The 57,083-nt window shown below is 70.0% G+C and carries 50 protein-coding genes, 3 tRNA genes and 1 pseudogene (1 of these 54 running past the window's edge); 33 read left to right on the forward strand and 21 right to left on the reverse strand.

Annotation, left to right across the window (positions count from 1 at the left end; all coding sequences use genetic code 11):
• The 4 genes in view from rffA to AB0K00_RS03865 are tightly spaced (at most 41 nt apart) and all read right to left on the reverse strand, a layout consistent with a single transcriptional unit that may run on beyond the window.
• Positions 1–391, reverse strand: partial view of a dTDP-4-amino-4,6-dideoxygalactose transaminase gene (gene rffA / locus AB0K00_RS03850; protein ID WP_363514721.1) — the 5' end (the start) only. Its footprint begins 767 nt before the window's first position; only the first 391 of its 1,158 coding nucleotides appear in the window; its start codon is at positions 389–391; its stop codon lies beyond the left edge, outside the window.
• Between the two features lie 27 nt (positions 392–418).
• Positions 419–2,767, reverse strand: coding sequence for a hypothetical protein (locus AB0K00_RS03855; RefSeq protein ID WP_363514724.1), 2,349 nt, complete (start codon positions 2,765–2,767; stop codon positions 419–421).
• 41 nt (positions 2,768–2,808) lie between these two features.
• Positions 2,809–3,633: a MaoC/PaaZ C-terminal domain-containing protein gene (locus AB0K00_RS03860; protein ID WP_363514727.1), complete on the reverse strand. Its 825-nt coding sequence runs from the start codon at positions 3,631–3,633 to the stop codon at positions 2,809–2,811.
• Positions 3,626–4,951, reverse strand: a complete 1,326-nt coding sequence (locus AB0K00_RS03865; protein ID WP_363514729.1) for a 3-oxoacyl-ACP reductase — start codon at positions 4,949–4,951, stop codon at positions 3,626–3,628. The genes AB0K00_RS03860 and AB0K00_RS03865 overlap by 8 nt, the downstream gene beginning before the upstream one ends.
• A 90-nt stretch (positions 4,952–5,041) precedes the next feature.
• Here AB0K00_RS03865 and AB0K00_RS03870 point away from each other — a divergent pair, with 90 nt between their 5' ends.
• The 9 genes from AB0K00_RS03870 to AB0K00_RS03910 all read left to right on the forward strand — a co-directional run bounded on the left by AB0K00_RS03870 (position 5,042) and on the right by AB0K00_RS03910 (position 14,919).
• Positions 5,042–6,316 carry an acetyl-CoA C-acetyltransferase gene (locus AB0K00_RS03870; RefSeq protein WP_363514732.1) on the forward strand — a complete coding sequence of 425 codons (1,275 nt, stop codon included), beginning with the start codon at positions 5,042–5,044 and terminating at the stop codon, positions 6,314–6,316.
• Between the two features lie 33 nt (positions 6,317–6,349).
• Entirely contained in the window at positions 6,350–7,957 is a 1,608-nt protein-coding gene (locus AB0K00_RS03875; protein ID WP_363514735.1) for a sugar ABC transporter permease, read from the forward strand.
• Positions 7,958–8,241: 284 nt separating this feature from the next.
• The gene (locus AB0K00_RS03880) at positions 8,242–8,496 is read left to right on the forward strand and encodes a type II toxin-antitoxin system VapB family antitoxin (RefSeq protein WP_363514738.1); all 255 of its coding nucleotides are present in this window, start codon (positions 8,242–8,244) and stop codon (positions 8,494–8,496) included.
• Positions 8,493–8,948: a PIN domain nuclease gene (locus AB0K00_RS03885; RefSeq protein ID WP_363514741.1), complete on the forward strand. Its 456-nt coding sequence runs from the start codon at positions 8,493–8,495 to the stop codon at positions 8,946–8,948. Before AB0K00_RS03880 ends, AB0K00_RS03885 begins: the two co-directional genes overlap by 4 nt.
• Before the next feature lie 83 nt (positions 8,949–9,031).
• Positions 9,032–10,459, forward strand: coding sequence for an adenylosuccinate lyase (gene purB, locus AB0K00_RS03890; RefSeq protein WP_363514744.1), 1,428 nt, complete (start codon positions 9,032–9,034; stop codon positions 10,457–10,459).
• 185 nt (positions 10,460–10,644) lie between these two features.
• The gene (gene purS, locus AB0K00_RS03895) at positions 10,645–10,905 is read left to right on the forward strand and encodes a phosphoribosylformylglycinamidine synthase subunit PurS (RefSeq protein WP_363514747.1); all 261 of its coding nucleotides are present in this window, start codon (positions 10,645–10,647) and stop codon (positions 10,903–10,905) included.
• Positions 10,902–11,582, forward strand: a complete 681-nt coding sequence (gene purQ, locus AB0K00_RS03900; RefSeq protein WP_363514750.1) for a phosphoribosylformylglycinamidine synthase subunit PurQ — start codon at positions 10,902–10,904, stop codon at positions 11,580–11,582. The genes purS and purQ overlap by 4 nt, the downstream gene beginning before the upstream one ends.
• Complete coding sequence (purL, locus tag AB0K00_RS03905) at positions 11,579–14,161, forward strand: phosphoribosylformylglycinamidine synthase subunit PurL (RefSeq protein WP_363514753.1); 2,583 nt, start codon at positions 11,579–11,581, stop codon at positions 14,159–14,161. The genes purQ and purL overlap by 4 nt, the downstream gene beginning before the upstream one ends.
• 2 nt (positions 14,162–14,163) lie before the next feature.
• Entirely contained in the window at positions 14,164–14,919 is a 756-nt protein-coding gene (locus tag AB0K00_RS03910; RefSeq protein ID WP_363514756.1) for a 2-phosphosulfolactate phosphatase, read from the forward strand.
• A gap of 65 nt (positions 14,920–14,984) precedes the next feature.
• Here the strand turns inward: AB0K00_RS03910 and AB0K00_RS03915 are convergent, their stop codons facing one another.
• Positions 14,985–17,003 carry a carboxypeptidase regulatory-like domain-containing protein gene (locus AB0K00_RS03915; protein ID WP_363514759.1) on the reverse strand — a complete coding sequence of 673 codons (2,019 nt, stop codon included), beginning with the start codon at positions 17,001–17,003 and terminating at the stop codon, positions 14,985–14,987.
• 185 nt (positions 17,004–17,188) lie between these two features.
• Here AB0K00_RS03915 and AB0K00_RS03920 point away from each other — a divergent pair, with 185 nt between their 5' ends.
• The 5 genes from AB0K00_RS03920 (at position 17,189) to amcA (ending at position 21,965) form a co-directional block, all read left to right on the forward strand.
• Complete coding sequence (locus AB0K00_RS03920; RefSeq protein ID WP_363514762.1) at positions 17,189–17,542, forward strand: sterol carrier family protein; 354 nt, start codon at positions 17,189–17,191, stop codon at positions 17,540–17,542.
• Positions 17,543–17,726: 184 nt separating this feature from the next.
• A complete protein-coding gene (gene purF, locus AB0K00_RS03925) occupies positions 17,727–19,286 on the forward strand; it encodes an amidophosphoribosyltransferase (protein WP_327007509.1) in 1,560 nt (519 codons plus the stop codon).
• Between the two features lie 57 nt (positions 19,287–19,343).
• Positions 19,344–20,498 carry a phosphoribosylformylglycinamidine cyclo-ligase gene (gene purM, locus AB0K00_RS03930; protein WP_363514765.1) on the forward strand — a complete coding sequence of 385 codons (1,155 nt, stop codon included), beginning with the start codon at positions 19,344–19,346 and terminating at the stop codon, positions 20,496–20,498.
• A gap of 194 nt (positions 20,499–20,692) precedes the next feature.
• Entirely contained in the window at positions 20,693–21,784 is a 1,092-nt protein-coding gene (amcB, locus tag AB0K00_RS03935) for a cyclophane-forming radical SAM peptide maturase AmcB (protein WP_363515070.1), read from the forward strand.
• A complete protein-coding gene (gene amcA / locus AB0K00_RS03940) occupies positions 21,768–21,965 on the forward strand; it encodes a multiple cyclophane-containing RiPP AmcA (protein WP_363514768.1) in 198 nt (65 codons plus the stop codon). The genes amcB and amcA overlap by 17 nt, the downstream gene beginning before the upstream one ends.
• A gap of 138 nt (positions 21,966–22,103) precedes the next feature.
• Here the strand turns inward: amcA and AB0K00_RS03945 are convergent, their stop codons facing one another.
• Together AB0K00_RS03945 and AB0K00_RS03950 are read right to left on the reverse strand one after the other, a co-directional pair.
• Positions 22,104–22,334 (reverse strand): DUF3073 domain-containing protein, encoded by a 231-nt coding sequence (locus AB0K00_RS03945; RefSeq protein WP_363514771.1) that lies wholly within the window; start codon positions 22,332–22,334, stop codon positions 22,104–22,106.
• Positions 22,335–22,530: 196 nt separating this feature from the next.
• Entirely contained in the window at positions 22,531–23,589 is a 1,059-nt protein-coding gene (locus AB0K00_RS03950; protein ID WP_363514774.1) for a Glu/Leu/Phe/Val dehydrogenase dimerization domain-containing protein, read from the reverse strand.
• Positions 23,590–23,688: 99 nt separating this feature from the next.
• Here AB0K00_RS03950 and AB0K00_RS03955 point away from each other — a divergent pair, with 99 nt between their 5' ends.
• Both AB0K00_RS03955 and AB0K00_RS03960 read left to right on the forward strand, forming a co-directional pair.
• Positions 23,689–24,528 (forward strand): hypothetical protein, encoded by an 840-nt coding sequence (locus AB0K00_RS03955; RefSeq protein ID WP_363514777.1) that lies wholly within the window; start codon positions 23,689–23,691, stop codon positions 24,526–24,528.
• 575 nt (positions 24,529–25,103) lie between these two features.
• Entirely contained in the window at positions 25,104–25,313 is a 210-nt protein-coding gene (locus AB0K00_RS03960; RefSeq protein ID WP_033365012.1) for a BldC family transcriptional regulator, read from the forward strand.
• A 168-nt stretch (positions 25,314–25,481) separates the two neighbouring features.
• Here the strand turns inward: AB0K00_RS03960 and AB0K00_RS03965 are convergent, their stop codons facing one another.
• Positions 25,482–25,862 (reverse strand): PPOX class F420-dependent oxidoreductase, encoded by a 381-nt coding sequence (locus AB0K00_RS03965; RefSeq protein WP_363514780.1) that lies wholly within the window; start codon positions 25,860–25,862, stop codon positions 25,482–25,484.
• 102 nt (positions 25,863–25,964) lie between these two features.
• On the opposite strand from AB0K00_RS03965, the gene AB0K00_RS03970 reads away from it, so the two are divergent.
• Together AB0K00_RS03970 and soxR are read left to right on the forward strand one after the other, a co-directional pair.
• A complete protein-coding gene (locus AB0K00_RS03970) occupies positions 25,965–26,663 on the forward strand; it encodes a glycosyltransferase family 2 protein (protein ID WP_363514783.1) in 699 nt (232 codons plus the stop codon).
• 5 nt (positions 26,664–26,668) lie between these two features.
• Positions 26,669–27,127: a redox-sensitive transcriptional activator SoxR gene (soxR, locus tag AB0K00_RS03975; protein ID WP_363514786.1), complete on the forward strand. Its 459-nt coding sequence runs from the start codon at positions 26,669–26,671 to the stop codon at positions 27,125–27,127.
• On the opposite strand, the gene AB0K00_RS03980 is transcribed toward soxR, so the two are convergent.
• Both AB0K00_RS03980 and AB0K00_RS03985 read right to left on the reverse strand, forming a co-directional pair.
• Positions 27,108–28,064, reverse strand: coding sequence for an NAD(P)H-quinone oxidoreductase (locus tag AB0K00_RS03980; RefSeq protein ID WP_363514789.1), 957 nt, complete (start codon positions 28,062–28,064; stop codon positions 27,108–27,110). The genes soxR and AB0K00_RS03980 overlap by 20 nt on opposite strands.
• 15 nt (positions 28,065–28,079) lie before the next feature.
• Positions 28,080–28,562 carry a hypothetical protein gene (locus AB0K00_RS03985; RefSeq protein ID WP_363514792.1) on the reverse strand — a complete coding sequence of 161 codons (483 nt, stop codon included), beginning with the start codon at positions 28,560–28,562 and terminating at the stop codon, positions 28,080–28,082.
• A gap of 314 nt (positions 28,563–28,876) precedes the next feature.
• Between AB0K00_RS03985 and AB0K00_RS03990 the strand changes: the two genes are divergently transcribed.
• Positions 28,877–28,964 (forward strand) — tRNA-Ser (locus tag AB0K00_RS03990).
• Positions 28,965–29,587: 623 nt separating this feature from the next.
• Positions 29,588–29,749, forward strand: coding sequence for a hypothetical protein (locus AB0K00_RS03995; RefSeq protein WP_363514795.1), 162 nt, complete (start codon positions 29,588–29,590; stop codon positions 29,747–29,749).
• 708 nt (positions 29,750–30,457) lie between these two features.
• Here the strand turns inward: AB0K00_RS03995 and AB0K00_RS04000 are convergent.
• Positions 30,458–31,615 carry a DNA sulfur modification protein DndB gene (locus AB0K00_RS04000; protein WP_363514798.1) on the reverse strand — a complete coding sequence of 386 codons (1,158 nt, stop codon included), beginning with the start codon at positions 31,613–31,615 and terminating at the stop codon, positions 30,458–30,460.
• Positions 31,616–32,302: 687 nt separating this feature from the next.
• Here AB0K00_RS04000 and AB0K00_RS04005 point away from each other — a divergent pair.
• Positions 32,303–32,521 (forward strand): hypothetical protein, encoded by a 219-nt coding sequence (locus tag AB0K00_RS04005; protein ID WP_363514801.1) that lies wholly within the window; start codon positions 32,303–32,305, stop codon positions 32,519–32,521.
• A 456-nt stretch (positions 32,522–32,977) separates the two neighbouring features.
• On the opposite strand, the gene AB0K00_RS04010 is transcribed toward AB0K00_RS04005, so the two are convergent.
• Complete coding sequence (locus tag AB0K00_RS04010; protein WP_363514804.1) at positions 32,978–34,345, reverse strand: FAD-binding oxidoreductase; 1,368 nt, start codon at positions 34,343–34,345, stop codon at positions 32,978–32,980.
• Between the two features lie 169 nt (positions 34,346–34,514).
• On the opposite strand from AB0K00_RS04010, the gene AB0K00_RS04015 reads away from it, so the two are divergent.
• Complete coding sequence (locus tag AB0K00_RS04015) at positions 34,515–35,093, forward strand: hypothetical protein (protein WP_363514807.1); 579 nt, start codon at positions 34,515–34,517, stop codon at positions 35,091–35,093.
• A 58-nt stretch (positions 35,094–35,151) separates the two neighbouring features.
• On the opposite strand, the gene katG is transcribed toward AB0K00_RS04015, so the two are convergent.
• From katG to AB0K00_RS04030, 3 genes and pseudogenes are all read right to left on the reverse strand, one after another.
• Entirely contained in the window at positions 35,152–37,395 is a 2,244-nt protein-coding gene (katG, locus tag AB0K00_RS04020) for a catalase/peroxidase HPI (protein WP_363514810.1), read from the reverse strand.
• Between the two features lie 53 nt (positions 37,396–37,448).
• Positions 37,449–37,664: pseudogene (locus AB0K00_RS04025) on the reverse strand (transcriptional repressor); the annotation flags it as partial.
• Positions 37,665–37,762: 98 nt separating this feature from the next.
• Positions 37,763–39,718: a translation factor GTPase family protein gene (locus AB0K00_RS04030; RefSeq protein ID WP_363515073.1), complete on the reverse strand. Its 1,956-nt coding sequence runs from the start codon at positions 39,716–39,718 to the stop codon at positions 37,763–37,765.
• 271 nt (positions 39,719–39,989) lie between these two features.
• Here AB0K00_RS04030 and AB0K00_RS04035 point away from each other — a divergent pair, with 271 nt between their 5' ends.
• The 10 genes from AB0K00_RS04035 to AB0K00_RS04080 all read left to right on the forward strand — a co-directional run bounded on the left by AB0K00_RS04035 (position 39,990) and on the right by AB0K00_RS04080 (position 48,301).
• Entirely contained in the window at positions 39,990–40,532 is a 543-nt protein-coding gene (locus AB0K00_RS04035) for a SigE family RNA polymerase sigma factor (RefSeq protein WP_363514813.1), read from the forward strand.
• Between the two features lie 139 nt (positions 40,533–40,671).
• On the forward strand, positions 40,672–41,376 hold the full coding sequence (locus AB0K00_RS04040; RefSeq protein ID WP_363514816.1) for a hypothetical protein: 705 nt from the start codon (positions 40,672–40,674) through the stop codon (positions 41,374–41,376).
• Positions 41,336–41,977, forward strand: a complete 642-nt coding sequence (locus AB0K00_RS04045; protein ID WP_363514819.1) for a hypothetical protein — start codon at positions 41,336–41,338, stop codon at positions 41,975–41,977. Before AB0K00_RS04040 ends, AB0K00_RS04045 begins: the two co-directional genes overlap by 41 nt.
• Entirely contained in the window at positions 41,974–42,495 is a 522-nt protein-coding gene (locus tag AB0K00_RS04050) for a hypothetical protein (RefSeq protein ID WP_363514822.1), read from the forward strand. The genes AB0K00_RS04045 and AB0K00_RS04050 overlap by 4 nt, the downstream gene beginning before the upstream one ends.
• Positions 42,492–43,523, forward strand: a complete 1,032-nt coding sequence (locus AB0K00_RS04055) for a peptidoglycan-binding domain-containing protein (protein WP_363514825.1) — start codon at positions 42,492–42,494, stop codon at positions 43,521–43,523. Before AB0K00_RS04050 ends, AB0K00_RS04055 begins: the two co-directional genes overlap by 4 nt.
• Positions 43,520–44,197: an ABC transporter ATP-binding protein gene (locus AB0K00_RS04060; RefSeq protein ID WP_363514828.1), complete on the forward strand. Its 678-nt coding sequence runs from the start codon at positions 43,520–43,522 to the stop codon at positions 44,195–44,197. Before AB0K00_RS04055 ends, AB0K00_RS04060 begins: the two co-directional genes overlap by 4 nt.
• The gene (locus AB0K00_RS04065; protein WP_363514831.1) at positions 44,194–45,393 is read left to right on the forward strand and encodes an ABC transporter permease; all 1,200 of its coding nucleotides are present in this window, start codon (positions 44,194–44,196) and stop codon (positions 45,391–45,393) included. Before AB0K00_RS04060 ends, AB0K00_RS04065 begins: the two co-directional genes overlap by 4 nt.
• Positions 45,394–45,575: 182 nt before the next feature.
• Positions 45,576–46,043, forward strand: a complete 468-nt coding sequence (locus tag AB0K00_RS04070; RefSeq protein ID WP_363514834.1) for a MarR family transcriptional regulator — start codon at positions 45,576–45,578, stop codon at positions 46,041–46,043.
• A gap of 203 nt (positions 46,044–46,246) precedes the next feature.
• Entirely contained in the window at positions 46,247–46,981 is a 735-nt protein-coding gene (locus AB0K00_RS04075; protein ID WP_363514837.1) for an SDR family oxidoreductase, read from the forward strand.
• Between the two features lie 78 nt (positions 46,982–47,059).
• Complete coding sequence (locus AB0K00_RS04080) at positions 47,060–48,301, forward strand: MFS transporter (protein WP_363514840.1); 1,242 nt, start codon at positions 47,060–47,062, stop codon at positions 48,299–48,301.
• A 68-nt stretch (positions 48,302–48,369) separates the two neighbouring features.
• Here the strand turns inward: AB0K00_RS04080 and AB0K00_RS04085 are convergent.
• Positions 48,370–48,442 (reverse strand) — tRNA-Arg (locus AB0K00_RS04085).
• A 35-nt stretch (positions 48,443–48,477) separates the two neighbouring features.
• Positions 48,478–48,568: transfer RNA gene (locus AB0K00_RS04090), tRNA-Ser, on the reverse strand.
• A gap of 182 nt (positions 48,569–48,750) precedes the next feature.
• On the opposite strand from AB0K00_RS04090, the gene AB0K00_RS04095 reads away from it, so the two are divergent.
• Positions 48,751–50,331 carry a carboxypeptidase regulatory-like domain-containing protein gene (locus tag AB0K00_RS04095; protein ID WP_363514843.1) on the forward strand — a complete coding sequence of 527 codons (1,581 nt, stop codon included), beginning with the start codon at positions 48,751–48,753 and terminating at the stop codon, positions 50,329–50,331.
• A gap of 17 nt (positions 50,332–50,348) precedes the next feature.
• Here the strand turns inward: AB0K00_RS04095 and AB0K00_RS04100 are convergent, their stop codons facing one another.
• The 4 genes from AB0K00_RS04100 to AB0K00_RS04115 all read right to left on the reverse strand — a co-directional run bounded on the left by AB0K00_RS04100 (position 50,349) and on the right by AB0K00_RS04115 (position 56,994).
• Positions 50,349–51,749 (reverse strand): pentapeptide repeat-containing protein, encoded by a 1,401-nt coding sequence (locus tag AB0K00_RS04100; RefSeq protein WP_363515076.1) that lies wholly within the window; start codon positions 51,747–51,749, stop codon positions 50,349–50,351.
• Between the two features lie 319 nt (positions 51,750–52,068).
• Complete coding sequence (locus AB0K00_RS04105) at positions 52,069–55,059, reverse strand: S8 family serine peptidase (protein ID WP_363514846.1); 2,991 nt, start codon at positions 55,057–55,059, stop codon at positions 52,069–52,071.
• 29 nt (positions 55,060–55,088) lie between these two features.
• Complete coding sequence (locus AB0K00_RS04110) at positions 55,089–55,826, reverse strand: CPBP family intramembrane glutamic endopeptidase (protein ID WP_363514849.1); 738 nt, start codon at positions 55,824–55,826, stop codon at positions 55,089–55,091.
• Between the two features lie 55 nt (positions 55,827–55,881).
• Positions 55,882–56,994 carry a globin domain-containing protein gene (locus AB0K00_RS04115; RefSeq protein WP_363514852.1) on the reverse strand — a complete coding sequence of 371 codons (1,113 nt, stop codon included), beginning with the start codon at positions 56,992–56,994 and terminating at the stop codon, positions 55,882–55,884.
• Positions 56,995–57,083 lie beyond the last annotated feature (89 nt).

Below are 57,083 nucleotides of genomic sequence, written 5' to 3' on the forward strand. Positions count from 1 at the left end.
CGATCGCCTTGGTGCGGGAGGTGACGGCGGCCTCGACCTGGCGCTCGTCGAGGTTGAGCGTGTCGGGGCGGCAGTCGACGAAGACCGGCACGGCACCGCGCAGGGCATAGGCGTTGGCGGTCGAGCAGAACGTGAACGACGGGACGATGACCTCGTCGCCCGGCTCCAGGTCGAGCAGCAGCGCGGTCATGTCCAGCGCATGCGTGCACGAGGTGGTCAGCAGCGAGTGCTTCGCGCCCAGGATCTGCGTGAGCAGCGCACTCGCGCGCTTGGTGAAGGGCCCGTCCCCGGTGAGCGGTCCACTCGTCATCGCCTGCTGCATGTAGCCGGTCTCGTCACCGGTCAGATAGGCCCTGTTGAATGGAACTGCGAGTTGGTTCGTGGGGGTCACTGCTGGAGCCTACCTAACGGTGTGCGGTCATGCCGACGGCAGTTCATACACGACAGCGACCCCCGACCGATAACGTTCGGTAGCGAAGGCCGACAACTGTGGCGAAACGTTGTTCTGGCTTTCGTCAACGAACAGCCAGCGTACCCCGTAGCGGTCCCGCAGCAGACCTACCGTTTGGGGTGACGGGTTCGTGAACACTGCGTCATTGTCGGCGAGGATCTCGGGGCGCCAGTAGGGCACGTAGCCGACCCAGGTCTTGAGCCTCGCGGCCTCGACGTGCGCGGTCGTGGTGAAGCCCCAGCCCTCCAGCAGCATCCGCCGCTCGCTGTATGCGGTCATCGAGAAGTGAAGATCCGTGCAGTCTTTGTTCCACCGCTGGCAGTGCGCGTTGGTGGCGACGAGGTCGTCGGGGTCGGAGTGGTCGCGCAGCCAGCGGCCGGCCTCCAGGACGCCGTCGGAGACGATGACCTCACCCTTGACCACGTTCTTCCAGCCGACGTGTGTCGAGTCCCACAGGATCTTGTAGTAGTTCTGGAAGCTCGTGTTGATCCCGTAGCCCGCGAGCAGGGCGACGACCAGGGCCACCGCCATCCCCTTCCGGGCCAGCCGCAGCCCGACGGCGACCAGGACGGCGACGACGGCGAGCGCCGCATAGGGCAGCACGATGTCGCGGGTCAGCGCCGCATAGGAGCCGGTGTTGCCGATGTTGGGCACGTCGCCGCGGCCGGTGACCTGGACCGCCTGGGTGACCGCCATGCCGAGCACGACGAAGCCGACCAGGGCCCACGCCCGGCGGGCGGTCAGCCGGCCCGCGGGCAGCAGCGAATACAGCCCGACGACCGCGGCCACCGACAGATACGGCCGGGCCGCCTCGATGAAGAACCGCTGGCTGTCGCCGGACTGGCCGGTCAGGATCGTGGCGCCGGCGCCGGCCAGCCCGATGCCGATCATGGTGACCACGGCGGGCTCGGGCAGGCGGCGGCGCAGCAGCCCGGCGAGCCCGGCCCAGATGCACACCCAGCAGAAGAACAGCAGGACGGCGAGGACCGCCATCCGGCTGGTGACCTCGCCCACGGCATAGCCGGTGCTGGTGCCGAGCGCGCCGGTGACGAGCGTGAAGAACGGCTTGAGCTCGGTGCCCTGGCTGGTGCCGCCGAAGAGCACGACCTGCGAGAAGACCAGAGCGCCGAAGGTGATGCCGAGCCCGATCAGGGCGCCGCGGTGCAGCGTGCGGTGGAAGAGCAGCTCGGCGCCGAGGACCAGCAGCAGGCCGCAGAACAGCAGCGGCAGGTAGGTGGCCTTGGCGCCCATCACGCCGGCGAGCAGGACCGCGAAGAACACCCAGCCGCGGGCGTCGCGCCACTCCCGCAGGCGGTCGACGAGCACGATCATCAGCGGCAGCATGAGCAGCGCGCCGAAGGTCTGCGTCGGCCCGCTCCAGACCGTGAGCCGCAGCGACGAGCCGTCCTCGAGGGTGCTGAAGGCGAGGTTGGTGTAGAACTCCCAGGTGACCCACTGATACGGGTTGGGCGACAGCACGAACAGGGTCAGCACGCTCGCCGCGACGCCGCTCCACCAGCCGCCGGTGACCTTGCGGGCCAGCACGGCGACGAGCACGGCGAACGCCATCAGCATCGGCAGCATCGACAGGCGCAGCAGCAGGACCTGCGGCTCGATCCCGGTCACCCAGCTGGACGCGGCCATCTCGGGATAGACGAACCAGTGATACCAGAGTGGCTCGTCGGTGATCCACGGGACCATCATCGGCATGTGGTGCTTGGCCTCGCCGACGAGTGCCAGGTGGAAGGTCGAGTCGGTGTCGGGGGTCGAGTTGTACGGATACCGCAGCCCATACAGCCGGTAGAACTTGAAGCTCCACAGCAGCGTCATGCCGGCGATCAGGGTCAGGCACCAGCGCCACAGCAGCGGCGGCACCGGCGCGTCGGCGGCCGGCCGCCAGAACCGGCGCAGCGACGGCACCAGCAGGAACGCCGCGACCGTGCCGACCGGCCAGGCGAGCACCAGCAGGGGCAGCCCGATCGCCCGGGCGCCGATGTAGACGAAGACCTCGCCGATGTAGCCGAGCGCGAGCCCGGCCGCGACGTCGGCGACGAAGAACCCGCCGCTGCGGTGGAAGAACCGCCACCACAGCGTGCCCGGCAGCGCGATGCCGAGCGCCAGATACAGCGTGAACACGATCGTCGTGGCGGGCGGGACCTCGAAGAACCACAGCGCGGCGGTGGTCGCGACCCAGAGCAGTGCGACCGGCAGCCAGCCGGACATCAGCACGCGGCGCAGCGGCCCGCGGTGCGCAGCCACCGGCGCCGGGACGGGATCCGTCACGTCGGGGTCGGCGGCTTCGGTCGGCGTCTGCACGGTCTTGGCCCCCCGAAACTTTGGCTTTGGCGCTGAGCAGGTTACCTGACGAGCCCGGTCAGATGCGGTCTGCCGGAACGCCCATCATGCACCCCGAAATCCCACCCGCTACCCTGCGCGACCGCGCTGAAGCCGACCGTGGCGGGCAGCAGGATCGGCAGCTTGAAGGCCACGTCGACGGTGTACGTGTCGGGCAGCCGCCCCTCCAGCGCGGCGAGGCAGCGGGCCTTCGTCCACATGCCGTGCGCGATCGTGCGCGGGAAGCCGAACACCTTCGCCAGGAGCCGCGACGTGTGGATCGGGTTGCGGTCGCCGGACACCGCCGCGTAGTCGCCGCCGACCCGCCGCGGCACCCGCCACACGGCGTTCGGCACGGGAGCGTCCCCGGACGACGACCCGCCCGCTGAAGCGGACGTGCGCCGCAGATACGTGGAGGTGTCCCGCCACACGAGCGTCCCGTCGACCGTCGCGGTGGTGACGATGTCGAGCTGCGTGCCTCGGTCGTGCGGGCGCAGCGCCTCGGCTCGTACCGCGAACGCAAAGGAAGCGGAGGACCGCAGCGGGCCGAGGACCTCGATCCGGTTCGCCACGTGGATCAGGCCGAGCAGCGGAAACGGGAAGTCCCGCCCCGTCATCAGCGCCATGGCCAGGGGAAACGCCACGACGTGCGGATAGGTGGCGGGCAGCTCGTCGCGCAGGCGGAAGCCGCAGACCCGGTCGTAGGCGGCCAGGTGCTCCCGGTCGACGGTCACCCCTGCGACCGTGAGCTCGCGCGACGGCAGCGCGGGATCGGCCGCGACCCCGCGCCGCAGCGCCGCGGCCCGGTACAGGGGACCGAGGCTCGGCATCCGGTCCACGTCAGGCACCCAGCAGGCTCTGCCCACAGACCCGGATGACGTTGCCGGTGACCCCGCCGGACGCCGGGTGGGCCAGCCACGCGACCGTCTCCGCCACGTCGACCGGCAGGCCGCCCTGCGACATGCTGTTCATACGGCGGCCCGCCTCGCGGATGAACATGGGCATCGCGGCGGTCATCTTCGTCTCGATGAAGCCGGGCGCGACCGCGTTGAGGGTCAGGCCGGCCGCGGCGAGCGCCGGGGCGTGCGCCTGGACGAGGCCGATGACGCCCGCCTTCGACGTGGCGTAGTTGGTCTGCCCGCGGTTGCCCGCGATGCCGGAGACGGAGGAGACCGCGACGATGCGGCCGTTGCCGCCGAGCAGGTTCTCGGCGAGCAGCACCTCGTTGATCCGCTCCTGGCTGCCGAGGTTGACGTCCAGGACCGACTGCCACTGGGTGGCGTCCATCCGGCCGAGCGTCTTGTCCCGGGTGATGCCGGCGTTGTGGACGAAGATGTCGGCGTGCACGTGCCGGGTCGCGATGAAGTCCGCGAGCCGGCGCGGCGCGTCCCCGGCGGTCAGGTCGAGCTGCAGCGCGGTGCCCTTGAGCTCGTTGGCGACGCGGGTCAGGTCCTCGCCGGCGGCGGGCACGTCGAGGCAGACCACGTGCGCGCCGTCGCGGGTGAGGACCTCGGCGATGGCGGCCCCGATGCCCCGGGCCGCGCCGGTGACGATCGCGGTCTTGCCGACGAGCGGCTGGTCCCAGTCCTCGGGGACGTCGACGGCGGCGGGTCCGACCCGCACGACCTGCCCGGACACGTACGCCGAACGCGCCGACAGCAGGAACCGCATGGTCGACTCGATCGCCTCCTCGGCGCCGGGCGCGACGTAGACGAGCTGTGCGGTGCCGCCCCGGCCGATCTCCTTGCCGACGGAGCGGACGAAACCTTCGATGGCCCGCTGGGCGGTGGCCTCGCGGGCGTCGGCGCACAGCTCCGGCGGGCTGCCCAGGACGACGACCCGCCCGCTGGATCGCAGCGTGCGGATCACCGGGTGGAAGAAGTCGTACAGGGCGCGCAGGCCCTCGGTGTCGACGATCGCGGTGGCGTCGAACACGAGCGCGGCGGTCGGGCCCTCGACGGGCGCGCCGAGCTTCTCCAGCAGCTTGCGCAGCGGCTCGACCAGGCGGCCTGCGCCGTTGACGATCACCTGCCCGTCGATGAGCGGTTCGTTCGGATCGTGCCGGCGCAACTTCGGCGGGTCGGGTAGACCCAGCGGCCGGCCGAGTCGTCTGATGAAGAACTTCCCGGCGCCCGAGTGGGCGAAGTTGGCGTAGCGATCGGTCATTGCAGTGCCTCCCCAGTCACAACAAACGCGCTAACCTACTCACGAGTAGGCTAAACGCCAGGCTGCCCTGTCGCACTGAAGGAGACTCCGATGGCCCCGGAACGAGTGGCGATCGTCGGCGGTAATCGCATCCCCTTCGCGCGCTCGGGCAGTGCCTACGCCACTGCATCAAACCAGGACATGCTGACTGCCGCTATAGATGGTTTGGTAGCACGATTCGGGCTGGCAGGGGAGCGACTCGGCGAGGTCGCGGCCGGTGCGGTGCTCAAACACAGCCGCGATTTCAACCTGACGCGTGAATCCGTGCTCGGGTCCCGCCTCGACCCACGGACTCCAGCGTATGACGTCCAGCAGGCCTGCGGAACCGGTCTTGAGGCCGCCATCCTCGTCGCCAACAAGATCGCCCTCGGACAGATCGAGGCCGGCATCGCCGGCGGCGTCGACACCACCTCCGACGCGCCGCTCGGCGTCAACGAGGACATGCGGCGGGTGTTCATGGAGCTCAACCGGGCGCAGTCCCTCGGCGCCAGGCTCCGTGCCGTGAGCAAACTCCGCCCGACCCAGCTCAAACCCGACATCCCGCGCAACTCGGAGCCCCGCACCGGGCTGTCGATGGGTGACTCCGCGGCGCTGACCGCCCTCGAGTTCGGCGTGACCCGCGCCGCCCAGGACGAACTGGCGCTCGCCTCGCACCACCAGCTCGCCGCGGCCTACGAGCGCGGCTTCTTCGACGACCTGGTCACGCCGTACCTCGGCCTCCACCGCGACCAGAACCTGCGTCCGGACACGTCGCCGGAGCGCCTCGCCGCCCTGAAACCCGTCTTCGGCCGCGGCGCGGCGGCGACCATGACCGCCGGCAACTCCTCACCCTTGACCGACGGTGCGGCCGTGGTACTGCTGGCGAGCGAAACGTGGGCGGCCGCGCGCAACCTGCCCGTCCTGGCGTACTTCGACACCGCGGAGACAGCGGCGGTCGACTTCGTCCACGGCGGCGACGGGCTGCTCATGGCCCCGGCCTACGCGGTGCCCCGGATGCTCGCCCGCGCCGGCCTGAAGCTGCAGGACTTCGACTTCTACGAGATCCACGAGGCGTTCGCCTCGCAGGTCCTCGCCACCCTGAAGGCCTGGGAGGACCCGGCGTTCTGCAAGGAGCGCCTCGGTCTCGACGAGCCGCTCGGCGCCATCGACCGCACCCGGCTCAACGTCAACGGCTCGTCCCTCGCGGCCGGCCACCCGTTCGCCGCGACCGGCGGCCGGATCGTGGCGACCCTGGCCAAGCTGCTCGCCGGTCGCGGCTCCGGTCGCGGCCTGATCTCCATCTGCGCCGCGGGTGGGCAAGGGGTGACCGCGATCCTGTCCCGGTAGGCGCGATGCCGGATTTATCAATATCGTTGACGCATGACGATCCAGCCGACGATGCTCCGGCCGCCACCGCCCCGACCAGGCTGGCAGGTTGCCGTCGGACTGGTCCTCACGCTGCCCGCCCTGGTGCTCCTGCTGACGTCCTACGTCGAGCCGCTGTATTGGACCGTCAGGTCCAGCTTCCGCAAGTTCACCGGGCTGCGGATGGGCGAGGGCGGCGCGAGCGTCGGCTGGGACAACTACGACAGCGCCTACACGCAGGGCCACCTCGCCGACGCGCACTGGTTCGCCCTGAGCCTCGCGGTCGTGCCGATCCTGCTGGTCCTGCTGCTCGCGCCCGTCCTCGCCTGGGCCGCGCACGCCGGCGGCACCTGGGCCCGGTGGGTCGTGCGGATCGCGCTCGCGCTGCCGATCGCGGCGTTCGTGCCCGTGGCCATCGCGGTCAGCCTGCGCGAGTCCTCCACCCGGACCGCCTACTGGCTGGGCACCTTCGGCCTGGTGGTGGCGCTCGCCGCAACGGCGTACCTGGCCGTGTTGCGGCGCCGCACCCTGGACTCGACCCGCAGCCCCGTGCCCGCCGCCATCGTCGTCGCCGGCCTGGCCGTGCTGGCCGTCGTCGCGGTCGCGCTGCAGGACTTCACCTTCTCGTTCATCGGTGGCCTGGGCACCCGGGACGACGTCACCCCGGCCCGCCTCATGTTCGAGACGTCCTTCCGCACGATGAGCTTCGGGGTCGGCGCCGCCACCTCGACGACCCTGCTCGTGCCACTGATCCTGCTCGGCCTCATCGCCACGCTCCTGGTGATCCTGCCCGGCACCCGGCTGGAGGTCGACCCGAAGCTGCCGGCTCCGGGTCAGCCGGCGAAGGGTCAGCCGGTGGTGGCGTGGGTGGTCGGCGGCGTCCTGCTGCTCGGCACGCTCGGCGCCGTCCTGGCCGGCCTGGGACCCTGGCTGTCCCACATCACCGACACCGGCCGCGCCGGCCAGCCCTCCACCTGGGTCAACACCTGGCTGCCGCCGGTCATCTCCACGCTGGTCGGGGTCACCGTCGCCGCCCTGGCCGCGTTCGGCATCAGCGGCCTGCGCCCCTTCGGCCGGCACAGCGAGTGGCTGCTGCTGCCCTTCGGCCTGTTCCTCTTCGTCGGCTCCGCGCCGCTCGCCCTGCGCAACTTCGCCGCGGGCGCCACCGCCGACCGGCTCGACTCCTTCATCGGCCTGATCCCGCCGTCGCGGGTCGCGATCCCGGCCCTGTTCGTCCTGGCGCTGCTCTTCCGCGGCCAGGCCCAGCGCCGCGAGGTCCTGCTGCAGGAGGGCCGCCGCGCCCCGTGGACCGCCGTCCTGCTGCCGGCGCTGCCGATGCTCGGCCTGGCATACGTGGCGACCTGGCTGGTCCAGGTCCAGGACCTGATCTGGCCACTGATCACCGCCGCCGGCGACCACCCGACCGCGCAGAACGCGCTCGTGCAGGCGATACAGGCCAGGACGTACAACGTCGCCACCGACCAGTTGCCCTACGCGCAGCTGATGCCGGTGTGGCTGCTCATCCTGCTCTTCCTGGGCGCCATCGCCGCGCAGGTGTTCTACCTGGACCGCGTCGCCCTGCGCGTCGGCCTCCCGGAACGCGACCACCCGCCGCGCACCTGACCCACCTTGCACACCCTGCAAGGTGATGTACAGGGTGTGCAAGCTTCGTCGCTGTTGCTGCCGTTGCCGCGAGCCCGGCGGCGATCCGTTCCTGCAGTCGGTCCGCACCAGACCACTCGTCGAGCTCGACCTGACAAGCGACCGGGCGGCCTGAGCCAACTTGCACGCCGCAGCGACGGGACTCAAAATATGGTCTTATGCTGACAAGTACGCGAAGACATGGCGCGTCCGTGGTGAATATCTTGGTGTGTCCTCTCACGAAATCCCGGTGCCACTTTTGGCGCATGACGCGCATCACGGTGGACGTGAACGACGAATGGTTGGAAGCTGCTCGGCAAGAGCTGGGGACCACGACCAAGGTCGCGACGATCAACGCTGCGCTTGAGGCATTCGCCCGTCGGCGGAAGGCGGCCGAGATTCTCGCCGCGTTCGACAGTGTCGAGATGGACTTCGAGGGGTCGGCCGACGCCTGGCGCTACGGGGGAGGTCGCGACCTGTCGCGACTCGCCGAGGACGCCGGCGTGGCCGACGCGGCTTGATAGCCGGTCTGATCTACCTCGCTGACACCTCCGTCTACGTCCTGCAGCGCCGGCATGCCCAGGTGCGTCGCCGTTTCGAGGAGCTGCTGCTCGAAGGCCGGGTGGCCGCATGTCAGCTGGTGTCGCTCGAGTTCCTCAACAACGCGCCGGATCCGAAGAGCTATGAGGTGCTCTGGGGTGGGCTGCACGGACACCGGTGGATGGACGTGACCACTGACGCGATGAACCGTGCGCTCGCCAATCACAGAGCGCTGGCCGAACTGAGCCAGCACCGCAACTTCAAGCTCCCGGATCTCATCATTGCGGCGACTGCCGAACTCCACGGCGCCGTGGTCCTCCACTACGACGCGGACTTCGACCGGATCGCCGCCATCACCGGACAGCCCACCGAGTGGGTGGCGCCGCAGGGGTCGCTGCGGCAGCGAGCGTCGGGGGATGCGGCAAGCGCGTGAGCGGCGCCGGCAGTGCGAGCGCAGCGAGCATCGAGGCCGTGGGTTGGGAACCCCCCGCCCCCGCGCCGTAGGTGCGGGAGAGAATGGGGCACGTGATTTCTAATGTGCTTGCTGCTCGGTATGCGTCGCCGGAGCTGGTGGCGATCTGGTCGCCTGAGGAGAAGGTGCGGTTGGAGCGGCGGCTGTGGCTCGCCGTGCTCACCGCGCAGCGGGACCTCGGGGTCGCGGTGCCGGACGGGGTGGTCGAGGACTACCGGCGGGTGCTCGACGACGTGGACCTGGTCAGCATCGCGGAGCGGGAGCGGGTCACCCGGCACGACGTGAAGGCGCGGATCGAGGAGTTCTCCGAGCTCGCCGGGCACGAGCACATCCACAAGGGCATGACGTCGCGGGACCTGACGGAGAACGTCGAGCAGCTGCAGATCCGGCGGTCCCTGGAGCTGGTCCGGGACCGGATGGTGGCGGCCCTCGCGCGGCTCGCGGCGCGGGCGAAGCAATACGACGACCTGGTCATGGTCGGGCGGTCGCACAACGTCCCGGCGCAGGCGACCACGCTCGGCAAGCGGTTCGCGAGCGCTGCGGAGGAGCTGCTCATCGCGTATCAGCGGCTCGACAACCTCCTCGAGCGCTATCCGCTGCGCGGGATCAAGGGGCCGGTCGGCACGGCCGCGGACCAGCTGGACCTGCTCGGCGGCGACGCGGGGAAGGCCGCGGAGCTGGAGCGGCGGGTGGCGGAGCACCTCGGGTTCGACAACGTGCTCACCAGCGTCGGCCAGGTGTACCCGCGCTCGCTGGACTTCGACGTGGTGTCGGCCCTCGCGCAGGCGGTCGCGGGACCGTCGAGCCTGGCGACCACGATCCGGCTGATGGCCGGCTACGAGCTGGCCACCGAGGGCTTCAAGAAGGGCCAGGTCGGCTCGTCGGCGATGCCGCACAAGATGAACACCCGCTCCTGCGAGCGGGTCAACGGGCTCGCCGTGATCACCCGGGGCTACCTGTCGATGATCGGGGAGCTGGCCGGGGACCAGTGGAACGAGGGCGACGTGTCGTGCTCGGTGGTGCGCCGGGTGGCGCTGCCGGACGCGTTCTTCGCCGTCGACGGGCTGTTCGCCACGTTCCTGACCGTGTTGGACGAGTTCGGGGCGTACCCGGCCGTCGTCGCCCGGGAGCTGGACCGCTACCTGCCGTTCCTGGCGACCACGCGGGTGCTGGTGGCGGCCGTGGGCAGGGGCGTCGGCCGTGAGGATGCTCACGAAGCGATCAAGGAGCACGCCGTCGCAGTGGCGCTCGCCATGCGCGAAAAGGGCATCCAGGACAACGATCTGCTCCGTCGGCTGGCCGGTGACGAGCGCCTGCGGCTGTCCCAGGGTGAGATCGACGCCCTGGTCGCCGACCCGAAGGAGTTCGTCGGGGCGGCCTCTGCGCAGGTCAACGCCGTTGTGGAGGCTGTCGGGGAGGTCGTGGCGAAGCATCCGGAGGCGGGTGGCTACGTGCCACCGCCCATTCTGTGAGCTCCGGCCGACGCTTGGATCTTGGCACCGGAGCGGGCCGGTAAGATGCGTGTCGGGCGATGTGTTCGGGCCTCGCCGCGTGATCCACCGGACCGACACACGGCCGGTGATCTGCGGCGTTGCCCCGCCCGGTAGGCTCGTGTCGCTCGCCCTCGAGCGCCCGACTCAACTGTCAGGAGTGCCCCGTGGCCCGCGTCGTGGTGGACGTCATGCTCAAACCGGAGATCCTGGACCCACAGGGCCAGGCGGTCGCGAACGCGCTGCCACGTCTCGGCGTCGCCGACGTGGCATCCGTGCGCATCGGCAAGCGGATCGAGATCGAGTTCGACGGCGCCGCCGACCTCGACCGGGCCCGCGAGATCGCCGACAAGCTCCTCGCCAACCCGGTGATCGAAGACTTCACCTTGCGGGTCGAGGAGACGCCGGCCGAGAGCGGGGACCAGTGACCGCCCGGATCGGTGTCGTCACGTTCCCCGGCTCGCTCGACGACCGCGACGCCGCCCGGGCCGTGCACCTCACCGGTGCGGCGCCGATCTCGCTCTGGCACGCCGACGCCGAGCTGTACGGGGTGGACGCCGTCATCCTCCCGGGTGGTTTCTCCTACGGCGACTACCTGCGCGCCGGGGCGATCGCCCGGTTCTCCCAGGTGATGGAGTCGATCATCAAGGCGGCCGGTGACGGCCTGCCCGTGCTGGGCATCTGCAATGGCTTCCAGGTGCTGTGCGAGGCCCACCTGCTGCCGGGTGCGCTCACCCGCAACCAGCACCTGCACTTCCGCAACCGTGACCAGGCGCTGCGCGTGGAGAGCACCACGACCGCATGGACGGGCGGCTTCCAGCACGGCCAGGAGATCGTCATCCCGGTCAAGAACGGCGAAGGCTGCTACATGGCCGACGAGCGCACGCTCGACGAGCTCGAAGGCGAGGGGCGGGTCGTCGCCCGGTACATCCGCGGCAACCCCAACGGCTCGCTGCACGACATCGCCGCCATCACCAATGCTGCCGGCAACGTCGTCGGGATCATGCCCCACCCGGAGCACGCCGTCGAGGTGCTGACCGGCCCGTCGATCGACGGGCTGGGCATCTTCACGTCCGTGCTCGCACACCTGGGAGCTCGTGTATGACCGCCACAACGGGTTTCGACACCGTCCCGCACGCCGCTGAGACCCCCGACGAAGAGCAGCCGTTCGAGGAGCTCGGGCTCCGCGAGGACGAGTATGAGCGGATCAAGCAGATCCTCGGGCGCCGGCCGACCTCGTCCGAGCTCGCCATGTACGCGATCATGTGGAGCGAGCACTGCTCGTACAAGAGCAGCAAGGTCCACCTGCGGCAGTTCAGCGAGAAGGCCCCGCCGTCGGACCTGATGCTCGCCGGGATCGGGGAGAACGCCGGGGTCATCCGGATCTCCGACGAGATCGCGGTCACGTTCAAGGTCGAGTCCCACAACCACCCGAGCTTCGTCGAGCCCTACCAGGGCGCGGCGACCGGCGTCGGCGGCATCGTCCGCGACATCCTCGCCATGGGCGCCCGCCCGGTGGCCGTGATGGACCCGCTGCGCTTCGGCGCCCACGACCACGAGGACACCAAGCGCGTCCTGCCCGGCGTCGTCGCCGGCATCGGCGGTTACGGCAACTGCCTCGGCCTGCCCAACATCGGCGGCGAGGTCGTCTTCGACCCCTGCTACCAGGGCAACCCGCTGGTCAACGCGCTGTGCGTCGGTGTGCTGCCGGTCAACCGGCTGCAGAACAAGGAGGCGCACGGCCCCGGCAACGTGGTCGTGCTGCTGGGTGCCAAGACCGGCCGTGACGGCATCGGCGGCGTGTCGGTGCTGGCCAGCGCCACCTTCAACGCCGACGGCCCGGCCCGCCGACCGTCGGTGCAGGTCGGTGACCCGTTCATCGAGAAGCTGCTCATCGAGAGCTGCCTGGAGCTGTACGAGCGGGAGCTCATCGTCGGTGTCCAGGACCTCGGCGGTGCCGGGCTCACCTGCGCGCTGACCGAGACCAGCGCCTCGGCCGGCACCGGCATGGACGTCAACCTCAACCTGGTGCCGCTGCGCGAGGCGTCGATGGACCCGCAGGAGGTCCTCGCCAGCGAGTCGCAGGAGCGCATGCTGCTCATCGTCGAGCCGGGCAAGCTCGACGAGGTGCTCCGCGTCGCCGAGCGCTGGGGCGTCATCGCCACCGCGATCGGCACGGTCACCGACGGCGGCCGGCTGGTCGTCAGCTGGCACGGCGAGGTCGTCGTCGACGTCCCGCCCGGCTCGCTCGTCGACGACGGCCCGGTCTACGCCCGGCCGATGCGCGAGCCCGCCGACCTGATCCTGCTGCAGGCCGACCGCGCCGAGACGCTGCCCCGGCCGCGGACCGGCGTGGAGCTGCGCGAGACGCTGCTGCGCCTGGCCGCCAGCCCCAACCTGTGCGACAAGAGCTGGGTCACCGAGCAGTACGACCGCTACGTGCAGGGCAACACGATCCTCGCCCAGCCGGAGAACTCCGGCGTGATCCGCATCGACGAGCAGACCGGGCTCGGCATCGCCCTGTCCGTCGACGGCAACGCCCGGTTCGCGCGGCTCGACCCGTACAACGGTGCGAAGCTCGCCCTCGCGGAGTCCTACCGCAACGTGGCCGCTTCCGGCGCGACGCCGCTCGCGGTGACCAACTGCCTCAACTTCGGCTCGCCGGAGGACCCGCAGGTCATGTGGCAGTTCGCCGAGGCGGTCCGCGGCCTCGCCGACGGCTGCCAGGAGCTGGGCATCCCGGTCACCGGCGGCAACGTCAGCTTCTACAACTCGACCGGCTCGCAGGCGATCCACCCGACCCCGGTCGTCGGCGTCCTCGGCGTGATCTCCAACGTCGGCAGCCGCGTCCCGATGGGCTTCGGCGGCGACAGCGACGTGATCATGCTGCTCGGCGAGACCACCGAGGAGCTGTCCGGCTCCGAGTGGGCCTGGGTGACGCACAACCACCTCGGCGGCCAGCCGCCCAGGGTCAACCTGGTCCGCGAGCGCATCCTCGCCTCCGTCCTCACCGAGGCGGGCGAGCGCGGCCACCTCTCCTCGGCGCACGACCTCTCCGACGGCGGCCTCGCGCAGGCCCTCGTCGAGACGACGCTGCGCTACGACAAGGGCGCCAACATCACGCTGCCGGAGGGGCTCAACCCGTTCGTCGCGCTGTTCTCCGAGTCGACGGCCCGGGCGCTGGTCTCCGTGCCGCGCGGGCACGAGAAGGCGTTCACCGCGCTGTGCGCCCAGCACGGCCTGCCGGTCGCGGTCATCGGGACCGTCGACGGGCGCAGCCGGGCCCTGGACGTGCGGGGGCAGTTCACGATCTCGCTCGACGAGCTGCGCTCGGCCTGGAAGGGCACGCTGCCGGCCCTGTTCGGCGACGTGTCCACCGACGCGCCGTCCTACGAGCCGCCCGCGTCCGCACCGACCTCCGAGGAGGCGGCCGCGGCGCCGGTGTCCGGTTCGCCGGCGACCGACGCTCCGGTCTCCGGTTCGCCGGTCTCCGGTTCGCCTGTGTCCGGTTCGCCCGTGTCCGGTGGCGGGATCTTCGACGCGGTCGCCGCGCCGGAGGTGCCCGAGGTGCCGTCCGCCGCGACGGTCTCCGCGCCGCCGGCGTCGGAGCCGGCCACAGACGCCGCAGACGGCCCGGACGACTCGGACGGCGCGGACGCACCGCCCCGCGATCCTGACGCCTGACGATGACCGAGGGCGTCTTCAGCCAGCCGGGCTCGGGTGCCCGCTTCGACTGGGGACCGGCGGGTGCGGCTGAGCTGGCGCGCGTCTGCTCGGTCCTGGTCGTCGTCGACGTCCTGTCCTTCTCCACCGCGGTCGACATCGCCGTCGGCCGCGGTATGCGGGTCCACCCGTTCCCCTGGAGCGATCAGGCCCGCGCATACGCCGACCGGATCGGCGCCGCGGTCGCCGTCGGCCGCAAACAGATCTCCGACGAGTCGCCCTGGTCGCTGTCCCCGGCCGCGTTGCAGAGCGCACCGTTCGTCACGGAGCTGGTGCTGCCGTCACCCAACGGCGCGTCCATCTGCTCCGCCGCCGCGTCCACCGGGGTACCGGTCGTCGCCGCCTGCCTGCGCAACGCTCCCGCGGTCGCCCGCTGGCTGCACGGGCAGGGTCACGGCACCCCGGCCAGCCCGATCGGCGTGGTCGCGGCCGGCGAGCTCTGGCCCGACGGCGCCCTGCGCCCGTGCGTCGAGGACCTGCTGGGCGCCGCGGCGGTCCTGGACGGGCTGTCGATGCTGGGCGTGCCGCTGTCGGTCGAGGCCGCGGTCAGCCTCGCCGCGCTCGCCTCGGTCCGCAACGTGGCGGCCGCGGTCCGGCGGTGCGTCAGCGGCCAGGAGCTGATCCTGCGCGGTTTCGCCGAGGACGTCCGGCTCGCCGTCCAGTCCGGCATCTCGCACACCGTCCCGGTGCTGACCGGCCAGTCGTTCGCCCCGGCCTGAGCCGCGCCTGCCCGCAAACGAAAACGGCGCCCGCTGGGGGCGCCGTCCTCGTGGTGTCAGGTGGGTCAGTCGTCGAGCCAGTCCAGTGACCGCCGGTTGTTGCCGGCCTGGCCACGGGGGGTGCCCTGCGGCTCACCGTAGCCGCCACGCTGCTCGTAGTTGTCGTTGCCGCCCTCGTAGCCGTTGCCGGCCCGCGGTGGCTCAGGCACGCGCTCGTAGCCGTCGCGCTCATACCCGGCCGCGGGTTCGTAGCCGCCACGCTGCCCCGCGGCGGGCTCGTAGCCGCCGCGCTGCTCGTAGCCACCGCGTCCCGCGTAGGGGCCGTCGTAGTCGGCCTGGCCGTTGTACCCGTTGCCGGCGCTCGGGCTGTAGCCGCCGCCGGCGCTCGGGTAGCCGTCACCCGCGCCGCCACCGGGGCCGTAGCCGCCCTGACCGGCCGACGGGCCGTAGCCACCGGCACCCGCGCCACCGGGGCCGTAGCCGCCCTGATCCGCGCCGTACCCGTTGGCCCCGCCGGCGCCGTTGTAGCCGCCGCCGTAGCCGTTCTGGCCGGGCTCCGCGCCGTAGCCGTCGCCGCCGCTCTGCGCGCCCGCGTAGCCGTTGCCGGCACTGGGCTCCCAGCGCTGGGTGGAGTCGGCGTACGCGCCGCCCTGGGGGCCACCCGCCGGGCCGCCGTAGCCGCCGCCCTGGTCGTTGTAGCCGTTGCCGCCGCCCGCGCCGTACTCCGGGCCGTACGGGTCGACCGCCGGCCGGGACGACGGGCCGTAGCCCGCGCCCGCCGGTGCGCCCTGGGCGAAGCCGGCCTGGTCGTTGTAGCCGCCGCCGTTCGCGGCACCGTAGCCGGCGCCGGCGCCCGCGGCGCCGTAGCCCGAGCCGGCCCGCGGCAGCGGCGCACCATACGGGTCCGGGGGCACGTCGTAGTCGTTGACCCGGCCCGGCCGCACGATCGCGGTCGCGTCGTTGGCGGCGCCCCGGTTGATCATCGTGGGCGGCCCGCCCATCGCGCCGACCATCGTCGGGTCGGCCTGCGGCTGGCGGTAGCCGGGGCGCTGGCCCCCGCCGCCGCGCCGCGGGGCCGGCTCCTCCTCGAGCTCCTCGTCGTCATCGTCACCGCGGCGGCGCAGGAGCAGCACGATCGCGACGATGCCGAAGATCACCAGGAGCGCGCCGAGCGCGATCAGGATGTAGGAGGAGAGGCCACTGCCGCTGTCGTTGGAGGCATTGGAGGTGTTGTTCGCGCCGGGAGCCGCGGACTGCGAGTCGGCCCCGCCGGGTGTCGACGCCTCGTCCGTCGGCGGCGCCACCGCGGAGGCGGTCGCGCCGATCGGCACCAGCGCGATCCTGAGGCCGGTGTTCGACTTGGTGGCGACCCCGGTGACGTCCTTGGAACCGGCGTCGTAGCCGTTCATCGTGACCGAGATCGAGATGCCGCCGGGGACGATCGGGTTGGCCTCCGAGCCGAGGAAGCGGAACTGGCCGGCGTCGTTGGTGTTCACGGAACGGCTCTTGCCGGCGCCGTCCTCCATCGCGACCGAGGCGCCCTTGATGGCCTTGCCGGTCGTCGAGTCGTTGACCGTGCCCGAGACCTCGGTCACGGTCGGCGTCGCGGCGGCGGTCTGCGGCGGGCCCTTGAGGTTGATGGTGTAGCTGCCGTTCGCGCCGCCGCCGCTGATCGAGCCCTGCTGGTTGTTGAGGCTCGCACCGGGCTGCAGCGTGCTCGGGGTCTTGGCCTGGACCTGGAACGTCAGGTTCTTCGTCCCGTTCTGCGGCACGTCGACGTCGGTGCAGGTGACGGTGTTGCCGCCGGGCGAGTCGCAGCCGGCGTCGGCCGGGACGGCCTTGATGGTGATGTTCCCGTTCGCGGACGGTGCGGTGAAGGTCACCGCTACGTCGTCCGTCTTGTCACCCGAGAACTGGACGACCACGTTTTTCGTGTCGCCTGGGTTCATGTCGAACGAGCCGGTCTGCACGGCGATGGTCACCGCCGCCGCCGCGGGTGATGCCAGCCCGGTGACCAGGCCACCCGTCACCAGTACGGCCGCCGCCCCTGCGCGGAGCAGCAAGGCTCGTCGGTGGGTAGTCACGTCCACACCCCTCCGGATCTTGACTTTCACCCGAGCGTCTCTGCCGAGCATGTCTGTCGATGGTCCAACATGCGAGCGGGGCTCGCTTTGCATGGTGCGCCGCAGCAAACTATGCCTTGTCCACAGGGGTCGGCGAAAGGCGCAGGGTGTTGCGACCGGCCCACACCGAGTCGTATCGTCCCGTCATGTCCACTCCGCACCGATATTCCGAAACGGTGCAAACCGTCCTAGATGCGATGGATGACGGAATCGTTCCCGACCGGCTCGCCCTGCGTGACGCTGTGCGTGAGCTGCTGGCTGACCTGCGGTCCCGAGTTCCCGGCCGTTCGGTGGAGGTGCGGGTTCCTCCGTACGGTGCGATTCAATGTGTCGAAGGACCGCGGCACACGAGAGGTACGCCACCCAACGTCGTGGAGACCGACCCCGCCACCTGGCTCGAGATCGCCACGGGTCGGAAATCGTGGCATGAAGCAGTCAGCACCGGGAAGATCCGTGCGAGCGGGGTTCGGGCTGATTTATCGGCCTATCTACCCTTGTGACTCCGCATTTGGTGCGCGACACTGATTACGAACTGCGCGCGAACTGTGGCTGTGCGTCATGGCTAATTCCTCGCGTACACTTTGGGTCGCGAAGGCGACCGAATTTCCGGCGCCTATCAGGTCGGATTCCCCTCGGCCCACACCGCCGACGAACCCAGGTAACTGCGACGACAGGAGCGGCAACGTGCCCCGAGGCGATGGCCGGTTGAGCCACGAGCTCGACCCCCAGCGTCCAGGTCCTCAGGACAAGTGCGGTGTGTTCGGCGTCTGGGCGCCGGGCGAAGAGGTCGCGAAGATGACCTACTACGGACTGTATGCATTACAGCACCGTGGTCAGGAAGCGGCCGGCATCGCGGTGTCCGACGGTTCCGGCGTGGTGGTGTACAAGGATCTCGGCCTCGTGTCACAGGTCTTCGACGAGCCGACCCTGGCGAGCCTGCGCGGCCACATCGCGATCGGCCACGCCCGCTACTCCACCACCGGCGGCTCCAACTGGGAGAACGCGCAGCCCACCCTGCGCTCGACCGCCCCCGGCGAGGACCGCGGCGGCACCACGATCGCCCTGGCGCACAACGGCAACCTGGTCAACACCGCCGAGCTGGCCCGCCGCGTCGCGGAGCTCGGCGAGCGCGACCAGATGAACTCCACGAACGACACCGCGCTGGTGACGGCGCTGCTCGCGGCCCGCCCGGACCTCTCCGTCGAGGCCGCGGCCCTGGACGTGCTGCCGACGTTGCGCGGCGCCTTCAGCTTCGTCTTCATGGACGAGGACACCCTGTATGCGGCCCGTGACGTCAACGGCGTCCGCCCGCTCGTCCTCGGCCGCCTCGAGCGTGGCTGGGTCGTGGCGAGCGAGACCGCCGCGCTCGACATCGTCGGCGCCAGCGTCGTGCGCGAGATCGAGCCCGGCGAGCTGATCGCCATCGACGAGCACGGGCTGCGCTCCAGCCGCTTCGGCACCCCGGACCCCAAGGGCTGCCTGTTCGAATACGTCTACCTGGCCCGCCCCGACACCACCATCGTCGGGCGCAACGTGCACGCCGCGCGCGTGGCGATCGGCCGCACCCTCGCCCGGGAGCACCCGGTCGAGGCCGACATGGTCATGCCCGTGCCGGAGTCCGGCACGCCGGCCGCGATCGGCTACGCGAGCGAGTCCGGCATCACGTTCGGCCACGGCCTCGTCAAGAACGCCTATGTCGGGCGCACCTTCATCCAGCCGTCCCAGACGATCCGCCAGCTGGGCATCCGGCTCAAGCTCAACCCGCTGCGCGACAACGTGCGGGGCAAGCGCCTCGTGGTTGTCGACGACTCCATCGTGCGCGGCAACACCCAACGTGCGATCGTACGTATGCTGCGAGAAGCAGGCGCGGTCGAAGTCCACGTCCGCATCTCGTCGCCGCCGGTCAAGTGGCCGTGCTTCTACGGCATCGACTTCGCCACCCGCGCGGAGCTGCTCGCCAACGGGCTCGACCTCGAAGGGATCCGCCGGTCGATCGGCGCCGACTCGCTCGGCTACGTTTCGCTGCCCGGCCTGATCGCGGCGACGGAGCAGCCGGCCAACCGGCTGTGCAGCGCGTGCTTCGACGGTCAGTATCCGATCGAGCTGCCGGCCGACAACGTGATCGGCAAGCACGTCCTGGAAGGTGTGGCGCGCGCTGCGGGGGCCGCTCCCACCACGACGGACGGTGGCGCGGTCAGCGTCGCCGCCAGTCCGGGCGGTTCGGGCGCACTGCTGCGCCCATGACCCGCCCACCCGAAGCACCATGCGGTGGCCGCCGCCGAGGCAGACAAAGGGGAGAAAGTGACGCACGTGGATGAGCGCGCCGAGAAGGCCGGTGAGACCGGCCAGGGCAGCACCCCCGAGCGGCAGTTGTGGACCGCCGGCAACGGCAGGGGCCGCCGGCGCACCGTGACGTATGCGGACGCGGGCGTGTCGATCCACGCCGGCGAGAAGGCCGTCGAGCTGCTCCGCACCAAGGTGCACCGGACCCACCGGCCCGAGGTCATGGGCGACATCGGCGGGTTCGCCGGGTTGTTCCGGCTCGACCTCAAGAAGTACAAGAGCCCGATCCTCGCCTCGTCGACCGACGGCGTCGGCACGAAGCTCGCCATCGCCCAGGCCATGGGCATCCACGACACGGTCGGCATCGACCTGGTCGCGATGGTCGTCGACGACCTGGTGGCCTGCGGTGCCGAGCCGCTGTTCCTGCTCGACTACATCGCCTGCGGCGAGGTCGTGCCGGACCGGGTCGCGGAGATCGGCGCGGGCATCGCCGACGGCTGCCGGTATGCGGGCTGCGCCCTGCTCGGTGGCGAGACGGCGGAGCACCCCGGGGTGATGCGCCCTGACGAGTACGACATCTCCGGCACCGGCGTCGGCGTGGTGGAAGAGGACAAGATCCTCGGCCGCGATCGGGTCGAGGTCGGCGACGTCGTCATCGCCCTGCGCTCCACCGGGCTGCACTCCAACGGCTACTCCCTGGTCCGGCACGTGCTGCTCGGCGCCGGCCGGATGCGGCTGGACAGCGTGATCGACGAGTTCGGCTCGCAGCGCACCCTCGGCGAGGAGCTGCTCACGCCGACCCGGATCTACGCCAAGGACTGCCTCGACCTCATCACCGAGAGCGAGGTCCACGCGTATGCCCACGTCACCGGCGGCGGCATCCCCGGCAACCTGGTCCGGGTCCTGCCGGAGAACGTCGACGCCGTCGTCGACCGCTCGACCTGGCGGCCGCAGCCCATCTTCGACCTCGTGCGCACCAAGGGGCGCATCGAGGACATGGAGATGGAGAGCACCTTCAACATGGGCATCGGCATGCTGACCGTCGTCTCCGCCGAGGACGCGGACCGCACCCTGGCGTTCCTCGCCGGCCGCGGCCTGGACGCCTGGCAGGTCGGCGAGGTCATCGAGGGCACCGGCCAGGTGCAGATGGTCGGCTCGCACACGCGGGGCTGACCAGGAACTCAGCGACAGGGCGCCGTCGGAAGTCGCTGCGACGGCGCCCTGACCGTTCAGTGTCGGAATATGCGGGATTGAGCAAGTCTCACGTATCTGATCACTCGGGTCTTACCGCAACGGGGCAAGAGACCTAGGCTGATGCGACACGTCCCTACGCCTAAAAGGAGGACGGGGCGGTGTCGTGGAACGGCATGCGGGGCATCTCGCCGATCCCAGGCTATGTCGTGTTGCAGCCCACGACGTTGTGCAACCTGGACTGTACGTATTGTTACCTGCCCTTCCGGTCCCGTAACGACCGGATGAGCCCGGCGACGGCGGCCGCGGTTGCCGCGTCCGTCAACGGCTGGGCCGCCGGCAACGACCGCTTCTCCGTGGTCTGGCACGGCGGTGAGCCCCTGGCCGCGGGCCGCACGGCGCTCGCCGGGCTGATGGCCCCCTTCGAAGGCGTCGAGCACCACGTGCAGACCAACGCCACGCTGATCGACGACGCCTGGTGCGAGTTCTTCACCGAGCACCGGATGCACGTCAGCGTGAGCGTCGACGGGCCACCGGACCTGAACGGCGAGCGACTTGACCGCGGCGGGGCTCCGGCGTACGCAAAGATCCTCCACGGCATCGAGACGCTGCGCCGGCACGAGATCCCCTTCTCGGCGCTCTGTGTCGTGTCGAGCCCTGGCCCCGGCCTGGCCGGCCGGCTCTACGACTACTTCCTCGGCCTCGGCTGCGACGTCCTCGGGATCAACATCGAGGAGCAGGAAGGCGTCAACGCCCGCGTCAACGACTTCGGCACCGACGCGGTGCGCACCTTCTGGGCCGAGCTCGTCACGGCGTGGCGCCGCGACCCGCGCATCCACGTGCGGGAGATCGAGTGGACGCTGCGCTACGCCGGCGCGGTCCTGTCCGGCGGCGCCGACGACGTCCTGCCCGCGGCGCTCGACCCGATCCCGACGATCGCCGCCGACGGCAGGGTCTTCCTGCTTTCACCCGAGCTGGCAGGTTTCACGGACGCGCATTATGGCGACTTCTCATCCGGCAACGTGCTGCAGACATCACTCGCCGACATCCTGGCCGGCGCGGCCGGCTCAGCCGGATGGGTGGCGGAGTACCTGCGCGGGGTCGAGGCGTGCCGCTCGACCTGCCCGTACTTCGGCTTCTGCGGCGGCGCCCACGCGGCGAACCGCTACTTCGAGCACGGCAGATTCGACGGCACCGAGACGAATCACTGCCGCAACAGCAAGATTTGCCTTCTGGAGGGAGTGCTGGACCATGCCGGAGCACGCTGACCCGGTCACCGAGCGCGTCCACGAAGCCGCTGACGGCCTTCGTGTGCTGCTCGAGGAGGCCGCTGCGGCAAGGGCCGCCCGCTCGGAGGCGAGTGGCGAGGACGGCGCGAACGCCGTCTGTGCCTGGAACCACTTCGAGAACATCCCGACCTTCTACAACTGGAACAACCGTCCCCGTTGAGGGTCGCTCCAGAAGCATCAGGATGTGCCTGAACACCCACGTGGTGCGCCGTCGAGAGAACGGCCACCGCGTGGGTGTCTCGGACACGACGCGGGCACGTGGGGTCGCCACGTGCCCGTCAGCCGGGTTGACCGATGATCAACGACTCCGTGAGCGCCAATCGCTGTCGCTGGAGGAGTCGTCGTAGTTACCGTCGTCCTCGTCGTCGGCCTCATCGTCGACTTGTTCGCCGGTTCCGGCGTAGTCGTCGTAAGACTTCGGGCTGCCCGCGAGCTCGCGCTGCAACGCGTCGAGGTCGGTGTTGGGGGAGTGATACTTCAACTCCCTGGCCACCCTAGTCTGCTTGGCCTTCGCACGGCCGCGCCCCATGGCTCGACCCCCTCGCACAGAATTACGGGGCAGCCATTACCGGCAGGCCCCGACAACGTCAGGCATCTCTCGTGGCTCTTACGGTACATGTCGAGGGCACCTTTCGGCATCTCGCCCCTGCCGACCAATTCGGTGGCGTTGCTTACCCGACCGGACCGGTTGGGTAAGCACCACCGTCGTACCGTGGTCGTCACGCTTACAACAGGATCGTACGGAGCCTTCCGACGTCGGCCATCCGCCGTTCGGCGAGGCGGTCTGCGGCGACCGCCGGCGGGACCCCCTCAGCGTCCGCGAGCTGCAGGATCTCCCGTGTCGTGGCGAAGATCCGCCCGGCCCGCTGCTGCGCCCTGGCGAAGTTGAAGCCCTCGATCTCGTCGGCCACCTGGATGACCCCGCCCGAGTTGACGACGTAGTCCGGCGCATAGAGCACGTCGCGCTCGGCGAGCAGCTTCTCCACCCCCGGGTGAGCCAGCTGGTTGTTCGCGGCACCCGCGACGATCTTAGCGCGGAGCACCGCGACGGTCTCGTCGCTGAGCGCCCCGCCGAGCGCGCACGGCGCATACACGTCGAGGTCCGCCGCCACCAGCTCCTCGCTGCTGCCGACCACATCCACCTGCGGATACGTGGCTCGTACCCACTCCACCGCGCGCTCGTCGACGTCGGTGGCGACGACCGAGGCGCCGTCCTCGATGAGGTGCTCGGTGAGGTGCTTGCCGACCTTGCCGAGCCCCGCGATGCCGACCCGCCGGCCGGCGAGCGTGGGAGTGCCCCAGCGGTGCTCGGCGGCCGCCCGCATGCCCTGGAAGACCCCATAGGCGGTAAGGACCGACGAATCACCCGCGCCGCCGTGCGACTCGGAGCGCCCGGTGACGAACCTGGTCTCCTTGGCCACCACGTCCATGTCCTGCACATACGTGCCCACGTCGCACGCGGTGTAGTAACGACCGCCAAGGGACTGGACGAACCTGCCGTAGGCGCGCAGCAGCGCCTCGCTCTTGTCCTTGTCCGGGTCACCCCAGATCACGGCCTTGCCGCCGCCGAGGTCGAGCCCTGCCAGGGCGTTCTTGTAGGCCATCCCGCGCGACAGGTCCAGCACGTCGTGCAGGGCGTCGTCCTCGGAGGCGTACGGGTAGAAGCGGGTCCCGCCCAACGCCGGACCGAGCGCCGTCGAGTAGATGGCGATGATCGCGCGCAGGCCGGACGGCCGGTCGTGACAGTAGACGACCTGCTCGTGGCTGGTGGTGAAGACACCCATGGATGCTCCTGTGTCGGTGGGGGGCCCGATCCTCGTGAGACGGCGCCTGTGTACCGACCCTAATACCGGCAGACGCAGGTTTCGTGCGACGATCGGGCCGTGCCGTCGCTCTTCGCGTCATACCTGCGGGTATACGAGCCGCTGGCCGCCTTCGACCGCGACCACCAGTTGTACTGGCGTCGCTACGTGAAGGAGGGCCGGGCCGTTGCGCTGTCCGACGGCCCCGGCCGCCAGCGGACCTCGGTCATCGAGGCGCTCGGCGCCGGTTGGACGCGCCTGCCGGACCTCCCCGACGAGGCCTACGTCCTGGAGGCCGACGACACCCTGCTCGTCTGCCCGTGGAACCTGCGCATCCGGGTCGCCGAGGCGGCGCTCACCGCCCGTGACGGCGTGCCGAGCGTGATCGCCGACGCCTTCGTGCCGCCGGTCCTCGCCGGCCTCGCCCAGACGATCGTCGACGACTGGCGCAACGCCGACCACGTGCTGGAGCGCGGCATGCCGCGCGTGCACGAACAGGTCGCCACGTGGGGCGTGCCGTTGCGCTGGTTCGTCTTCGTCGACCTGGAGGAGCGGGAGCTGTCGCTGCGACCCGGGCGGCGGGTCCTGCGGTATCGCACCGAGATCTCCAAGGCCCGCCGGCGGGCGCACCGGGCGTATGCGGTGCTGCGCCGCGCCATCGGCGACGCGCCGATCACCGTCGCGGTCGAGGAGACCGCGCGGTGGCTGGAGGAGTTCCACTCCCGCTCGATCGTGGAGCTGGACTACGGCGGCCTGGTCGGCCTGCTCTCCGACGAGACGCTGGCCGAGGACGACTCACCGGGGCTGGTGTCGGCGGGGCTGTCCAGCGTGGCCCGCGGCGACGCCGACGAGGCCACCGAGGTGTACGAGAAGCTGGTCGAGCGCTGGCGCGCCGTGCAGCTGCTGGAGCGCTGCAACTAACCGGCGTTCCCGCCCCCTTGATCGTCCCCTTGATCGCCCCCTTGATATGTGTCCGGACCGGTCGAATGCCGGCTCCGGCGGTCAATCACGCACCGTGGCCGGCAATGGCGAGCAGGGTGACGGCGGGCGCCGATCCATGGGCGTTTCGGCCGTGTCGGCCGGGGCGGTGATTTCCGGTAATCCGTTCGGGTGACATTGGCCGGAGGTCTCGATCAAGGCATCGTCAGGGGTGAATGTCCGAATCTCTACACCCACGGACGGGTGTCACCCTTCGCAACCGAATCGCTCCTCAGGGGTGTCCGTTATGAGTTATTGGGAGAATTTTGTGGGCTACCGCTCACCCGGTCGAGTGAGCTAGATTCGTATCGACTCACCCACACAGCGTCACATCAGGCCCCGCTTTATCCCATTTCGTATCATCAAAATGGGAAAATTCACTTATTCATCATCCGTCCATACAGGGACCTTCAGCCGTTCGGCCCATGTCGGACATCGGGGACTAGCCGGACCATAGGAAACGCGTCGGCCGGCGGGACCCCGTCCGACGTTCCTGGGTACCTGTGGAGGAGTGACCGATGCCATCTCGCACGCATGAGCCTGAGCCGTTGCTAACGCCGGCTGAGGTCGCGTCGATGTTCCGCGTCGACCCGAAGACCGTCACCCGATGGGCGAAGGCGGGCAAGCTGAGCGCCATCCGCACCCTCGGCGGACACCGCCGCTATCGCGAATCCGAGGTGCGCGCCCTGCTCCAGGGACAGATCCCGCAGCAGCGCCAAGGCGACTGAGGCCGCAACCGTACCTCGCGCCTCCCTCCGGTGCCAAAACCACATGCTTGCTTCCGCAACGCGCTCGGATCATCACCCCCCGGTGATCCGAGCGCGTTGTTTTGTACTATTACTTGTGCCGCTGCCTGTGCCATCGCTTGTGCCGTTGCTTTGCGCGGGAACGGCCGTTCAGTCCAACGTGATCCGCACGCCGACCGTCGCGTCCTCGCCGCGCCGCTTGATGCTCATCCAGACAAAGAGGCGGCCGCGCAGGCCGTACTTCCGTTTGATGAGCTCACGCGCGGTGCGGGCACCCTCGGGGCCCAGGACCGTCGCGTGCCCCGGCACCGCATCGCCGGTCGGCACGCCGCGGACCGTGCACGGCGCGACCGTCACCGCGCCGTTCCTGCGGATCCGCTTGACCTTGCCGGACTCGCCGACCGTCCAGATCAGCAACGCCTCGCCGTCCCGCGCGACCCACACGGGGGTGGGCACCGGCGTCCCGTCACGGCGGAACGTCGTCACCGCGATGTACGCTTCGTCGCCCAACTGCTTCGCTGCGCTCGTCATAGGCCACACCGTACGAGGCGGCAACCCCTAGCGGGGACATCACACGCACGGGTGATGGGAGGCTAGTCTGATGGTCCCAGCCCGAACCCTTCGGAGATCGTAATGAAGCTGTCGATCCTGATGCCGGTCTACAACGAGGAAGTTCGCGTCGCTGACGCCGTCAAGCAGGCGCTCGATGTGGATTATCCGACCGAGACCGAGCTTGTCATCGTGGATGACGGGAGCCGGGACCGCACGGCGGAGATTTTGAACGGGTTGCATGATGAGCGGATCCGGGTGGTGTTGCATCCGCGGAACAAGGGCAAGGGTGCGGCGATCCGGACTGCGGTGGAGCATGCGACGGGTGACTACATGGTCATCCTGGATGCGGATCTGGAATACGATCCGCAGGACATCCCGAAGCTCCTCGAACCGGTCCTGGATGGTCGGGCGACGGTGGTGTACGGGAATCGGACGTTCGGCAGTCACAGTTCGTTTTCGTTCTGGTATGTGATGGGGAACAAGGCGGTCACGACCGCGGCGAACATGCTGTACAACTGCTATCTCGGTGACCTTGAGACGTGTTTCAAGTTGATGCCGGTGGAGTTGTACCGGTCGTTGCAGATCAGGTCGGCGGGGTTCGGCATGGAGGCCGAGGTGACGGGGAAGCTGCTGCGCAACCGGCACCGCCCGTATGAGGTGCCGATCAGTTACCGGGCCCGCACCCGTGAAGAGGGTAAGAAGATCACGTGGAAGGACGGCGTCGAGGCGCTGTGGATCCTCTCCCGGGAACGCGTCCGTAAGCCGTCCCGCAAGCGCTGACCCGCATGGCAGAGCACCTCACCATCGGCGAGCTCTCGGCGCGCAGCGGAGTCGCCCCGTCCGCACTGCGGTTCTACGAGAAGCTCGGCCTGATCCACTCCACCCGCACCGGCGGCAACCAGCGCCGCTACGAACGCTCCGAGCTGCGGCGGGTCTCGTTCATCAGGATCTCCGCGCAGGTCGGCATCCCGCTGGAGACGATCAAAGAGGCGCTCGCCTCCCTGCCGGCCAACCGCACCCCGACCCGCGGCGACTGGGAGCGGCTGTCCCGCAACTGGCGCGGCCACCTGGACCAGCAGATAGCCCTGCTCGAGCGGCTCCGCGACACGCTGACCGGATGCATCGGCTGCGGCTGCCTGTCGCTGACCCACTGCCTGCTGGCCAACGCGGGTGACCGCCTCGCCACCCGCGGCACCGGCCCGGTCATCCTCACGAACGCAGCCGTCACGGCCTCGTCAGAATGATCTTCCCGAAGTGCTCGCTGGACTCCATCAGCCGGTGCGCCTCGGCGGCGTCGGCCATCGGCACCCTGCTGTGCACGACCGGCCCGATGAGCCCCTCGTCGATCAAGGGCCACACTTCCTCCCGTACACCACGGATGATTGACGCTTTTTGCGCCAGCGACCGCGAGCGCAACGCCGTCGCGAACACGCTGCCACGCTTTGCCAGCAGCGCACCGAGGTCGAGCTCCGCCTTCCGGCCACCCTGCAAGCCGATCACGACCAGCCGGCCACCCTCGTTGAGCGCCTTCACGTTGCCCGCCAGGTAGGCGCCGCCGATGATGTCGAGGATGACGTCGGCCGTGACCGTCGCGCTGAAGTCCTCGACCGTGTAGTCGATCACCCGGTCCGCGCCGATCCTGGTCAACGCCTCGTGCTTGCTCTGCCGCGCCGTCGTCACCACGTGCGCGCCGAGCGCCTTGCCCAGCTGCACCGCGAACGTGCCGATCCCACTGCCGCCGCCGTGCACCAGCAGCGTCTCACCCGGCCTGATCCCCGCGACGTCCACGACGTTGGAGAACACCGTCGCGGCCGCCTCGGGCAGCGCGGCCGCGTCTTCCAGCGTCACATTCCGCGGTACGGGCAGCAGCTGCCCGACCGGAGCCACCGCCAGCTCGGCGTAGCCACCGCCCGAGATCAACGCACACACGTCCTGACCGACCTGCCAGTGGTGCGCGCCGGCCGCGACCTCGACGATCCGCCCCGACACCTCCATGCCCGGATACGGCGGCGCACCCGCCGGCGGCGGATAGTGCCCCTGCCGCTGCAACAGATCGGCGCGGTTGACCCCCGCCGCGCGTACCTCGATCAGAACCTCGTCGTGTGCCGGCACCGGATCGGGGACCTCGGTCCACCGCAGTACCTCAGGACCGCCCGGCTGCTCGATCGTGATCGCGTGCATGCGGACCATTTTGCGCTACGGCACGACCACGTCCGGCTCGGCGGTGGGCGTCTCGTCCTGAGCCTGCTCCCAGGGCGGGTGGTGCCCGTTGTGCGGCCATCCGGGCTGCCAGCCCGGGTGCCACGCGGTCGGCTCCTGGGTCGGCTCTTGGGTTGGCTCTTGCGTTGGTTCCTGGGTCGGTTCCTGCGTCGGTTCCTGGGTTACCGGTGGCTCGGTCGTCGGTGCCGCCGTTGTGGGTTGCGGGGTGGTCCTGGCGACGCCTGCCTTCTCGACCCGCTTCGCCTGCGCCGCCTTGACCGGCGGCTGCGGCTTCGCCGGCACGGCCCGGGTCTGCGGCGGCTGCCCGAGCTCCAGGACCGGCTGCGGTGCGGCAGGCACCCCGTACAGGTTGACGTCCTGCACCGGCTCCGGCGTCGCCACCCCCTGCTGCGCCGCCTGCGGTGCGGGCCTGCCCTGCTGTGGCGGCTCCCACCCCGCCGCACCGATCACCACACCCAACGCCGCCACCCCAACCCCACCCGCAACCAGCGCCACCAGTGGATGCCGCACAATCCGCCGATGCCTGGTGACGTACGCGACCCGTGGATCGTTGAAGAACAGATGCATACCGCTGGCCCCCGCCTGTAGCTTCTCGCTTGCGTCCTGAGTCTGCGCAGGTCAGGCTAATGTCGCGCGGCATTTGAGCCGGAGTGTCAAGATGTCATCTGGTCGCGGTCGCCCAGTCCGCCACCGCCCCCACAACGTCCGGCGTCCCTCACACGGGTGACCGCCGACGCCCCGGGGCGATCTGGCAGACTGGTCGACGTTCCGCTGGAGGGCTCGCCTAGTGGCCGATGGCGCCGGTCTTGAAAACCGGTGAGGCGTTCCGCGTCTCCGTGGGTTCGAATCCCACGCCCTCCGCACAGCACCACCAAAATGCCCGCTGAGCAGCACAAACGCTGTTGAACTGGCACTGCCGTCCATCGACTACCTGTCTAGTTGGATCTCACCAAACCTTGCTGCGGTCCACCGGTTGTGCATCAGGGCGTGCATGGAGCAAGGCAGCCGTAGCGAGATGGCCGCCCAGGCGTGGTGCTACAGCGAGTGCATCCGATTGGCCTCGCAACATGTCGAATCCCTTGATGCTGATGACGTCACCGGAGGTGCGCCAGCCAGCTCTTCCAGGGCTTATGGCGTCGGCCGCGATACGTCGAGCGCAACTTTGTGCGTGGCGCACTCGGGGCAAAGTACCGTATGGCTTGGAGCTGGTTCTGAATCAGCCCTGTAGATCATGTGGCGGATGGCTACGGTGGTCGCGTCATGAGTGGAAGCGACCCACCAGCGTCGCCTCGCTTCGAGAGTGCGTTTCAGAGAACAGTCGCGCCGAACGCAACATCTCGCGCACCCATCCACTCTGCACGGCTGTCGCACATACAGAACGGAGCCGCTTGGCGCCGCGCACCCTCAGGTTTTGTCATACCTCGGTGGTAAACCTGTATCGGGTGATGGCTGTTAGCGGCCGTCCGTGAACAGGAGGATCGAGCATGGACTCAAGAGCGATGGTGCTTACGGTCGCTACCGGCGTGGCGACGACCTGGCTCACCGCCAGAGTGATGAAGGAACTGAAGTTGCCGACGGCAGCAAGTCCGATCGTTGGTGTCGTTGTGGCAGCGGCGGTCAACAAGCTCGTTGGTCGACTGCACTGACGACGCCTGGGTCGCCGTAGCGAGCGCAGCAACTCGCTACGGCGACCCGACGTGTCGTACTTCTCTGCCGCCTGTTGTGGGATCAATGGTCTACCTCTGTGAATCCTGCAGGGCTACTTCAACTTGGCATCGCACGGCTTCGTCTTGACCGTCAACGCACTTGGCGTAGACCTTCAAACGGCACGCTCACACTCTGGCCAGCACACTCCGCGACCTGGGTCATACCTCTTCCAACCCGCTTCGACGGCCCGCTCGCTCGTCACCACTCCAAGCATCGGCATGTGGCACCCTAGCGCTGCCGACCAATTACTGCGCGTCGCGGCTTCTCCGATGAATCTGCAAACCAACCGTGCCTGCAACCGCCCCCACCATGGCACTTATCGCCGTGACGGCAGTAGTTCCCAGCGAACCGACGTCTCGCCATGCGTTGAGTGCGACTATTGCCATCACTGCACCGATGCCAGCACCGGCAAGGAGGAAGATCGCGCGATGCATGTCGAATGCGGATTGGTTGACGTTCCCGAACTCGGGCGAACGTCGACCAATCTGACGTTTCGACGTTTGGGCTGGCGGTCTGGTCGGCACGCGCGAACCTCTCTTGATTGTTTGTTCCCTTGTTACTGCAGGTTGCACACGCTCGGTAACGTTGGAAGAATCGCATTCGCGTCGGAATTCTTGCGCGGAAGCAGGGCTACTGCGTTGTTAATATTATTCCGATTCGTTCTTTTGGGAAAGCAATCTGATCTTCCGGCCTCCATCGGATGTTTCGTCCGACAAAGCCTCGATGACGGCATGGCCGTATTCCTTAATGCCGCCAATCGAGAATATCCCGCTAGGTGCGGTCTTTCCGGCCACGCCTTCCCATGGAGAATAGGCATCCTTTCCCGGCCGCTTGGCTTCCTTGTTCCAGCAAACATCGCTCAACTTATCGAGGATTGCCTGACGTGAAAGTGCCGGGGTCTGAAGCGAGCGAGGTGGATTCGGAAGAGCATGATGCACCATGGCCCCAAGTGCGGCCATAATCACGGGAGAGCTGACCACGGTTTCGTTCCGGTGGAGAAATTCCGGTTGCAGCATCTCGAGCAAGGGCAACCACACATCCATAACGGCGGCGGCGACGGCGTTTTCATCCACTCGGCCAAGTTTCTCGGCCACTGGCTTAGCTCCGAGGCTTAGACCAGGCCGTCCGAGCAGAGATGTGACGACCGCCGACCGAAGTGCGCTGACGGTGACAAGCTCAGGACTATTCCGGCCAAGTTGTCGGCCGGTCTGCATGACCCGGCCTCTCAATACCGACGACCGCTCTTCCAACTCTCGTGCGATCCTTGTGGCGAAGTCAGAACTGTCCATGCTAATTCCGATGGCTACGTTAGGTCGAACGCCCAGCAGGTTGAAGTCATGAAATACCTGGCGTGCCCATCCAACTGGTTTGCCATGGACGATCGTGACAGCGACCTTCACTTGGTCGATGGCCGACTCTCGTGATGATGCCCATGCCCAAGCTAGCCGTTGAGTTTCACCATCAGTGTTTACAAGAAAGTCGCCCGGCTTTAGCAAGAATCCGATACCTTTTCCGTCGGGCAGCGCATAGAGCTCAAGCGCTTGCTCGCGGAACAACGGCATGGTGGGCACGTCCCAATCTTTCCGCTCCTGGCGGAAACCCTCCAGAATGTATTGCCCGTAGCTGGCGACGTTTGCTTTTTTAGCGTTTGTGACGCTGCGTTGAACTTTACTGCGGACATCGGCCGCAAGTCGCTTCCGGCTGTCCCCGGCGAGAATCTTGGGGTTTTCAAGATCTGTGGGCTCAATTACTGCTTGACGAAGTGCTGCCACGGTCATGACCGTTTGAAGCTTGTGTTCATCCACTGGGATGCAGGGAACGATGCTGCCTTCTCCCCAGGGGATCTCGCTGCTCTGGTGAATATGCACATTGCTCCAGGTCTGAATCGGCCGCCCACATCGGACTCATGTCACTGTGACAGACTAGAGCTCCTCGAGCAAGTCGATCTTGTCCCTCGAGGAGGTAGATCCGCACCTCGAGTCGAGGGATACCCCATACGGGAAGGCTCGAGGGATGCATCAGTGCAGGCAGGTGGCAAGTTCGCCGTATAGCGTGCGGTGACGATGTCAGAGGCGGAGGTGTTCAAGTATGAACGACGCAGTAGTGTGACAATCACTTAAAGTAACGGATTGACCTGGTCTAGCGCTTCTCTGTAGGTCCTGCTGGGATGGACGGGCGATAAGGCCACCGTCGAACGGTTGCGACGTGATGTGCTGAAGTTCCAGCGATGGTTGTAACCGAGCCATTCTGGGGGGATCGGTTGGAATCGACAATGCTGTCGCGGCATTGCGGTCTCACGCCGCCGACTCGACAGGGCTGGTGCTGGCGTTCGAGTTGTTCTAGAGGTGTTGGCTTGCGGATTCAGGCGGAGCTCGCGCTGTTGGAAGCGTGCCTGAGGCGCCCTCTGATGTGCCTGTCGGTTGTGTAGAAGCAGCTCAGGAGTGGTGTCTATCCCGGTCGCAGGTCTTCTAGGTGTCGGCAAGGACGGGCCGGTGGCGGTCAAGGCCTGTCGTTGGCCGACGCGTGGCGTGGCTGATCTCGCCCGCTTCGATGCCGAGATCCGTGACATGACGCGGCTGTCCGCCGAAGGCTGCCTAGTACCGCTGCTCGGCTCGGGTCTCCTACGGGCCGGACGGGCGTACGTCGTGATGCGGCTGTGCGCCGGCGGCTCAATCGAGAAGTACCTGCCGCTGCCGGTCGCCCTGGTGTGAGAGGTCGTCGAGACGATTGGTCGAGCGGTCGGCGCGGTCCACCGGGCCGGCATAGTGCGCGGCCGGATCACGCCCCGCAAGATCCTCCTCAGCAGCGACGGTACGCCGCAGCTCGGGCTCTTCGGTGTCGACGCGATGGTCAGGCCGTCGCCACACGTAGTCCTCAACGGCACGATTCCGATCGCCTATCTCGCCCCAGAGGTCCTGCACGGGCAACCCCGGAGCCCAGCGCCGACGTGTACTCCCTCGGCGCCGGGCTGTACAGGCTGCTCACCGGCAGGCCATCCCACTTTCCGCCGGACCGCGAGCCAACCCTCGCCGAACAGCTCGACCTGCTCCGCGTGCCGGTGCCCCCACACCCCGCGGTCCCGGCCGGGTTGCTGCCGGGCGATGCGGGTCGGGGCCCGGCGACCTCGCCGAACTGCTCAGGGAGATCGCCCAGTTCCGCAGCGCCAGCTAGTCCACTAGCGCCGGGATGGCCGAGAAGACGTTGTCCGGGTCGTAACGGCGCTTGGCGGTCAGGAGGCGGTCGAGGTTGCCGGCGAACGAGGCGCGTGCCCGTGCGTCGTCGTCCGGGCCGAGCAGGTTCGGGTACCCACCAGGCAGCGAAACCGGGTCCAGTGCCGCCGCCACCGAGTCGGCCCAGGCGCGGTGCCGGTCGACGGAGTCCGTGGGCGGCCACACTGCGATCACCTCGACGACCTGGTGCGGTACGCGGTTCGCGAACGCGGTAGCCCCCGCATCGACGCGAGCCGCAGCGCCGTGGAACCGGTTGACGATCAGCGTCGAGAACGGCGAGGAGATACCGGCAGCACCGGCCACCAGCGCGTCGGCGGCGGTTGAGGACAGGTCGGGGAGCCAGCGGCTCCGGAGCAGGTAGTGGTTGCCGTCGACGATGTTGGCGTCGAACATGCTGAGCGCCGCCACGTACGGCATCGCGCCGACCTGGTCGACGATCGGGTGACCCAGGGAGCGCAGCGCGGCGATCGCCCGTTCGCCGGCGGCCACGTCCGTGCCGGACCAGAACGGGCACAGGAACACCATCGGGCCCGCCGGGCCGGGCAGGAATCCGGTCATGACGGTCAGCTCGTCGGGGGCGGCGGCGACGATCTCGGCGTAGCCGGCGAGGACCGTGCCGGCGTCGGCGAACGGGAACAGCAGCATGCCGGCGAGGACGGTGGGCAGGGCGTGCAGCTGGAATCGCAGCTCGGTGACGACGCCGAAGTTGGCGCCGCCGCCGCGCAGGGCCCACCACAGCTCGGGGTCGCCGTCCGGACCCGCGGTCACGGTGCTGCCGTCGGCGAGGACGACGTCGGCGCCGAGCAGGTTGTCCAGGGCCAGGCCGAAGCGGCCGACCAGAGGCCCGTACCCGCCGGCGGTGGTGAGCCCGGCCATGCCGACGCCGCTGACGACGCCGGTGGCGGTGACCAGGCCGTGCGGGGTCGTTGCGGCGAGCAGGTCGGCGGTCGTGGCGCCGCCCTGGACGGTGACGGTGCGCGCGGCCGGGTCGGCGGTGGCGGCCCGCATGCCGGTGAGGTCGATGACCAGGCCACCGTTACGGAGCGCCCGGCCGGCCCAGTCGTGTCCGCCGGCCCGCACGGACAGCGGCAGCCCGGCGTCGCGGGCCGCGCGGACGGCGGCGCTGACCTCGGCCGTGTCGCGGCACCGGGCGATGAGCGCCGGCTGGTGCGTCACGGCGGCGTTCCACACCCGCCGGGCTTCCTCGAAGCCGTCAACGGAATCCGGCGTGATCAGGCGCTCGCCGAGGCGTGGCCGGAGCGCACGGACGGCGGTGTCGATGTCGGCTGCGCTGATGGCGGTCATGGCGCCTCCCTGGCTGCGGATGGTCCGGCGACGGTACCGCGCAGCTCACCATCCGTGCCGTCACGAACACGACGCGCAGCAATTGAACCGCCACCGCCCCACACGCGTGCGAGACGTGCGACAGACGCCCCATAGACGGGTGTCACGCATGCCTGCCACGATGAAAGGCATGTCCGGACGTCTGCAACAGCAGCCGAACAACGGTCACTACGCGCTGCTCGCGCTGCTCCCGCCGGCGGCCGGATTCTTCGCCTGGCGGGCGGTCGAGCACCTGTCCGGCACCGGGTACGCCTGGCCCGTCCTGGGCGTGGGCGTCGTGGCCGGGATCGCGACCACGGCGGTCTGGGCGCGGCGGGTGCGGACCAGCGTCTCCGCGTGGCTGGCGGCCGGAGGGTTCGCCGGCGAGTTCGCCCTCGACCTCGTGGTCGACCAGTTCCGTGACGGCGGGACGGCCGCCATCGCCGGGATCAGCGAGGCATTCCTGGCCGGGTCACTGCTGGTCGGCGAGGTGGTGCTCGCGCTGTGGATCCACGGCAACTACCGCTTCGAGGAGGGCCACCGGGTCAGCGTCTGGCTGCTGGAGGGCCACAGCGCCAACGACCCCGAGTACTACCAGGCGTTCTGCGAATGTACGTGGCAGAGCGACCGCTTCGAGCTGGACGACGGTGACGACTCGGAGGAGCGCGCCTTCGAGGCCGCCCACGAGCACAGCCCGACCGTCCGCACGGACGTCTCCGTGAAGCTCTGAGTCCACATGCCGCGGGCCCGGTCGATCGCAGTGGATCGGCCGGGCCCGCAGGCGTGCATTAGGACAGATCGAACCGGTCGGCGTCCATGACCTTGGTCCAGGCCGCCACGAAGTCGGCGACGAACTTGTCGCGGGCGTCGTCGCTGGCGTAGACCTCGGCGAGGGCCCGCAGCTGCGAGTTGGAGCCGAAGATGAGGTCGACCGCGGTCGCGGTCCACTGCACCTTGTCGGTGGCCAGGTCGCGGATCTCGTACACGTGCTCGTCGGACTCCGACGCCTTCCACCGCGTACCGGGGGAGAGCAGGTTGGCGAAGAAGTCGTTGGTGAGCACGCCGGGCCGGTCGGTGAGGACGCCGTGCTGGGCGCCGCCGACGTTGGCGCCGAGGGCGCGCAGGCCGCCGACGAGGACGGTCGTCTCGGGGGCGGTCAGGTCGAGCATGTAGGCGCGGTCGATGAGCAGCACCTCGGGCTGGGTCTTCTCGCCGGGGCGCAGGTAGTTGCGGAACCCGTCGGCGCGCGGCTCGAGGACCCGGAAGGACTCGATGTCGGTCTGCTCCTGGGTGGCGTCGGTGCGCCCCGGGTGGAACGGCACCGTCACCTCGACGCCCGCGTCGCGCGCGGCCTTCTCCACGGCGGCCGAACCGGCCAGCACGATCAGGTCGGCGAGCGAGATCTGCGCGCCGCCGGCCTCGTTGAACTCCCGCTGGATGCCCTCGAGGGCGGTCAGGACCGTCGCGAGCTGCTCGGGCTGGTTGACCTCCCAGCTGCGCTGCGGCTCGAGGCGGATCCGGGCGCCGTTGGCGCCGCCGCGCTTGTCGGTGGACCGGAAGCTTGCCGCGGACGCCCAGGCGGTGGAGACCAGCTGGGCGGTGGTGAGGCCAAACTCCAGGACCTTCGCCTTGAGGGCGGCGACGTCGGCGTCACCGACGAGCGCGTGGTCGACGGCCGGCACCGGGTCCTGCCACAGCTGCGCCTCGGGCACCCACGGTCCCAGGAACCGGTTGACCGGACCCATGTCGCGGTGCAGCAGCTTGTACCAGGCCTTGGCGAACGCCAACGCAAACTCGTCGGGGTTCTCCAGGAAGCGGCGGGAGATCTTCTCGTACGCCGGGTCGACGCGCAACGACAGGTCGGTCGTGAGCATCGTGGGCTTGTGCTTCTTCGCCGGGTCGTGCGCGTCCGGGATGATCGCCTCGGCGTCCTTGGCGACCCACTGCTTGGCACCGCCGGGGCTGGTGGTGAGCTCCCACTCGAAGCCGAACAGGATCTCGAAGAACCGGTTGCTCCACTGCGTGGGCTTGTCGGTCCAGGTCACCTCGAGGCCGCTGGTGATCGTGTCCGCGCCCTTGCCGCTGGCGTAGCTGCTCAGCCAGCCCAGGCCCTGCGCCTCCAGCGGGGCGCCCTCGGGCTCCGCGCCCACGTGGTCGTCGGCGATGCCGGCGCCGTGGGCCTTGCCGAAGGTGTGCCCGCCGGCGATGAGGGCGACGGTCTCCTCGTCGTTCATCGCCATCCGTGCGAAGGTCTCGCGGATGAAGTACGCCGCTGCCTGCGGGTTCGCGTTGCCGCGCGGGCCCTCGGGGTTGACGTAGATGAGACCCATCTCGGTCGCGCCGACCTCGGGCGCCATCTCGGTGTCGCCGACGTAGCGGTCACCCAGCCAGGTGTCCTCCGGGCCCCAGAAGATCTCCTCGGGCTCCCAGACGTCCTCGCGGCCGAAGCCGAAGCCGAAGGTCTTGAAGCCCATCGACTCCAGGGCGACGTTGCCGGCGAGCACCAGCAGGTCGGCCCACGAGACCTTCTGGCCGTACTTCTGCTTGACCGGCCACAGCAGGCGGCGGGCCTTGTCGAGGTTGGCGTTGTCGGGCCAGCTGTTGAGCGGGGCGAACCGCTGGCCGCCGTCACCGGCGCCGCCGCGGCCGTCGTGGATGCGGTAGGTGCCCGCGGCGTGCCAGCTCAGCCGGATCATCAGGCCGCCGTAGTGCCCGAAGTCGGCCGGCCACCAGTCCTGCGAGGTGGTCAGCACCTCGGTGATGTCCCGCTTGAGGGCCTCGACGTCGAGCTTCTCGAACTCCTTGGCGTAGCTGAAGTCCACCCCGAGCGGGTTGCCCTTGGACGAGTGGGCGTGCAGCACCGACAGGTCGAGCTGGTTGGGCCACCAGTCCCGGTTGGTGCGCGGACGACCGCCGGTCTTCGGGGTGGGCGCGTCGATCGCGGGGTTTTCGCTCTCGCTGCCCTGCGCGGTCACGGAGTCGTGCGCGACCGGGCAGCCGCCCACCTTCTCGTTGTCCTGAGTGTCGCTCATCTTGTTCCTTCCGAACTGGCGGTTCACTGGGGAATGCGTGTGGTCGCGCAGCCAGGTTGCCTGCGCCGCACGAGACCGGCGTCGGTGAGCGCCCTCAGTACGTCGTACACCGTCCTGGCAGGCACCGTGGGAAGTTCGGGCCGGGCCAGGGAGATCACCCTGCCGGTGCCGACGCGCGAGTGGTCGCGCAGCGCGGTGTGCGCCGCCGACCGGAGCCGCGTCACGCGTAACGAGGCCGCCTGCGGTCGCGCCTCGGATCCGGACGTCACCCGATCAACATATGCCACTTGTCTGGAACAGTTCAAGTTTTCTACCAGCGCGTTCGCGAATTCATCCCCGCGCGTCCTGGACGTCACCGACGCCCGGTTCACGCGGTGACCCGGCGCACCACCCGGAGCAGATACTCGTCCCGGTCCAAGGGGTTGTGGTCGGTCCGGGCCCGGCTCGGCGGCGCGCCCGTCACCGGCTCGTGCCGCTCGAACGCCGACTCGAGCACGCCCTCGCCGCGGGTCAGCCCGGGCAGCCGGACCTGCAGCTCGTGCACCCTGGCCGCCGGGATGTCCCCGTCGAGCACGCAGACCGTGCCCCGGGTGACCGTGGCCCTCGGCACCGCGTGCAGGCGGGACAGCACGGGCAGCAGCGCGCCGAGCTGATCGGCCGGCGCCTCGAGCCGGAAGCGGTGCACCGGCTCGTACACCACAGTGCCGGCCCGCCGCAGTGCGGTCATGAGCACCAGCGGCGTCAGGCTGCGGAAGTCGTACCCGGTGCTCGACATGCTCTTGTCGAACTGCTGGTGGGCGTGGCTCTGCCGGGGCCAGTACCCGGAGCGGGTCATCGTCACCGTGCAGTCCTCGACCTGCCAGCCGTGCAGGCCCTGCCGCAGCGTGGCGGTGACGGTGTCCTGCACGGCGGTGAAGAACGCGGCCGGCATCGCGCCCGCCTCGACCCCGAGCCGGAACGTGATCCCCGTCCGCGCCGGCGCCGGCTCGACCCGCAGCCCGATCGTGGCGAGGAACGGGTTGCCGTCCTTCTCGCCGATCTCGACCGCCTCGCCGACGCCGGCCGGCCGCTCGACGCAGATCGTCGAGGTGTCCCGGAACGTGACCTCCAGGCCGTACTCCTCGGCGAGCGTCGCCTGGATGACCTCCTTCTGCACCTCGCCGTACAGCGACACGGACGTCTCCCGCCGCACGTCGTCGTGCCGCACGTCGATCAGCGGGTCCTGCTCGGCGAGCTGGATGAGCGCCGCGTACAGCGCACCCCGCTCCGCGGGCCGGACCGCCTCGACGACCGCCTCCAGGCTCGGCGGCGCGAAGTGGTGCCCCTCGGCCCCCGGCCGGGGCAGCCCGACCGCGTCGCCGATCCGCACGTCGGCCAGGCCCCACACCTTGCCGATCCGGCCCGCCGGAAGGACCGCCGACTCGGCCGCGCCGCCGTCGTCGAACACGGCGATGCCCGTCACCTTCGCCTCGCCGCCGCCGGACAGGCGCACCCGCTCCCGGGTCCGGACCGTGCCGCCGAACATCCGCACGTACGCCACCTTGTCCCCGGCCGGACCCCGCTCGACCTTGAAGACGCTGCCAGACACCGGCTCGCCGGCGTCGCCCCGGGCGGCCGGCAGGAACCCGGCGATGCCGGCGGTGAGCGCGTCGAGCCCGGCGCCGGTGATCGCCGAGCCGAAATAGACCGGGTGTACGAGCGCCCGGCCGGTCTGTGCGGCGAGGGCCCTGCGCACCCGCCCGGCGGACACCGCGGCGCCCCGCACGAACGCGGCCAGCAACGTGTCGTCGTGCTCCGCGAGCACGTCGAGCGCGGGCGGCGCCGGGACGAAGGCCGCCGCCCGGGTGCCGAGTCCCGTCGGCACACCCATCGGCACGATGGCCGGCGTGAGCCGCTCGGCGAGCTCGCGCAGGATGCCGTCGCCGCGCGCGCCGGCACGGTCGATCTTGTTCACGAAGACGATCGTCGGGATCCGCAACCGGCGCAGCGTCCGCATGAGGATCCGGGTCTGCGCCTGCACACCCTCGACGGCCGACACGACGAGCACCGCGCCGTCGAGCACGCTGAGGACCCGCTCCACCTCGGCGATGAAATCCGGGTGGCCGGGGGTGTCGATGAGGTTGACGGTGACGTCGCCGACCGTGAACGAGACCACGGCCGACTTGATGGTGATGCCCCGCCGCCGCTCGAGCGCGAGCGTGTCGGTCTGTGTGTTGCCGTCGTCGACGGAACCGGGCTCGTCGATGACACCGGCGGCGTGCAGCAGCCGCTCGGTGAGGCTGGTCTTACCGGCGTCGACGTGCGCCAGGATGCCGAGATTCACGATACGCAAGTGGCGTCAGGTCCTCGAGATAGACAGTGATGGCCATCTGGGTGAACACAGACGCAGCTCGCATCCCTGACTCCTCAACTCGCGGACAAGACCCACTCAGCCAAACAGAGGCCGGATGCGCCCGCAACCGGAAAACCACAAACCACCTGACCACGCCTCATCGCGTACGCGCGCCCACGAACAGGCGCGGGGCGGCGCGTCGAGCAACATATGGCGGGGTCGGTTACGTGTAGGGCCGGGAGCTGTGGAAGGGGGTCGGCCGATGGGGCTGTTCCGGCTCGGCCGTCGACGCGGCCAGGACGACGACTTCGTCGCGTACTACGAGGCCCGGGCGGCGGCGCTACGGCGTACTGCCTACATCCTCTGCGGGGATTGGCATCTGGCCGAGGACCTGACACAGATCACCTTCACGAAGTTGTACATGGTCTGGCGCCGGCTCGATCACGATGGCACGCTCGACGGGTACGCCCGCCGGACGTTGGTGCGCAGCTTCCTCGACGAGCGGCGCCGGCCGTGGCGGCGGGAGACCGCCATTGTGCCGGAGAGCCCGCTGTTCGACGTCGCGGTCGAGGATCCCCGTTCGGCCGACGAACGGGATCAGCTGCTCTCGGCCCTGGCCCAGGTTCCCAATCGGCGTCGAGCCGTGCTGGTGTTGCGGTTCTGGGAGGACCTCTCGGTGGAGCAGGTGGCTGAGATGTTGGGCTGCACCAGCGGAACCGTCCGCAGCCAGACGGCGCGGGGGCTGGTCGACCTGCGCGCCGCCCTCGGCGACTCGCTGACCGGACTTTCCGAACGGATCGGATAGTCCGATGAGTGACGCGAGGCATGTTTTCGAGCGGTTGGTCGATGGTCCGGAGCCGCTGCTCACACCGGCCGGGTCGGTGCTGTCGGCCGTGCGGCGTCGGGCCCGCCGGCGCGCGTCGTTGAGTGTCGCAGGCGTTACGATGGCCGTACTTTCCGTCGTCGCCGGAATCGCCGTCATCAGACCGGGCGCCGGTGCTCCGGGGACGACGATCGTGGCGGCCCCACCCACCTCGGCCAGCGTCGGCCCGACGGCGCCGGGCGCGGCACCGCAGCCGGTCAACGCGGGGTCGATGGGGCAGCTGTTGACCGCCGCGGTGCCGGCTCCATACACCGCGCAGCCGGTGCCGCTCGTATCCGCCACGGGCGACGGGTCGGCACCCTTCGCCTGGTTGGCCGATGCGAACAGCCAGTACTACCGGGTCGGCATCATGGTCGAGATGCGGGACGGCGGCCGGGCCGGACTCCTGACCGGGATCATCGGCAATGATCGGCCGGCCGGGCTCAATCCCGCCGACCCGTGCGCGGTCAAGCCTGATCTGGCGGTAGAGGGCATCCGGGTCGACGGTTGCTCGGTGCTGACCGCGGCCGGGGGCGTACCGATCCGGCTGGTGGTCGGGCACGACGAGACGGCCGGCACCGTCTACGCCGCGGTGCGCTTCGTCGGCGACGGCTACGTGGCGATCGTGCTGAGCCAGGGCGTGCGGCCCTACTTCAAGCAGTACAGCTACGGCGGAGGGCAATGGCAGAGTGCGGTCCGTGCCGGCGACACGCTGCCGCTGACGACCATGCCGATCGTGCCGCAACATGTGGCCGACCTCGCCGCGAGTCCTGCCGTACTACCGTGAATCGGGCAGGCTGCCCCGCTCGAGCAACACGCCGGGCGGGTTGCGCCGTGTTGTGCGTGTGCGAGTTCATGTCCCATTCCTGGCGCTGGCGCTGCTGACCGTCGCCGGCTGCGCCCAGTCGCAGACCACCCCGGCGGTCGCGACCGCGGCCAGCCGGCCGCCGGTGCCCGCCGTCTCCGTCTCCAGCAGCCCGGCGGAGTCCGCCTACGACAAAGCGTTGCGCTACACGCGGTGCATGACCACCCACGGCGCGCCGACCGCCGACCCGGTGGCGGGCGAGGCGTTGGTGACGACGAATGTCATGCACGTCGGCGATACCGCGGCGGTCATCGACGCGCGGCGGCAAGCCTTCGCGGCGTGCCAGGTTTACCTCCCGTCCACCTGGCCGGTCAAGCAGAGCAGCGCCGACGCCGCGCGGGAGAAGCCGTTCCGGGACTGCGTTCGCCAGCAGGGCGTCGACTGGCCGGAACCGGACGCCTCTGGCTACGTGAACCTGCCGACCGATCCCAACGCCATGACGACGCCGGCGTACGAGGGGGCCATCCAGGCCTGCCGCCATCTGCTCGACGATCCCGCCAACCAGTTGCCGGAGAACCGATGAGAATCGCCGCCTTCGCCGTCCTCGCGACCGTCGTGCTGGCCGGCTGTACCACCACGACGACACCTACGGTCGCAAGCGCGCAACGGCCCGACCCAGGCCCGGCCGTGTCGAGCCCGCCCGCGTCGCCGTCCGCGCCGGAGTCCGACTACGACAAGGCGCTGCGGTACGCCCGTTGCACGAACGAGCACGGCACGAAGATGGCCGATCCCGTGGTCGGTGAACCGTTGCAGACCGGTGACGTCCTTCCCGGCGGCTGGCAGGCCCAGACGAACGACGCGTTCGAAACGTGCAAGCAGTTCCTGCCCGCTACCTGGCCGGTGAAGGTCGATCCGGCCGAACTGGCCAAAGAGAAGGCTTTCGACGAGTGCATGCGCAAACGCGGGGTCGCGGTGCCCGAACCTGACGCCAACGGGATGATCGCCTACCCGACCGACCCGCACGCGCAGGACCAGGCGCTGGTTGAATCGGCCGTCGCCGCCTGCCGGTACCTCTACGACGACCCGGCGAACAACCAATGAGGCGCTGGTGGCCCCTGCTGGCGGCCGGGTTGGTGGTCGCGTTCGCCGCCGTCGCGATCCTGCTCGTCCGTCCGCACGGGACCGGCACGATTCCTGACCACCCGCCGGCGACCGCCACCGTCGCCCGCGGCACGCTGGTCGCCAGCGTGATCTACCCGGGCGGTCTCGCGTACGGTCCGGAGGAGGGCGCCACGAGCCGGCTCGACGGCACGGTCACCTGGCTCGCCCCGATCGGGTCCACAGTGGACCGGGGTAAGCCGCTGTTCCGGATCGACGACACACCCGTCGTCCTGATGATCGGTGCGGTGCCGGCGTACCGCGCGATGGCGGCCGGCACGACCGGTGACGACGTACGCCAGTTGGAGTCGAACCTCGCAAAGTTGGGCTACAAGGGTTTCACCGCGGACGACACGTACACCGACCAGACCGCGACCGTGGTGAAGGCCTGGCAACGTGATCTCGGGCTGCCGCCGACCGGCACGGTCGAACTGGGCCGGGTCTTCTTCGCTGCCGGCCCCGTCAGGATCGCGCAGCACAAGCTCCACGCCGCCGATGTCGCCAGCGGGCAGGTCCTCACCTATACCGGTACCCGGCGGCTCGTCACCGCGAACGTGCCGGCCCATGCCCAGGCCCTGGCCAAACCCGGCACGACCGCCACTGTGTTGCTGCCCAGCGGCAAGGAGACCGGTGGGCGGGTGCGGTCGGTCGGCCCGCCCCCTCCCGACCAGGCGGCGGCCGGCGGCGAACCCACGGTTGCGGTGGTGGTCGAACTGTCCGATCAGTCCGCTGTGGACGGACTCGACGACGGCCCGGCCCGGGTCCGCTTCGTCGGCGAGGAACGCAAGGACGTGCTCTACGTCCCGGTCGGTGCCCTGCTGGCGTTGGCCGAAGGCGGGTACGGCCTGCAGATCATCGACGGCGACGCCAGCCGTATCGTCGCCGCCGCCACCGGGCTCTTCGCGGACGGCAAGGTCGAGGTGAGCGGACCCGGCATCGAGGCCGGCCTGACGGTCGGCATGGCCCGGTGACGGCCGCGATCGTCACGCTGCGCGGCGTGACCAAAACCTATCCCGGCGGCGTCACAGCCTTGCGGGACGCCGATGTGAGCGTCGCCGCGGGCGAACAGGTCGCCATCGTCGGGCCGTCGGGCTCGGGAAAGTCCACATTGCTCCACATCATCGGAACGCTCGACCGGCCCACCACCGGCGAGGTGTCCATCGCGGGACACGACATCGCAACGTTGCCCGACCGCCGCCTGGCCAGTCTGCGGGCAACCACGATCGGCTTTGTCTTCCAACAGTTCCATCTCACGTTCGGCGTGAACGCGCTCGACAACGTCGCCGACGGCCTGCTCTACGCGGGGCTGCCCCGCCAGCGCCGCCGGGAACTGGCACGCGTGGCGCTCGATCGCGTCGGCCTGGGCCATCGGGCCGCGCATCGGCCGAACGAGCTGTCCGGCGGTGAGCGGCAACGCGTCGCGATCGCCCGCGCGGTTGCGGGCAGGCCGGCGCTGCTCCTCGCCGACGAACCGACCGGCAATCTCGATTCGGCGACGGGCGCCGGCATCATGGACATCCTGGCTGACCTCAACGCCGGCGGCACCACGGTGCTCGTCATCACCCATGACCGCGAACTCGCCGCGCGGCTGCCCCGGCGGATCGGGTTGCGTGACGGGCGGGTCATCGGGGATGACGTCCAATGACCACCGTGGACATTCGGCGGCTCGCCGTAGCCGATGTGCTTCGCGTGGGCGCGCGGGGTCTACGGTCCCGGCCGCTGAGGGCCGTGTTGTCGGCGCTCGGCATCGCGATCGGCATCGCCGCGATGCTGACCGTCGTCGGCATCTCCGCCTCCGGCCGCGCCGATCTGCAACGTACGCTCGACCAGCTCGGCACCAATCTCCTGACGGTCGAAGGTGGACAGACGAACCAGGGCGAGGCGCGGCAACTGCCGGACGAGTCGGTCGCGATGATCCGTCGGATCGGTCCGGTGACCGCCGCCTCGGCGCTGCGCCAACTGCCCGACAGCGTGCACGTGTACCGCAACGATCACGTGCCGCAACAGCAGACCGGAGGGATCCTCGTCTACGCCGCCGATCTGGACCTGCCCGCCACCGTCGGCGCGACCATCGCCCGCGGCGCCTGGCTCAACCAGGCGACGGCCTCGTTCCCCACAGCCGTGCTCGGCGCCGACGCCGCCCAACGGCTGGGGCTCACCGACCCCGACCCGCGGGTCCTGATCGACATCGGCGGTGCGCCGTTCGCCGTGATCGGCATTCTGGCGCCGGTGCCGCTCGCGCCCGAACTGGACAGCGCGGCCCTCATCGGACCGGCCGCCGCGGCGACCGTGCTGGCCGTTCCGGGCCACCCGACCACCATCTACCTCCGTGCCGATGACGCGCAGGTGGCCGCGGTCCGCGATGTGCTGGCGGCGACCACAAACCCGCAGGCGCCCTATCTGGTGGCAGTGTCCCGCCCGTCCGACGCGCTCGTCGCGAAGATCGCCACCGAGCGGGCGCTCAATGGCCTGCTACTCGGCCTCGGCGCGGTCGCGCTGCTCGTCGGCGGCCTCGGCGTCGCCAACACGATGGTCATCTCGATACTGGAGCGACGATCCGAAATCGGCCTGCGCCGCGCGCTCGGTGCCGGTCGGAGCCAGATTCGGCTGCAGTTCCTGACCGAGTCGCTGCTGCTGACCTGCCTCGGCGGGCTGGCCGGACTGGCGTTGAGCCTGCTCGTAACGGCCGGTTACGCCACGGCGCAACAATGGCCGATTGTCCTGCCGGCCTGGGCGATCGGGACGGGACTGGCCGCGACACTCGCCGTCGGCGTCATCGCCGGTCTCTACCCAGCGGTCCGCGCCGCCCGGCTCTCACCCACCGAAGCCCTCGTGTCGTAGCCCTCTGTCAGGCTGAATGTCCGTAGATGGACGGCGAGCCCATGCGTGATGCAGCCGAGCCGCGCGCAACAAGGACGCCTGACGGGTGGCGCTGCCGCATCCGCCGGCGCCGCCAGTGTCAGGGTCCTTCATGGATGGAGGGCTAGACTGGCGGCGACGACAGGAAGGCGGGGCGTGCGGCTATGGCGGACGAGGCGAAGCCGGTCGCGCCCGGAGACGTGCTCAGTTTCCATCTCCGGCGCGCCGAGCAGGCGATCGTGGCGCGCAAGGCGCACGGGGTGCGTGAGCTCGACCTGACCGAGGCGCAGTGCAAGGTGCTCGGCCAGCTGGCCGGGGCGGCCGCCAAGTCCAGCACCCAGCTGTCTCGTGAGGCCCTCGTCACCTCCCAGACGATGACCGGCATCGTCAAGAACCTAGAGGCCAAAGGGCTGGTCGAGCGGCACAGTTCGCCGGACCACGCCCGCGTCATGCTCGTCTCGCTCACCCCGGCCGGTGTTGAGCGCGCCGAGGCCGCTGCCGACCTCGCCGATCGGGTCGAACACGGGCTCCGCGAGGCGATGACCGAGGCCGACTACCGCCGGCTCGTCGAACTCCTCGACCGGGTGGCCGAGATCGCCCCCGGCGTTCCCGCGGAGCACACCGACCGCTGAGCCGACACCTCCGGCAGCGGGGTTCCCCAGGTTTCGACGCTTCCACGCGCCCCGGCGTGCCGGTCTGTTGCGGTGCGCCGGGAATGCCCCTGTTCGGTTCCGTGTTGCGGAGTATCGTTCACTGTTGAAGGTCCCTGATACAAGCAAGGGGACATACATAAGACAGGGACCTTACAAGTCGTCGGTACCGAAGGGGAACTGCCATGAACCTGTCCGGAAGCACCGCTCTCGTCACCGGCGCCACGGCCGGGATAGGCCGCGCCGTGGCCCTGCAGTTGGCCCGGGAGGGGGCGGAGGTGGTTGTCCACGGCCGCGACGCCGATCGCGGCCGTGCCGTTGTGGGTGAGATCGAGGCGGGCGGCAGAGCTGCGCGGTTCGTCCAGGCCGACCTCACCGACGCCGCCGACGTGCTGCGTCTGGCCGAACGGGCGGGCGAGGTCGACGTCCTTGTCAACAATGCGGGTATCTACCGGTTCCTGCCGACGTCGCAGATGACGGCCGAGCTGTTCGACCTGCATATGAACCTCAATACCAAGGCCCCCTACCTGTTGGTCCGCGCGCTGGCTCCCGGCATGGCCGAGCGGGGCGGCGGCTCCATCGTGAACGTCAGCACTCTCGCCGCCGCAGTACCCACCAAGGGGACGGGCATGTACGCGGCTTCCAAGGCCGCGCTCGAACAGCTCACCAGGGTGTGGGCCGCCGAGTACGCCGACCAGGGCGTCCGGGTCAACGCGGTGGCCCCAGGCCCCACCCGCACGCCTGGCACCGACGACATGGACGCCGCCACGTTGAAGGCCGTCGCCGACACCACCGCCATGCGGCGCGTGGCCGAGCCCGCGGAAGTGGCCGAGGCGATCGTCTTCCTCGCCTCGGACCGCGCCAGCGACATCACCGGAGTCGTGCTGGAAGTGGCGGGAGGCCGGCTCGGTATCGGCTGACGCCGGCTCGCGACTCGCACAGGTAGCCGACCGCACGCGCACACGGTCATCACGGAAGTGTTGTGAAAGGTCCATCTCATGCCACTGGCTCTGCTCGCCCTGGCCATCGGTGCCTTCGGCGTTGGAACCACCGAATTTGTCATCATGGGACTGCTCCCAAACGTCGCGGCCGACCTGGGGATTTCCATTCCCACCGCGGGCAACCTGGTCTCCGCTTACGCGCTCGGCGTCGTCATCGGCGCGCCACTGCTCGCGGTGGTCGGGGTGCGCATGGCCCGCAAGCACCTGTTGATCACACTGATGGCCGTCTTCGTCGCGGGTAACCTGCTCTCCGCGCTGGCGCCGGGCTTCGAATGGGCCCTCGCCGGTCGCTTCGTCTCCGGACTTCCCCACGGCGCGTACTTCGGAGCCGGCTCCGTGCTGGCCGCCCACCTCGCCCGAAAGGGGCGCGAGGGCCGCGCCGTCGCCACGATGCTGCTCGGGCTCACGCTGGCCAACATCGTCGGCGTTCCCACCGCCACCCTGCTCGGCCAGACCCTCGGCTGGCGCGCCACGTTCCTCGTGGTCACTGCGATCGGCGTCCTGGCCGTCGCGAGCCTCGCCCTGCTCATCCCCTACGAGCCGGCCGGACCGCAGCAGAGCCTGCGCCGGGAGGTGCGCGCCCTCGGCGACCGGCGGGTCATCCTCGGCCTCGCCACCGCGGTCTTCGGCTTCGCCGGAGTGTTCGCGACGTACGCCTACCTCGCCTCGATCACCACCGGCGTGATGGGGCTGAGCGAGTCGTCCGTCATGTGGGTCCTGGCCCTGTGCGGCGTGGGCATGACGATCGGCGTCATGGCGGCCGGCCCGCTCACCGACCGGGCCGCCCGGCCCACCGCCTACGCCAGCCTCGGCGGCCTCGCCGTGGTCCTGGTCGGCTTCTATTTCACCGCGCACATCACTTGGATCGCCCTGATCATGGTCGTGCTGCTCGGCGCGGTCGGCTTCCTGATGACCGCACCCTTGCAGATGATGGTCATCCGCGCCGCCGCCGATGCCCCTACCCTGTCGGCGGCGTCGAACCACTCGGCGTTCAACCTTGCCAACGCGGGCGGGGTCTGGCTCGCGGGTGGCGTGATCGCCGCCGGGTGGGGATGGATGTCGGCCGCACTCGTCGGAGCCGTCCTGGCCGTGGCCGGCCTGACCATCGCCCTGATGGCCGGGCATCTCGACCGCAGCCCGGCGGCGCCGACCCCGGAACCGGCCGGGAAGGCGATCCCGACCGCCCTGACCCCGCAACTCGAGGAGGCCGGCCCCGTGCCGTGCCCGACCCCGATGTAGTCCACAGTGGACAAACGAAGAGAGGCGGTTGATCTGCGTTTCCGCAGGCCAACCGCCTCTTTGTGGTGCGCGCCCGAAGGGACTCGAACCCCTAACCTTCTGATCCGTAGTCAGATGCTCTATCCGTTGAGCTACGGGCGCTCGGTGCTCGCCTAGTGTACACACCAGGTTTTGCGCGGAGGCTCCGGGATTCGAACCCGGGATGGGCTTTAAGACCCAAACCGCATTAGCAGTGCGGCGCCATAGACCGAACTAGGCGAAGCCTCCAACAACCCCCGTCGCCAGGAGCCGCCGTCCGAGGATACAGGGACAGCGAAGGACCGGGCAAAGCGGGTACGCTCCCGGCGCGTCGCGACGACCGCCATCACTGGCGGAGGCACTGTTCCCGCTGCTCACGGCGTCGACGTGGCGTGACACGGCCAGCCCCTCACCCTTCACCCAGGAGTGCCATGCTGACGCGCGCCCTCCGCCGTCCCCTGCTGCTGGCAGCAGCGGCGACGGCGACCACCCTCGCCCTGACGGTGGTTCCCATCACACCGGCCCTCGCGGCCGGCCCGACGAACGGCAACCGGGCCGCGACGGTCGCCGCGGCCACCGGGTCCATCGCCGGTCGGCTCGCGACGGCCGGCGGCGCACCGGTCGCCGGCTCGTGGGTGACGGTCAATGACGAGCAGGGCAACTACTACAACGGCGGCCCGACCGACGCCGACGGGCAATACCGCGTCGACGACCTCCCGGCCGGCAGCCGGTACGTGGTGAGCTTCAACGGCGCACACGGGGTCACGCAGTGGGCACACCACTCGCTGACGGTGTACGGCGCGCAGCGCTTCGCGGTGACCGAGGGGCAGACGACCACGGTCGACGAGACCCTCGCACCGGTGGGCGCGGTCCGGGTGGTCGCGCACGACGCGGCGAGCGGGGCGACGCTCCAGCGGTTCTGCCTGTGGACGGCGGAGACCTCGGACTACAACCGCTGCACCGAGGACGGCGCGATCGTCATCGACGACGTGTACGCCGGGGCGTGGCACCTCATGCTCAGCACCGACGACGGCGTACACCTGGACCGGGGCGACGTGCCGGTGACCGTCGTCAGCGGGCAGACCGCACAGGTCGACGTGGCGCTGACGGCGGGCGCGACGATCACCACGACGCTCACCGACCGGGCGACGGGCGCGCCGGCACAGGGCTGCGTGCAGCCGGTCGACGTCAACCAGCCGCTGCCCGACACCGGCTTCCGCCAGTGGTGCACCGAAGGGGGCGGCAACACGCTGCAGATCGGGCCGATCGCGCCCGGCACCTATCAGCTGATCGCCGACCCGGACCTGGACACGCTCGGCCTGCAGTGGGTCGGCGCGGCCGGCGGTACCGGCAGCCGCGAAGCGGCCCAGCTCGTCACCGTGGCGAGCGGCGGCGTCGCGGCCGGGCCCGCGGTCCAGTTCGACCCGGCCGGCATCATCCGCGGCAAGTACACCGACGTCACCACCGGCGCACCGGTCGGCGGCGCCTGCGTCTCCGTCATCACACCGCCCCGCAACCCGGTCGGCGGCGACGGCTGCGGCCGGGTCACCCAGCCCGACGGCACCTACACGCTGACCGGCGTCGGGCCGTACACGTGGGCGGTCGGCTTCGCGAAGTTCCAGTACCAGTGGCGCTGGACGGGCAACGCGGTCAACCGCCACGAGGCGAACACGGTCACCGTCGTCGCGGGCCGGAAGGTGGCGGCCAACCTGAAGGCCCGCAGCGGCGGCGGCACCATCGTGGGCACCATCCGCGACAGCGCCGGCGCGCCCGCCGGGGCGTACATCAGGGTCGTCGACGCGCTGACGGGCGAACCGGTCGCGTTCGCCGCCAACGTCAACCAGGACGCCACCTACACGATCGGCAACGTCCCGCCGCAACAGGTCAAGCTGTACTACGTCACGCCCGGCGGCAGCGCCGGCTGGCTGGGCGGCACGGACCTGGCCACCGCCCGGACGTACCAGATCCGCAACAACAGGACGACGACGATCGCCGTCACGGTCCCGGTCTGACCGGCCGGCCCGGGGACTCATCCAGGGTCCCCGGGCCGCACGACGGGTGCTGAACCCGCATGCGCATTACGCTCTTGCGGATGGGAGAGGAACCAAAATCCACCGAGCCCCCGGGCTCCGACGAGACGCCCTCCCGCCCGAGGGTCCTCGGTGACACGTCCCTGCGGTTCGAGCCGCCGCCGCAGGAGGCCGTCGTGGACGAGCCGCCCGCACCGGCCGCCACCCCGCGCCCGGCGACCACGCCGTTCGGCGCGCCGCCCGCGCCGGTGCAGCCGCCGCGGCAGGTGACCCCGCCTCCACGGATTCCGCGCCCGTCGGCGGCGCCGGTGACCCCGTTCGCGCCGCCACCTCCGCCCCCAGCGGCCAAGGCCACACCCGCGAAAGCCACGCCCGCGAAGGCAGCGCCCACGACGGCAGCGCCCACGAAGGCCGCACCGGCAAAAGCACAGGCCGCGCCCGCGAAAGCAGCACCTGCGAAGGCCACACCCGCGAAGGCCACACCGGCGAAGGCGACACCCGCGAAGGCAGCACCGGCGAAGGCGACACCCGCGAAGGCAGCTGCCGCGCCCACGCCTCCCGCCGCACCTGCGAAGAAGGCGGCGGCCGCGAAGAAGGTCCCTGCGGCGAGGAAGGCCGAGCCGCCCGCTGCCGTCGCGCCCGTGGCACCTGAACCGGTGGCAGCGGCCGTGGTCGAGCCCGATCCGGTGACAGCTCCGGAAGCGGCGCCTCCTGCGAAGAAGGCAACGAAGAAGGCCGTCGCGAAGAAGACTCCGGCCGCCAAGGCTCCGGCGAAGAAGGTGGCCGCGAAGAAGGCGGCCGTCAAGGCGACCTCGACGCAGGAGGTTCTCTTCCCGGCATCCACCGCGCAGCCACAGCCTGCGGCACAAGCGGAGCCAGCACCGCAACCACAGCCAACGCCGCAGCCGGAGCCAGCGCCGCAGCCGGCACCGCAACCGGAGCCGGCACCGCAACCGGAGCCAGCGCCGCAGCAGGCCGTCGAAGAGCCCACGCCGCGGCAGGCCGTCGAAGAGCCCGAGCCGCGGCTGGTCGAAGGGCGCGTCGAGGTCGCGGCGGCCGACCCGACCGACCTGGGCACTCCGGAGCCGGCGCCGCAGCCGAGGCCGGCGCGGGACGGGCGGGGGATCAACCCGGCGTACCTCCCCGAACTGCTCGCCCTCACCGCCGTCGCCAGGCTCGGGGAAGGCGCCCGGCAGCGGGTCGAGTGGTACGCCGTGAACTATCCGGGCGTCGACGGTGACGCGGTGTCCAGGGCGATCACCCGGGAGTTCGTGCGGCGGGCCAGGCGGCAGGGGTTCGCGGCGGGGGCGGCCGGGTCGTTGGGGCTGCTCGTCGAGGCGGCCGGGGTCAATTGGCTGCACGCGAAACTGGTCCTGCACCTCGCCGCCGCGCACGGGCACGATCCCCTCGACCGGGAGCGGGCCGCTGAGCTGCTCGTCCTTCAGCGGGTGTACGCCGAGGTCGAAACCGCCGAAGCGGCCCTCATGGCGGCGGAACAGGCGCAGCGCTCACGGCGGGCCGGGCCCGGGGTGGGTGTCGCCCGGCTGGCTGGCCCGCTGGGCCGGACTCTCGGCGGCGGGTTGCTCCAGGCCGCCGGCGTCAGGATCGCCCGGCGCGCGGTGCCGGGCATCGGACCGGTGCTCGGCGCGGTGGCCGCGGTCAGGTCGACCGAGGCGATCGCGATGCGTGCCACCCGCTACTACCGCCGCAAGTCCGGCCTCACCGCACCGAACCAGGCGCCGTAAAAGGCGCCGTAAAAGGCACCGTAAAAGGCACCGAAACAGGCACCGTCAGAGGCGCCGCGACAGGCACCGTAAATGGCGCCGCGGCCGGTGCCGGGCCGATGGCGACCGTCGTCCAGGCCCGGGCCGCGGTGCCGTCGCCGAACTCGACCATGCCCAGGTACCGCTTCGCCGGGTCGAGACCCTTCCACGCCACGTCGAAGCCGACGACCTGATCCGGCCGCACCGCGGCGACCGGCGGCGAGACGCTCAGGTTGCCGGCCGCCGTCCCCCCGACCAGGAACGTGTGCGCTTTGACCGGCTGGGCGTCGGCATCGGGCGGGGCGGCGAAGCGAACGACGTACACCTCGAACACCCCGGTGGACGTGAGCGCGATCTCCTCGTCGGCGGTGGTGCCGTCGCTGCGGCCCACGAGCTCGCCGTCCTGATAGGCATAGAGGTCGACGTCGGTGCCCGGGGCGACGTCGGCGGCGAACGTGGCCAGCCGCGCGACCTCGGCGCCGGACGGCACGGTGGTGCTGAACTTGAAGACGGCGGGGCCGGTGGCCGGCGCGGTGGGCACGAAGCCGGCGGTGCTCCCGGCGAGCTTCTGCTCGTTGACGATCGACGGGACGAGCCCGAAGACCTTGGTGGTGATGCTGCCGGTGTACCCGCCGGTGAGGTCGATCGTGGTGGTGCCGGCCGGGCCGGCGCCGGTGACCTCGCCCGGGCCGGCGAGCGCGACGGGCCGGGCGCCGATCGGGCTGCGCACCCGGTGCCCGCGCAGGTCGGTCCAGGTGAGGGAGCCGAAGGTCCAGGTGCGGTAGGCGGCGTCGGTGCGCGTGATGGTGACCGTGAACGTGGCGCTCTCGCCGGCGGCGACGCTCAGCGTGCTGGGCGTGACGGTGACGGCGAGGCCCTGGGGCGCGGTGACGGAGGCGACGTAGACGCTCGGCTGGCCGGCGACATTGGTGACGGTCCGGGTGACCGTCTGCGTCCCCGGCAGCGCGGCGACGGCGATCGAGGGGTAGTTGAGGTCGCTGGGGTCGGCGCTGCCGATGGTGGCGCACCAGTCGTTGACCAGCTGCAGCTGGCCGAGGCCGCAGGCGTAGCGGGCCCAGTCCTGGGGTCCGGACTCGTAGACGAGGCCGGGGTCGAAGGCGCGGGCGGGGGTGACGTGCCCCGAGCCGTAGTCGAGCGGGCCGGCGATCTTCCCGGCCCGCTGGATCATGCCGTCGGTGTTGTCGAACACGCTCGCCGTGGTCATGAGCGCCGAGCGGACCGCGGCCGGCGACCAGGCGGGGTGGGCGGCGCGGACCAGGGCGGCGATGCCGGCGATGTGCGGGCTGGACATGGAGGTGCCGGACTCGCCGTCGAACAGGTTGCCGTGGTGCCCGGCGGGGGAGACGCCGGCGACGATGTCGACGCCGGGTGCGGTGATGTCGGGCTTGATCAGGTCGCCGCCGCCGGCGAGGGCGGGCCCGGCGGAGGAGAACGCGGCCATCGCGGGGGCGCGGGCCACGACGTCCGACACGGCGGACAGGGCGGCGGTCGGGGCGGCGGTCTTCAGGTACGCCTTGATCGCGGCGCCGGCGACGTCGTCGACGTGCACGGTCGGGATGAGGTGGTAGTCGGCGTTGAGGGAGTTCTCGCTCGGGTTGTAGAGGATCATGCCGACACCGCCGGCGTCATGGACCGCGATGCTCTTGTCGGTGCGGGGGTTGACGCCCCGCTTGCAGAGCACGATCTTGCCCTTGACCTTGGCGGGGTCGAGGGCGCCGGGGTAGCAGAGCTCGACCTTGTCGGCCTCGGCGGTGGCCAGACCGGCGGTGACGGCGTCGACGAGCGGCGCGGACGGCACGGCGGGGCCCTGGCCGGCGCCGGCGTAGGTCGTGCCGTTGCCGAGGGTCACGGACTTGTCGGCGCCGCGGTCGTGGGAGCTGGCGGCGACGGTGGTCACCCAGGGTGCGTTGTGCGCGACGGTCGACGCGTCGGGGCCGCTGTTGCCGGCGGAGGTGGCGATGAAGACCCCGGCCGCGGCGGCGTTGTAGAAGGCCAGGTCGATCGGGTCGACGATGGTGTCCGGGCTGCCGGAGACGGAGTAGTTGATGACGTCGACACCGTCGCTGACCGCGTCGTCCACGGCGTCGAGCAGGTCGACGCTGCCACCGGACCCCTCGCCGTCCGACTGCCGCCACAGCGCCTTGTAGACGGCGATGCGGGCGGCGGGCGCCATGCCGGAGACGCTGCCGACGGGATCGCCGTTGATCACGGCGGGGATGTCGTGCAGGCCGGCGGCGGTGGTGGCGGTGTGAGTGCCGTGGCCGTCGTAGTCGCGGGGTGAGCGGAACTCCGACTCCCAGCCGCCGAAGCCGCTGGCGTCGTAGTACCGCGCGCCGATGACCTTGTTGTTGCAGGTGATCTTCTGCTGGGGGGTGCCGGTGCCCTCGTCGCACTTGTCGGCGCCGCCGGCGGTCCACTTCTTGTCGATGACGGCCTGGTCGGGGCGGGGTTCGGGCAGCGGGGCGAGGCTCGGGCTCTCCGGCCAGAAGCCGGTGTCGATGATGCCGACGATGACGCCCTCGCCGGCGTGGGCCGGGTCGCCGAACTGCCGGTTCCAGGCGCCGGTCTCGCCGGCCAGGCCCAGGAAGTCGGGGGTGGAGATGGTGTCCAGGGTGTGCCGTTCGTTCTTCCAGACGCGGCGCACGCCGGGGGTCTGCTCGACCCGGGCCTTCTGCGCCGGGGTCAGGGCGGCAGCGAAGCCGTTGAAGGCCGACTCGTACACGGCGGCGGTCCTGGTGATGCCGGTGCGCCGCAGGACGGCCGAGCGGTCGGCGCGGATCCGGCCGCGGGCACTCTCCTGCCGGCCGGCCGGATCACCCGCCAGCTGGACGATGTAGAGCGAGGTGTCCGCCTCGGCCTGGGCCGCGACCGGCATCGCGAAGACGGATGAGGCGACAAGGGTGACGGCGAGAAGGATTCGGCCCACAGAGATCAGACTAATTGTGGCGATTTGCCCTATCTCAGGAACGCCAAATGATCCTTGAGCAGGGCGTACCCCACGAAGGAGACGATGTCGAGGATCGTGTGCGCGACGATCAGCGGCATGACCCGCTTCGTGCGCTGGTAGAACCAGCCGAAGATCAGGCCCATGACGAAGTTGCCGATGAACCCGCCGAAGCCCTGGTAGAGGTGGTACGACCCGCGGATCACCGCGCTGGTGACGATCGCCGGCCACCAGCCCCAGTCCAGGTCGCGCAGGCGGGTCAGCAGGTAGGCGATCATGACGACCTCTTCGAGGACGCCGTTCTGCAGCGCGGCGAGGATCAGCACCGGCACCGACCACCAGTGCGTGCCGAGCGCCTCCGGCACGATCTGCGCGCTGATGCCGAGCTCCTGGGCGGCCCAGACGAGCCCGAGCCCGGGCAGGCCGATCAGGGCGGCGAGGCCCGTGCCCCAGCCCAGGTCGGACCCCGGACGCACGCCGAACCGCCAGTCGTGGTGGTCGCGGCGCAGCAGGTACACCGCCAGCAGCGGCGCCACGAAGCCCAGCCCGGTGTACACCAGCTGGTAGGACAGGTCGAGCCACGGCCGGTCCGGCGTGATCGACGGGTTGAGCGTCGCGGTCTGCTCCGACAGCGGCTTGACGTAGGTGAGCCGGTCGATGATCGCCAGGATCGACAGGATCGCGGACCTGCCGAGGGACACACCGAGCAGCAGAAGCACCTCGACCCGGACGGCCCGCTTGTCGATCACGTCGAAACTGTAGTGCGGCAGGGGCGCCGCCCGCACGAACGGCGCCCCTGCCGTATCACGAGTCCCCGAAGGCGTCGTACTTGATGCGAATTGCGGGGACCTGCATCTCCGCGAGAGTGCGCAGGGTCGAACGCACCATCTGCGGCGAGCCGGAGACGAAGAAATCGTGGTCGTTCCACGGGCCGTAGCGGGCGACCACGTCGGAGATCTTGCCGTGCTCCCCGGGGAACTCGGGGTCGTCGCTGGTGGCGGCCACGACCGAGAGCCACGGGTAGCGGGCGGCGAGCCGGTTGAGGCAGGCCAGGTCGTACAGGTCCTCGCGGTCCTTGGCGCCGAAGAAGACGTGCACCCAGCGGGTCCGGTTGGCCCGGGTCATCTCCTCGATCAGGGCCTTGATCGGGGCGAGTCCGGTACCACCGGCGACGCAGACGATGTCGCGGGTCGAGCGCCGGTCCATGACCATCGAGCCCATCGGCGCGCCGAGGCGGATCATGTCGCCCGGCTGGACCCGCCGGACCAGGGCCGAGGAGACCCAGCCGGCGCCGACGGCGCGGACATGGAAGTCGATCGAACCGTCCTTGCGGGGCGCGTTCGCCGCGGAGTACACGCGCCACAGCCGCGGCTGGTACTTGCACTCGACGCTGATGTACTGCCCGGCGCGGTACTCCAGCGGCTGCAGGGGGCGGCAGGTGAGCACGGCGACGTCGTGGCTGCGCCGCTCGTGATACAGCACCTCGGCGTGCCAGTACGGCGGGTTGGTCGAGTCGGCGTCCGCACCCTCGATCATCTTGGCCGCGATCACCGCGTAGGCGTCGCGCCAGGCCTGGTCGAACTCGACGGTCCACTCGTCGCCGGCGAACGTGCGCAGGGCCTCCATCAGCGCGCCGCCGACGTCGTCGTAGTGTTCGGGCTGCACGTGGAACTTTCGGTGGTCCCGGCCGAGGGACTGCAGGTATTCGGCGAACGTGTCGGGGTCGTCGACGGTCTGCACGGCGGTGACGATCGCGCCGAGGAGCCGGGAGCGCTGCACGTCCATCTGGACCGGGAAGAGGTCCCTCAGCTGCGGATTGTTCAGGAACATACGCGCGTAGAAGTAGCTGGCGAGTTTGTCCTGCTGCTCCTCGACGAGGGTCCAACTCTCCTTCAGTAATCGCGACAGATTGCTCATCGGTGCCCTTCGCGGTCAAACGTAGGTGCCGTAGGAGAGCCAGCCTCGTCACCAGGGAAGACCACGCATCGCACTGACTGTGCGACGTC

Origin of the sequence: Dactylosporangium sp. NPDC049525 (assembly GCF_040676755.1) — a bacterium.
GTDB lineage: Bacteria > Actinomycetota > Actinomycetes > Mycobacteriales > Micromonosporaceae > Dactylosporangium.

What these genes read in the sequence shown, in the direction of transcription:
- AB0K00_RS03965 (WP_363514780.1), bottom strand. Translation starts at nt 25,862, where the DNA reads ATGACGAGCGCAGCGAAGCAGTTGGGCGACGAAGCGTACATCGCGGTG.
- amcB (WP_363515070.1), top strand. Translation starts at nt 20,693, where the DNA reads ATGCGGGGCATCTCGCCGATCCCAGGCTATGTCGTGTTGCAGCCCACG.
- AB0K00_RS04095 (WP_363514843.1), top strand. Translation starts at nt 48,751, where the DNA reads ATGCTGACGCGCGCCCTCCGCCGTCCCCTGCTGCTGGCAGCAGCGGCG.
- AB0K00_RS04045 (WP_363514819.1), top strand. Translation starts at nt 41,336, where the DNA reads ATGTGGCCGACCTCGCCGCGAGTCCTGCCGTACTACCGTGAATCGGGC.
- AB0K00_RS04115 (WP_363514852.1), bottom strand. Translation starts at nt 56,994, where the DNA reads ATGAGCAATCTGTCGCGATTACTGAAGGAGAGTTGGACCCTCGTCGAG.
- AB0K00_RS04055 (WP_363514825.1), top strand. Translation starts at nt 42,492, where the DNA reads ATGAGGCGCTGGTGGCCCCTGCTGGCGGCCGGGTTGGTGGTCGCGTTC.
- AB0K00_RS04040 (WP_363514816.1), top strand. Translation starts at nt 40,672, where the DNA reads ATGGCCGTACTTTCCGTCGTCGCCGGAATCGCCGTCATCAGACCGGGC.
- AB0K00_RS04070 (WP_363514834.1), top strand. Translation starts at nt 45,576, where the DNA reads ATGGCGGACGAGGCGAAGCCGGTCGCGCCCGGAGACGTGCTCAGTTTC.
- AB0K00_RS03865 (WP_363514729.1), bottom strand. Translation starts at nt 4,951, where the DNA reads ATGACCGATCGCTACGCCAACTTCGCCCACTCGGGCGCCGGGAAGTTC.
- AB0K00_RS04035 (WP_363514813.1), top strand. Translation starts at nt 39,990, where the DNA reads ATGGGGCTGTTCCGGCTCGGCCGTCGACGCGGCCAGGACGACGACTTC.
- AB0K00_RS04065 (WP_363514831.1), top strand. Translation starts at nt 44,194, where the DNA reads ATGACCACCGTGGACATTCGGCGGCTCGCCGTAGCCGATGTGCTTCGC.
- AB0K00_RS03995 (WP_363514795.1), top strand. Translation starts at nt 29,588, where the DNA reads ATGGACTCAAGAGCGATGGTGCTTACGGTCGCTACCGGCGTGGCGACG.
- AB0K00_RS03945 (WP_363514771.1), bottom strand. Translation starts at nt 22,334, where the DNA reads ATGGGGCGCGGCCGTGCGAAGGCCAAGCAGACTAGGGTGGCCAGGGAG.
- AB0K00_RS04010 (WP_363514804.1), bottom strand. Translation starts at nt 34,345, where the DNA reads ATGACCGCCATCAGCGCAGCCGACATCGACACCGCCGTCCGTGCGCTC.
- AB0K00_RS04075 (WP_363514837.1), top strand. Translation starts at nt 46,247, where the DNA reads ATGAACCTGTCCGGAAGCACCGCTCTCGTCACCGGCGCCACGGCCGGG.
- purB (WP_363514744.1), top strand. Translation starts at nt 9,032, where the DNA reads ATGGGGCACGTGATTTCTAATGTGCTTGCTGCTCGGTATGCGTCGCCG.
- AB0K00_RS03920 (WP_363514762.1), top strand. Translation starts at nt 17,189, where the DNA reads ATGTCCACTCCGCACCGATATTCCGAAACGGTGCAAACCGTCCTAGAT.
- AB0K00_RS03950 (WP_363514774.1), bottom strand. Translation starts at nt 23,589, where the DNA reads ATGGGTGTCTTCACCACCAGCCACGAGCAGGTCGTCTACTGTCACGAC.
- amcA (WP_363514768.1), top strand. Translation starts at nt 21,768, where the DNA reads ATGCCGGAGCACGCTGACCCGGTCACCGAGCGCGTCCACGAAGCCGCT.
- AB0K00_RS04050 (WP_363514822.1), top strand. Translation starts at nt 41,974, where the DNA reads ATGAGAATCGCCGCCTTCGCCGTCCTCGCGACCGTCGTGCTGGCCGGC.
- AB0K00_RS03980 (WP_363514789.1), bottom strand. Translation starts at nt 28,064, where the DNA reads ATGCACGCGATCACGATCGAGCAGCCGGGCGGTCCTGAGGTACTGCGG.
- AB0K00_RS03910 (WP_363514756.1), top strand. Translation starts at nt 14,164, where the DNA reads ATGACCGAGGGCGTCTTCAGCCAGCCGGGCTCGGGTGCCCGCTTCGAC.
- soxR (WP_363514786.1), top strand. Translation starts at nt 26,669, where the DNA reads ATGGCAGAGCACCTCACCATCGGCGAGCTCTCGGCGCGCAGCGGAGTC.
- AB0K00_RS03870 (WP_363514732.1), top strand. Translation starts at nt 5,042, where the DNA reads ATGGCCCCGGAACGAGTGGCGATCGTCGGCGGTAATCGCATCCCCTTC.
- AB0K00_RS03880 (WP_363514738.1), top strand. Translation starts at nt 8,242, where the DNA reads ATGACGCGCATCACGGTGGACGTGAACGACGAATGGTTGGAAGCTGCT.
- AB0K00_RS03875 (WP_363514735.1), top strand. Translation starts at nt 6,350, where the DNA reads ATGACGATCCAGCCGACGATGCTCCGGCCGCCACCGCCCCGACCAGGC.
- AB0K00_RS03970 (WP_363514783.1), top strand. Translation starts at nt 25,965, where the DNA reads ATGAAGCTGTCGATCCTGATGCCGGTCTACAACGAGGAAGTTCGCGTC.
- AB0K00_RS03960 (WP_033365012.1), top strand. Translation starts at nt 25,104, where the DNA reads ATGCCATCTCGCACGCATGAGCCTGAGCCGTTGCTAACGCCGGCTGAG.
- AB0K00_RS04015 (WP_363514807.1), top strand. Translation starts at nt 34,515, where the DNA reads ATGTCCGGACGTCTGCAACAGCAGCCGAACAACGGTCACTACGCGCTG.
- purL (WP_363514753.1), top strand. Translation starts at nt 11,579, where the DNA reads ATGACCGCCACAACGGGTTTCGACACCGTCCCGCACGCCGCTGAGACC.
- katG (WP_363514810.1), bottom strand. Translation starts at nt 37,395, where the DNA reads ATGAGCGACACTCAGGACAACGAGAAGGTGGGCGGCTGCCCGGTCGCG.
- AB0K00_RS04080 (WP_363514840.1), top strand. Translation starts at nt 47,060, where the DNA reads ATGCCACTGGCTCTGCTCGCCCTGGCCATCGGTGCCTTCGGCGTTGGA.